The sequence below is a fragment of the Planktothrix serta PCC 8927 genome (assembly GCF_900010725.2).
In the GTDB taxonomy this organism is placed as follows: Bacteria; Cyanobacteriota; Cyanobacteriia; order Cyanobacteriales; family Microcoleaceae; genus Planktothrix; species Planktothrix serta.
Map to the genome: position 1 here is coordinate 26,888 of NZ_LR734882.1, position 57,671 is coordinate 84,558.

The window sequence follows — 57,671 nt, forward strand, 5'->3', positions numbered from 1 at the left end:
AATAAAAGGGGAAAAAGCCGATAATATTGAACGGGCAATCGAAACCTACCAAGCTGCTTTAGAAATTTATACTCGTGAAGCATTTCCTGAACAATGGGCAATGACTCAGAATAATCTGGCTAATGCCTATTCGGAGCGAATAAAAGGGGAAAAAGCCGATAATATTGAACGGGCAATCGAAACCTACCAAGCTGCTTTAGAAATTAGAACCCGTGAAGCATTTCCTAAACAATGGGCGGACACTCAAAATAATCTGGCCACTGCCTATTGGAATCGAATAAAAGGGGAAAAAACCGATAATATTGAACGGGCAATCGCCACCTATCAAGCCGCTTTAGAAATTACAACCCGTGCAGCATTTCCTGAACAATGGGCAGAAACTCAAAATAATCTGGCTAATGTCTATTGGAATCAAATAAAAGGGGAAAAAGCCGATAATATTGAACGGGCAATCGAAACCTACCAAGCTGCTTTAGAAATTTATACCCGTGAAGCATTTCCTGAACAATGGGCAATGACTCAGAATAATCTGGCTAATGCCTATTCGGAGCGAATAAAAGGGGAAAAAGCCNCCCAAGCTTGGTACGAACGGAAAGAACGAGTAGGCTATTGTGAAACATCTTCCCTGTTAACTGAATGGAAAAAAGAAGAAGAACTAGACTTTCTTAATCATGTGAGTTCAGTTCCACTTCAGCAAGGATTAAGACATCTGCAAACCGCTTTTAAAAACTTCTTTTCAGGTCGGGCTAAATATCCGAACTTTAAAAAGAAACGTCATGGGGGTAGTGCAGAATTTACCAAAGCTGCATTTACTTATAAAAACGGTGAAATTTATCTAGCTAAGAATAAACAACCTTTACCGATTCGCTGGAGTCGTCAACTTCCAAAAGAATGTCAACCCTCAACAGTAACAGTTAAGTTAGACCCTAGTGGTCGATGGTTTGTCTCTTTAAGAATTGATGATTTAACTAATAACAAATTAGAACCCACCGNGAAGCTAACTTTACCCTAGAAATAGGAGGGGGAGAAATCCCCAAACCCAATTAAACGCCCTACCGAGGCGGGTCTAAGCAGAACAATATCGGTAGCCTCAATCCTGTAATGCCAGCAGGTATGCCGGGGAGTTTCGCCACTTCTGAGGCACAACGGTTTCCTCCAAACCCCAAGAATTCACTATGTTGCATAGACCCCGCCCTCCCTTTCCTCTCACCGCCAAGCTGAGTACAGCTATGGCGGGAGTCGACCGGGAGGAAGAAAGATGAACCCGGAAAATATTCTTTAGTCAAATGTAACTGGGAGGGAAAAGGAGTATAGGCTGATGCCATCTGAAGACTTAAAATCTACCGCAACTCATCAAGACACTCAAACAGTTATCGCCAATCCTTTAAAGGATTATATTGTTAAACACAATCCTTTTCGGCGCAAGAAGCATTCCGAGTCTCGTTGGTTTATTTATCAAAAAATTGGTTATGGCTATTTTTTAGCCATTGTCATCGGTTTTACGGGTTCAATTACAGGATTATTGCTGGCGGATATTTACCAAAAACGGGCTTATTATCAATTATCGGATGCTCATCGACAAGCACAACTGTTCAGTCAATTTAATACAGCCGTTCTCAATATACAATTGCGGAGTTATCACTTGATCTCTTCACAAGACAAGCCGCCAACCTGGAATCAGGATCAAAAAAATATCCGCCAGAACCTGGTTGAACTTGAACAGCTTGTTGTTCAAATTGAAGACTTTATCGATCAAAAACCCAGTTGGTTAGTTGCAGCACCGACACAGATAAAATCATTTTTCCGAACTTATCAAGACAGTTTAAAAACCTATATTAAGACTGTTGAAACCTTAAAGCCTATTTCACCTACTTTATCCGCAAATTCAAAAAATCAAGCTATTTATCAGTCCTTTAAATCATTATCTGATCAACAAGCTTTTCACACATTAGGAAAGCTGAATAATAAATTAGCCGAATGGTTAAAAAAAGCCGAAGAGCAGGAAAATATGGGCGAAATTTTAATGAAAAAAGCTCGTAGTTTAGAAAATTTAATTATTATCCTTAGTGCCTTCTTATCTGTTTTAATTTCCCTGATCGCAGCGATCAAAACTACTCGTTCAATTACTCAACCGTTAAGCTTAACCCAGCAAGTCGCTGAACAAGTTGCCCAGGAATCAAATTATCAACTTCGGGTTCCTTTCCAGACGGATATTCATGAAATCTATTCTTTAGCCAACTCAGTTAATTACTTAATTGAACAAGTTGATCAACGTACTCAGCAGTTAGAACAAGCCAAAGATTCGGCAGAATCTGCTAATCTCGCTAAAAGCCAATTCTTAGCCAATATGAGTCATGAGTTAAGAACGCCTTTAAATGCCATTTTAGGCTATAGTGAAATGCTCAGTGAAGATGCGAAGGATTTAGGTCAAGATGAATTTGTTGGGGATTTAGATATGATCAATACAGCCGGAAAACATTTATTATCCTTAATTAATGATATTTTGGACTTGTCGAAAATTGAAGCCGGACGCATGGAACTGTATTTAGAAAGTTTTGATTTAAAAGAGTTAATTGAAAGTGTTGTTGCTACGGTTAAACCTTTAGTGAGTCAAAATGGAAATATTTTAACCCTGAATTATGATCCGGCTTTAACTATTATTCATACAGATTCAACAAAAGTTAGACAAATTCTGTTTAACTTACTCAGTAATGCTGCTAAATTTACACAACATGGTCAAATTATATTAACAGTAATTCATGAACCGATTAACTCCTCCTCAGATGCTTTAAATTCGGAGAATTCAGCCTCTAATCCTTTACAGACTTATCAGGTTAATTTTTGTGTTCAAGATACAGGAATTGGGATTCCAGAAGAACAACAACAATATGTTTTTGAAGCCTTTATTCAGGGGGATAGTTCAACGGCGCGTAAATATGGAGGGACAGGATTAGGTTTAGCAATTAGCCGTCATTTTTGTAAAATGATGGGGGGAGATTTACGATTAGTGCAAAGTCGGGTAGGATATGGTTCAACCTTTAATGCCTCTTTGCAATCTTCATTAATGATTGATATAGCTCCCTTTCCAGAAATAGCTTCCGATAAAATTCAAGAAGAGGGAGAAGCCTTTAACGTCTAATTTATTAAAAACAATAGAACTCAGGATCTCAAGCTTAAAATAACGAGGGCGATGTTGGCAGAATTCAAAGTTAATTTTTGTAAACCCGATCAATTTCTTGCTTGTGATTCCATTCACCCTTACAATAGGAGAAATCTAGGCTGAATTGCCTACAGAAAAACTATTCTATACAGGTGGAGAACATGACACATCGCCCGATTATTTTAGGGATTGTTGGAGACAGTGCCGCCGGAAAAACAACCTTGACAAAAGGAATTGCTCAAGTCTTGGGAGAAGAAAATGTAACGGTAATTTGTACCGACGATTATCACCGTTATGACCGCAAACAACGAGCGGAAATGGATATTACCCCCTTACATCCAGATTGTAACTATCTGGATATTATGCAGCAACATCTCACCTTATTAAGGACAGGACAACCTATTCTTAAACCGATTTATAATCATCATCAGGGAACATTTGATCCCCCGGAATATATTAAACCCAATCGGTTTGTAATTGTAGAAGGTTTATTGGGTTATTCTACTCGTGGAATTCGGGATAATTATGATGTGAAAGTGTATTTAGCTCCGCCTGAATCTCTCCGGGCTAAATGGAAAATTAAACGAGATACAATGAAACGGGGTTACTCTGAAGAAGAGGTACTTCTCGCATTACAACAACGGGAACCTGACTCAGAGGCATTTATTCGTCCCCAACGAAAATCAGCCGATGTAATTGTTACCTTTTATCCTCCAGATGGTGATGAAAATGGAACCAACTTGAATGTTCGTTTAGTTTTGCGTCCGACCATTCCTCACCCAGATTTTAGTAAGATTTTAGATCAACAAAGTGGTCATCATATTGGAGCCGTGCGTCTAGGATTAGATCGAGATATGGGTAAACCCGTAGATGTCTTAGAAATTGATAGTCACGCCACCCTCGATCAAGTCAATGAATTAGAAATGATTCTTTGTAATGAATTACCGAGTTTAAAAAACTTTTGTAGTTCTGGAGGTAATCAAAATTTAGGGATTTTACAGGGAACAACAGGAGAAATGCTACAAAGCTATCCTTTAGCTTTAACACAATTATTAATTGCTTATCACATGATTAAAGCCACTAAAGTCATTTAGTTTAACTAAAAATTTGGGTTTGATCTAATTCCCTAACTGGGTGGCTGTATTACTGAGGGGAACAAAAAAGCAATTTTGATCTAGTTTAGGGGTCGGGAAATAATCTCATGATTCCTGATCAAAACAGCATTATTTCCCGTTATAATCGAAGGTTTATTTGCATCCCAAGGAATCACGAGTTGGAACTCCCGTTAGGGAATTAACTCCCCTCGCAACCAGACACAATTGTCGAATCTGTTCTCGATCTAATATCGCATCAGTAAAATCAGCCCCTAGGATGTTTGTATGATAAAAGGTTGAACCCAAAAATAAGGCTTCGACTAATACAGCATCACTTAAGTCTGTTTCAGTAAAATTAGCTTGATCTAACATTGCATAAGTTAAATTTGCTTTTTTTAAACTGGCTTTTGTTAGAATTCCTTTACTAAAAATAGCCCCTTCTAAATCGGAATTATCAAATTTGGCTAACTCCATATTAGAATTAGCAAATTCAGCCCCTGGTAAAGACTGATTAGAAAAATCTCGTCCTTGTAGTAAACTATGGCTGAAAAATAGATGGCCTGGATTTTTTGCCGCCCACGCTGGAACAGGAAAAGCCAACAGCACTAAAACAACGGTTAAAACGATGAATTGCCAAATTCTAAGCATTTATTAATGACTCCCCTCTCGGATCAAGTTATTTATACTTATGTTACCTTCCCTAATACCAATCTTGACATTATCGAAAATCGGAGCCAGAAGACCCGCACCTTTATGGAACGTTGGTGTCGGGATGAATGGCGGGACATCAAAAAACAAATTACAGATTCCGTGTTAGAATGTAAGACATGACAGAAAAAGCCTATCGCTACCGATTCTATCCAACTCCTGAACAAGAAGACCTGTTGAGGAGAACATTGGGGTGTGTTCGACTAATCTACAATAAAGCANATAAACGTGCAGGCTTCCCTAAATTTAAGTCTAAACAGGGCAAACAGTCAATTCAATACCCTCAAAATGTCAAGATTGTTGAGGGTAATGTCAAACTTCCTGGTAATATTGGAATAGTCAAAGCCAAAATACATAGACCGATTGAAGGGAAAATCAAGACTGTAACTGTTAGTCAAACACCATCAGGCAAATATTTGGCATCTATATTGACTGAAATTGAAGGGGAAAACCCTACTGTTTCAGAAGGTAAGATTTACGGTATTGATTTAGGGTTAAAGCACTTTGCAGTTGTCACTGATGGTGAAAATGTTTCTAAATACGATAATCCTAAACATCTTGCCAAGCATGAGAAAAACCTCAAACTTAAGCAGAAAAAATTAGCGCGCAAACAAAAAGGAAGTAAGTCAAGACAAAAGTATAGAAAAATTGTTGCTAAAGTGTACGAACGAGTTAGTAATTCCCGGCAAGATTTTTTACACAAACTTAGTCATAAGTTAGTCAGCGATAGCCAAGCTGTGATCGTAGAAAATCTTCATGTCAAAGGCATGGTTCGTAATCACAATTTGGCTCAGGCAATATCTGATTGTGGATGGGGAACTTTCACTAATTTCTTAGCTTACAAACTAGGTCGAAAAGGTGGAAAGTTAGTCGAGATTGATAGATGGTTTCCCAGTTCCAAACTCTGTTCTAATTGTTTCTATCAAGTCAGTGAGATGCCATTAGATNTGCAGCAAAGATTACAGCAGAAACCCGGATTTCTTCAACGAGATTTCTGTTATAGCAGCAAAGATTACAGCAGAAACCCGGTTTCTTCATCTACTATTGTTTATCTGTAATTTGAATGATATAAGGGTGATAGGTATTCGGTTTATAAGACCCAACCCAAATTTCATATTTTCCCGATAACCATTGACCTTCAATACTGGGATTCATATCTTTAGAATCATCACTACACCAACTTCCTCCAGGCCCGCGAATGACTAAAACAGTATCTTCACTACTTTGGACTTGGAGTTTTAAATAATCAAAAAAACTGGTTAAAATCAAAGTATGATCGGGTTGTTGATCCACATAACCCATACAAGTTCCTGTTTGAGTGTCTTCTCGCCCTGCGGTATCTTGTGCTAAAGCTGGCCCCCCACTTAATCCTCGAATTAATAGCGGGTTGGGGCTAAATTTAGGGTTCAGGGTAATGTTTTCAAACATGGGGGTGGATGCGCTGTCAAACGGTTGAGCTTGAACTGAACGAGGCAGTAATAACCCAACCGTCATGATCACAACGCCCAATGCTAAATTTTTTAGAGTTGCATTAGTCATTGTTGGAACCGTTTTATTTATGACTTTTTACCCAGAATTTCTTCTTTGAGGGTATTAAAATCTGCGCTGAGTTCCTTGCGATTATCTGCTTTTAAGAGATAACGATAAATAAACCAAGCTGAATATCCTAAACCAACGGTTTCAAATGTGGGTTTGATTAGAGGAATTTCATTAATAATTTCTACTAATCCCACTAAAATTTTGAAGGTAATTAAGAGGGCAATTAGTAAACCCACTGTGGTTAAAGGACGCTTGTATTCCTTAAAGAAACTCCCTAAATTTTCAGGGAGTTGAGATAAAAACGCGAGAACTTCTTCTTTCATAGGTTGTAAGGATTGGTTAACAGAATCATACGAGAATGAAGTTGGAGAATCAATAACAACCTCAACTTTAGAGGCACTTGTCGTCATCGGTTCAGCATTGAATAAAATCTCCGTTGCTGAAGTTCTAACCCATTCCGGTTGCACTTCAACAGGTTCCGGTTCCAGGATCGGAGGCAAGTTTTCCAGCACTTGTTCCACCACTGCTTGATCCGTCAACGGCTCCGGTGTGGGTTCAATCACCGGGGGTAGATCTTCAACAACCTGTTCCACGACTGCTTCTGTCGTCACAGGTTCCTCGGCCACAGGTTCAGGTGTGGGTGCTTCCACCGCTACAGGTTCCTCGGCCACAGGTTCGGGTGTGGTTGCTTCCGGTGGAAGCAACTCATCCAGAACTTGTTCGATCACGGCTTGATCTGTTAAAGGTTCCGGTGCAGGTTCTTCCACAACTGGGGGCTCCTCCGCCACAGGTTCCGGCGCAGGTTCTTCCACAACTGGGGGTTCCTCCGCCACAGGTTCCGGCGCAGGTTCTTCTACAACTGGGGTTTCCTCCGCCACAGGTTCCGGTGCAGGTTCTTCCACTGGGGATAATTCTTCAAGAACCTGTTCTACAATTGCTTCATCCGTAATCGGTTCCGTCGGGGTTACGGACTCCTCAACCGGAGTTTCAACAATTGGGGACTCTGAAGATGGGGATAGGGGGGAATCAACTCCCGTTTCTGCCTCAGATGCTTGGGCGGGTGTCGAATCAACTGTAGGCTTAGATTTTTTAGATTGGGAAGAATTGCCCTTGGCATCGGATGATTTGCGAGATCTGGGAGAATTTGCCATGATATCTGCCTCGTTAAAAATTAACCCTGTAAAACAGTTTGAAAACGAATTAAATCAATCCCTTTTTGATGGAACAATAACCAAGATTCGATTAAATCTGGGCCGTGCATTGTTCCCATCAAAGCTGCTCTGAGCGATCGCATCACTAAACCTTTTTTGACGTTTGTTTCTTTCATCGCACTATTAATCATTGCTTTCGCAGCATCCGATGTTAAGGGTTGATCCCGTTGTTGGGTTATTTTATCCTGAATTGCCTGCACAATTGCGATCGCACCTTCCTGTTGCAATTGCGTTTTTGCTTCAGTGTCTAACTCAACGGTTGGGGTAAAAAATAATCGGCTCATTTCCACCCCATCTTTAAGCGTTGTTAAACTAGGGCCAATTAATGCCGTCAGTTGCTCTAACCAAGCGCCATCTGAATTTGGGTCAAATTCATAACCCGCTTCTTGCCAATAGGGGATTAATGACGTCATTAATTCGGGTATCGGCAGTTTATGAAGATATTGGCTATTAATCCAATTCAATTTATCCCAATCAAATTTTGCCCCAGCTTTATTGACTCGATCAAAACTAAAGTGTTTAGCCGCTTCTTCTAAAGTAAATAATTCTTGAGTCGCATCGGGTGGAGTCCAACCCAATAACGTCATATAATTGGCTAAAGCTTCTGGGGTATATCCCATCGTTTTAAAATCAGAAATCGAGGTGACACCATCTCGTTTTGATAATTTACGACCCTCAGCATTTAGAATTAACGGCGTATGACCAAATTCAGGAATAGCCGCATTTAACGCTTCATAAAGCAAAATTTGTTTAGGAGTATTAGAAATATGATCTTCACCCCGAATCACCTGGGTAATTTTCATATTAATATCATCGACAACCACCACAAAATTATAAAGCGGTTGCCCAATTTTACCCTCACCAGACGCTCTAGCAATCACCATATCACCGCCTAAATCACTGCCTTTCCAGGTGACTTTTCCCCGAACTAAATCCGTCCAACTAATTTCTCGATCATCCTCAATTCTAAAGCGAATCACAGCTTGACGACCTTCCGCTTCAAATTCTGCTTGCTGTTCGGGAGTCAGATGACGATGGCGGTTATCATAGCGAGGCGCCTCATTTCTAGCTTTCTGGGCTTCTCGCATGGCGTCTAATTCTTCTGGGGTACAATAGCAACGATAGGCTAACCCTTTTTCCAATAAGGTTTTGATATTTTGACCATACAACTCTAAACGATCGGATTGATAAAACGGCCCCTCATCCCAAGTTAAGCCTAACCAGGTTAACCCGGCTAGAATGTTTTCAGTATATTCAGGGCGAGACCGTTCTAAGTCGGTATCTTCAACTCGTAAAACAAACGTGCCACCTTGGTTACGCGCAAATAACCAGTTAAATACAGCAGTTCTGGCAGTTCCTATATGTAAATTTCCGGTTGGACTTGGAGCAAGACGAACTCTAACACTCATATCAATATCAATTTTAATTTAACAGGGGAGGATTGCCCCATTGGTTGTGAAAATACACAGATATTATCAGCTTACCATTATTCAGTCGCCTCAGCACAAAATTTTCTCCAAAGCGGGTCAAAGGTTAAGATTTTTCAAAGACCAGAAAATGTTGTTGCGGTAAAAAAGATTGGGTTTCTCGCCATTTTAAACCGACGGCTGCCATTTCTTTTTTAACTTGTTTCTCTGACATTTTATGCAGTCCTTTAATTAAAATAAACGGATTTTCTTGACGATATTCTAATAATACAACCCGTCCGCCCGGTTTTAACGCTTTCACAATTTCCTGCATCATTTCTTGAGGATATTGAAACTCATGATAAGCATCCACCATCAAAGCTAAATTAATACTAGATTCGGGTAAATTAGGATTATTTACTGTCCCTAATATTGGTTCTACATTGGGAATATTTTCCTGAGTTTTAACAAAGTTAATTAAATCTAACATTTGCGGTTGTACATCAACAGCTAAGACCTTTCCTAGGGGAACTAAAGGACTGATTCTAAAGGTAAAATATCCAGTTCCTGCACCAATATCTGCCACAATATCAGTAGGTTTTAAATCTAAAGCTGCGATCGCTTGTTGAGGTTGTTCTGAACTGTCTCGACCCGGACGTTCTAACCATCCGGCTCCTTCATGACCCATGACTTGAGCAATTTCCCGACCTAAATAAAATTTACCAATACCATCGGGACTGTGAAGGATGCGATATTGATAAACTTGATCAACTCTAGGAGAGGTTAAGGCTAGAATAGGATCAGGATTGAGTAGACATCCCCACAAAATCACCGCAATGCAACAAATAATCAAGGATAAATATTGATACAAAGGTTTCATAGGAGTTTACATTAGATTCCAACTTTTGTTAGACTAGCAAACAATAGCAAAAAATTGATTAAAATTGTTTAAATCGGTGTTAGGGTGCTAAAAAGATCAACTTAACCTCATGTTTCATAGGAGAATCATACCTTGCGGCGAGAATATAACAAATTAGTGCGCGATCGCATCCCCGAACTGATTCAAAAATCAGGGTATCAATGTGATATTAAAACCTTGTCTGAAACCGAATATCGTCAAGCTTTGCGCGATAAAATTCTGGAAGAAGCCCAAGAAGTTGCCCAAGCTTCTGACCGTGAATTAGTCCAGGAATTAGCCGATTTATTAGAGGTAATAGACGCCTTAATGGAAAGTTATGGGATTGAAAATGAATGTATTTTATTAGAACGAGATCATAAACGCGCAGAAAAAGGAGGCTTTGAACACAAAATCAAATTACTCTGGACGGAAGCGATCGCGTAACTGTTAAAAGACTCCTCAATTTTAACCGCTAAAAAATTTCCTAGGCAAACAACAGGTTAGGGTTGTTCACTTTTACCCCACCAGAATTTAAGCAGTTGTCGATTTTCGATCTGCTTAAATAGATGGAATCTCCCTCGTTCTACGAGGGGGTGGATGTCAATGATGTATTCTTATAAAAAATGCGGTATCATCAGTAAAACTTCAATTTTAAACGATATCAAGATCGGTTAATGTTTAGCAATTATTCCCTACCCTGGTTAAAGGCTTCCTATACCTTACCTGTTGTTTATTCCCGACTGGTTTGGTGGTCAATGATGTATCCCTCAATCTGCGCCAGCGAACTCTGGAAAGCCTATTGGAAATCTAACTTATCCCCAACTGCTTCTCCCTCTCCTCTCCCAGAGGAACCCATTGTTGTGACCATCTTAGAGGAGATCGCTGAAGCGGTGGTTGAAGTTGAACCTGTCGAGATTCTTCCCCTAGCTAAAGCAGAAATTCCCCTCACTTTAGAACCACCCCCTATTGTTGAGGAAAAACCCTTGACAATACTAACAGTTGAAGCTGTACAAACTCCTTCTATTTCAATAGAAACTCTACCCCAATCTTTACCCCTTCCTTCTCGACAAAAACCCGAAAATCGCAAGCGAGTTATCAGATTATTACAGTCTTTTGCCATTACTCAATTAGAGGATATTAATCGTTTAACCTTAGATCGAACTAAATCCTTAGCAAAAGCGTTAGGAATTTCTCAAAGTATTCAAGGGGAGAAGAAAAAAGTCGCCGTTCTCAAGGATGAAGTCAAACAACGATTACTAGATGCGGCGTTATTAGAAGCTTAAGACTCTATGATTCATTCTAATCAGTTATGGCTATTACACGAATTAGAATCGCTAAAGATAAAGCAGAATTAGTGCGATCGCTGACGGAAATAGAAGGCAAAACAGGGCCATTTCAAACCTATGCTGATGTGGTAGCTTTTGCTGCTTTATTAGGAAAACGACGTCAAAAACGAATTCCAATCGATGGACTTTCTAAACGTGATCCAGGGCCGATTTCAATGGAAGTTTTTATTTCTAGGGGATACGATGGGATTATTAAATTAGTAGCGATCGCCGAAACCCAAAATCCTAAACTTTTATCTCCTTTTGAACTCGAAGCCGAAGAACAACGAGCATTAATCTTTGAAGAATATGCGAATGGAGGATTAGAAATATTGCGGGAAGAATGTCGCGGTACTGTTGATTATTCAGATCGATTATTATTAATATTAATGGCAGAACGCGATCGCCCCTCTCAACCCGAAGGCGAATTTGATTTAACTCGTTTTCTCAGTTAAATATCTTCTATAGCAATCTTAAATAGGTTGTAATATTTTAGGGTTGGGGCTGGGAAACCCGGTTTCTGATTCTCCTGTTGAGGTATAATTTAACTAGACTCATATCAGGAAGTTAAGGTTATAACTGATAGTTCCCAGGACACAGGGGCTTCTCAATTCTGTTGCGATCGCAGCTTATAATTTAGCGTATTAGTTATTTAGTCAATCTGAGGAAATTGTCAAATGGAAATGGTCATTTCAGAACATATTCAGATAACTCCCGATGTTTGTGGAGGTAAACCGCGAATTGCCGGACATCGAATTAAAGTGCAGGATATTGTCATTTGGTCTGAAGAAATGGGGATGTCACCCGATGAGATTTTGTACCACTACCCATCGATTACTTTAGCTGATGTCTATGCGGCTTTAGCTTATTATCACGACCATCGAGAAGAAATCCGATCTCAAATTCGGGCAGATGAAGCGTTTGTCCAAGAAATGCAAGCACAAACTCCTTCTCTCCTACAAGAAAGGTTAAAGCGTCGAAATGCCTAAAACAATTCGGTTTCATCTGGATGAAAATGTCAGTAATGCCATTGCAGAGGGTTTGCGACGACGGGGAATTGATGTCACCACCACATCAGAAACTGATTTGATCGGTGCATCGGATCACGAACAAATTAATTTTGCCATTGAACAAAAACGAGTCATTTTTACCCAAGATACAGATTTTTTGCGGATAGCTAGAGCCGGAATCCCTCATAATGGCATTGTTTACTGTCAACAAAAAAGTCACTCGATTGGAGATATTATTCGCGGTTTGACTTTGATTTGGGAATATTTAGAACCAGAGGAAATGCAGTCTAAGGTCGAGTTTATTTGAGTTGTTGCTAAGGAAAAAAACGATGAAAGGGATTCAATTTGTTGTGAATGATGCTGGGGAAAAGCAGGCGGTATTAATTGATTTAATGGAGTGGGGTGAGTTGTGGGAAGACTTCTATGATTTGTTGGTGGCTCATACTCGTCAGGATGAGGAGGAGGTGTCTTGGGAGGAGTTAAAACAGCAAATTTGCTTATCGTAGTTAGAGGAACTCTAAGTTAAAATACAATCAATTAACCTATTATGCAAAAAGTCAATTTTAATCAAGTTTTAGAAATGGCAGAATCTCTGTCTGAGTCAGAGCAAGATTTTTTAATTGAAATTCTCCAAAAACGATTAGGGGAAAAAAGGAGAAAGGAAATTGCTGCCAGTATTGCCGAAGCTCATGCAGAATATAAGCAGGGAAAAACGCAAAAAGTTACCGTAGATGAGTTAATGGCGGAATTAGATGAATGAACTTAATCACTTCATCAGCTTTTAAACGCGCTCTTAAAGCTACAGTTCAGAAAAATCCTCAGTTGAAAGTGAGAATTGCAGAAAGATTAAAATTGTTAGAAAGGGAACCTTTTAATCCTATCTTGAGAACACATAAATTAAAAGGAGATTTAGCGGGTGCTTGGTCTTGTATTGTAGATTATGATTGTCGCATTGTGTTTAATTTCGTGACGAATGAAAACACAGGAGAAGAAGAGATTCTATTAATTAATATAGGAACTCATGACGAAGTTTATTAAGGATGTTGTTTACTTCACAGGAACGAGAACAACCTAAACTCCTAGAAACCGGGTTTCTACAACAATCTTTTTATCCTCACCCAACTTTAAGGAAGAAACCCGGTTTCTGATTCTGCTGTTATAAGGTCGAGTTTATTTGAGTTGTTGCTAAAAGCCACAGTTAAAAAGAATCCTCAGTAATTTAGTAATTATGTAGGTTAGACCGGGAGCATTGCGAGTTCAGTATCGGGGGAAACGGGTTCAAAATGCAAGACAATAATTTGCTCTGGACGCAACCCAATTGATTCATAAGTGCGACCCGTGCGATGGTCACTAAATTCGACTTCAAACGCCGCCCCATTTGCCAAAATTTCTACCACTGTTCCCACTTGTCCTTGCCACAAATTATACTGGGGAAGGTCAACGGTGAGAGCGACGACATCTAACAACTTGATTGTTTTGGATTTCATAAACATTGCCTCTATTGATTACAGGGGGTAACAAGTGGTTAACTTGGGAATATCCGAACCCTGCTCGATAATCCAACCACTCCTAAGCTTTGCACTTTTATTTTGCCATTGGACGGTAAAATCAAGGGTGTAACGTTGACCAAATTCATCTAGTCTACCGAGTTGCGCTTCTTGAGTTTTAACAACTTCCAGAAGAATTTGGCGTAATTCTTCCGCATCATCAGCAGTCATCCCCAGAATAGACGAAAACAGCCGAGCTTTGTGCTTACCGTCGTCGTGTTCTAAATTGAGGCAGTAGTCCCGTAGTTTACGAATATCAACCACTGCATTCTCAGCATAGGGAATCAGCATAGAGAAGTATCTAAACCAGTAACCCTAGTTTATCTCGAAATTGAGTCACAGGGTTTGGTGCAACAATCTTTTTATCCTAACCCAGATTTAAGGAAGAAACCCGATTTCTGATCTCCCTGTTGAGGTATAATTTAACCAGACTAACATCAGGAAGTTAAGGTTATGACTAATTGACCTATTATGCAAAAAGCCAATTTTAATCAAGTTTTAGAAATGGCAGAGTCTCTAAAAGTCCAAAATCAAACTGCATTGATAGAAGGTATGACCCATGAAAAGTATGGATATTAACCAAGCCTTACCACAAATTTTGGAACTGATAGACATGGCTTTTGCTGGAGAAGAAATTTTGATTACTAAAAATAATCATCAAACGATTAAAATTACTCCGTTTTCTCCTGCTAACCAACGCCCTCCCTTATTTGGTTGTGATCAAGATCGGATTTCTATGTCTGATGATTTTGATCAACCTTTAGATGATTTTCAGGACTATCTGTAATGCGGTTACTTCTTGATACTCATACGTTACTCTGGTTTTTTATGGGAAATTCCCAGTTAACCGATAAGGTGCACGATTTAATAGAAAATACTCAAAATCAAAAGCTGATTAGTGTAGCCAGTGTTTGGGAAATGGCGATTAAACAGAGTCAAAACAAGTTGAATTTAGAGAATAACGCAGCCGATTATATTGAGGAAAAAATTAAATGGTCTGATTTTGAGCTATTGCCGATTCATCTCAATCATTTAAGGCTATTATCCCATCTTTCATTTTATCATAAAGATCCTTTTGATAGACTGTTAATTGTTCAATCTATCCAAGAAAATATCCCGATTTTGAGTAAAGATATTGCTTTCGATGCTTATCCAACTCAAAGAATTTGGGACTAAAGATCAACAACTAACCCAGAGTTAACCAAGAAACCCGATTTCTGCATAATTTAGATGAGAAAACCACCAGACTCCAAGAAACCGGGTTTCTGCAATAATCTTTGTATCCTCACCCAGATTTAAGGAAGAAACCCGATTTCTGCTCCCCTACTTAACTCGAAGAAACCGGGTTTCTGCAACAATCTTTTTATCCTCACCCAGATTTAAGGAAGAAACCCGGTTTCTGATTCTTCTGTTGAGCTAGAATTGAATTAGACTAACATCAGGGAGTTAAGGTTATGACTAATAGTTCCCAGGACGCGCCGACTCAACAGCCTAATCCTTTGCTAATCCTAATCGGGATTAATATAGGAATTAAGTTACAGAATGCTGGTAAGTTCAAAAAGGCTTTACGTTGTTTCATTTATGCCTTAGAAGCTGATTCTAATCGGGTTGATGTTTGGTATAGAATCGGGAATTGTTGGCAAAATTTAGGTTATCTTGAAGATGCGATCGCATCCTATAACGCTTGTAATCAACGTTCTTTAGTTCAACAAAATATCTGGTTTCAAGCAGCTTCTCAATTCTGTTTAGGTCAATGTTATGTTTCCCTACAACAACAAGACCAAGCCATCCTAGTCTATCGTTTAGCTTATCAGTTATTTAGTCAAGTTGAAAATAATCTCCACACTCAGCAATCTTGGGATTATCTCGATAAAATTGGAAATGAGTTGCTAAATAATCAACAATTTGAGTCAGCAATTCAATATTATCATAGTTTATTAGAAGTTGTCAAGTTGGTTAATAATCAACAAAACTTATCTTCGGTGTTACAGAGTTTAGGAAAAGTATATTATTGGCAAAATCAGGATGAATTAGCAATAGAATGTCATCGGCAAATGTTAGATATTTCTCGGCGTTTGTCTGATGGGGAAATGGAAAATACGGCTTTACGATGGTTAACTTCTGAAACTTGGCGACTGGGACAAATCGAAACCGCTATCGACTATTTTAAACAACGGTTAGGGGTGATTCAAAGGTTGCAGCGTCCCCAGGAACAGCCAGAAATTTTAGATTGGATTATTAAAGGATATAAACAGTTAAATCAATTAGAAAATACAATTGACTATTATCAACAAAAATTAGGGTTACTGCGAGAAAAACAGGATTTCTTAACAGAATATCAAACCCTATATGAGTTAGGTGGCGTTTATTTTAGTTTAAAACAATATCCTTTAGCAATTGATTTTTTTCAAGCTGGATTAAATTTAGAACCGAGTTTAGAACAACCCTATTATCACGCTAACTTAAATTATATGTTAGGGTTGATTTACTTGGCTTTGAATCAAGCTTCAGAGGCGATCGCATCTTTTGAAAAAGCAGTTGCCGTTTATGAGCAGCAAGAGCAAAGCCAAGAATGGGTGATTAGAGCATCAGAATATTTAGAGAAATTATATCAACAAACAGAAGACTTTGAAAAATTAATTCCTATTTTAGAAAAACGCTTAAGCCGACTCCGAGAAAGTCAGGATCGGTCTAATGAGTATTCGCTTTTATATAAAATTGCAGGGTTATATTATCAACTCAAAAATTACAGTCAGGCTGGGGATTATTATAACTCGGCTTTAGGTGTTGCCCAAGGGTTAACGCCAAGACAACCAGGGTTAGAAGCAAATGCTTATTATATGTTGGGGTTAATGTGTCAGTGTTTGCAAAGATGGGAGGAAGGGTTATTAAATTATCGGGAAGCGTTGAGGTTTTATACTGAATTAAATAATCAAGAATGGGTTGAGCATAGTCGAAACAAAGTGCAGGAGTTAGAGAGGATTTTAGCAAATCGTTCATCAGTTTCTATTTCTCAGGGTGATCCTCAGCTTGATTTTCTTTTGGATGTGTTGCAAGCGGTTTTAGAAAGTCGAGGGAATCCTCAAATTGTTTATCCCCTATTTCAACAAAACCTGGATAAACTCGATGAAAATTTAGCCGATCTTTTAACGAAGTGGGCAACTGCTAAATTTAAACAAATTTCCATAGAAGAAGCGACCTATATGGCCACAGTTATTGTCAGCTTTGGTGATTTAATTCAACAATTTTCCCTGGGAAGCCGCAAGAAAAATTTAGAGATTAGTATCGCTGCCTACCAAGCTGCTTTAGAAATTTATACTCGTGAAGCATTTCCTGAACAATGGGCAATGACTCAGAATAATCTGGCTAATGCCTATTCGGAGCGAATAAAAGGGGAAAAAGCCGATAATATTGAACGGGCAATCGAAACCTACCAAGCTGCTTTAGAAATTAGAACCCGTGAAGCTTTTCCTAAAGATTGGGCAACCACTCAAAATAATCTGGCTGGTGCCTATTGGAGTAGAATAAAAGGGGAAAAAGCTGATAATATTGAACGGGCAATCGAAACCCACCAAGCTGGTTTAGAAATTACAACCCGTGAAGCATTTCCTAAACAATGGGCGGACACTCAAAATAATCTGGCTAATGCCTATTTGAGTAGAATAAAAGGGGAAAAAGCGGATAATATTGAATCGGCAATCGCATTCTATCAAGCAGCATTAGAAATTACAACCCGTGCAGCTTTTCCTAAAGATTGGGCAGCCACTCAAAATAATCTGGCTCTTGCCTATTCTAATCGAATAAAAGGAGAAAAAGCCGATAATATTAAAAAGGCGATCGCAGCCTACAAAGCCGCTTTAGAAATTAGAACCCGTGCAGCATTTCCTTACGATTATTTACAAACGTCATATAATTTAGGACGGGCTTATCAAGATATTCAACAATGGCAGTTAGCTTATGAAACCTTTGATAATGCCATTGAAACCCTCGAAGAAATACGGGCAGGAATTGTTAAAGGAGGAGATGCAGATAAACAGAAATTAGCCGAAGAATGGCAATATCTTTATCAACGAATGGTGGAAGTTTGCATCGAACTGAAAAACTATACCGCCGCCATAGAATATGTTGAACGCAGCAAAACCCGTAACCTCGTTGAACTGTTGGCAACCCGTGACCTTTACCCCAAAGGCGATATTCCCCAAACTGTCAAAGATGAACTCGACCGTCTGCGTCGAAACATCGAAACCGAACAACGCCGCCTGGAAATCGAAGAACGCACCCGCAAACCCTTTGGGGACGGGACAACCGGAGAACGTAGCCCCAATATCGCCGCCCTGCAAACCCCACCCCCAGATCGTAGCCGTCTCAACAAACTGTGGCAAAAACTTGATAAACTAATTACCCGTGATATTACCCCCATTGACGGTGATTTCCGCCTCACCCAAAAGGTTGAACCCATCCCCTTTAGCGATATTCAAGCGTTGACGGGGGACAATACCGCGATTTTGGAATGGTATATTTTAAGCGATCGCTTTGTAGTATTTATTGTTACTCCACCCCCCCTAACCCCTGCTTATCAAAGTGGGGAACTGCAAACTTCAGAACCCCCCTTATTAAGGGGGGCAGGGGGGATCAAACCTTCAGAACCCTCAGAAGATCCCCCCCTAACCCCCCCTTATCAAAGGGGGGAACTGGAAAACTCAGAACCCCCTTTTTTAAGGGGGGCAGGGGGGATCAAACTCTGGCAGTCCACCCCCGAAGACTATAACGCCTTGATAGCATGGGCTGACGACTACCTCACCGCCTACCGAACAGATAAACAACAATGGCAAAACACCCTAACCTCCCGTCTGCAACGTCTGGGGGAAATCTTACATTTTGACCAACTCCTCAATATTATCGGGGAAAAATGCGATCGCCTGGTACTTATTCCTAACCGTTTTCTGCATTTATTCCCCCTTCATGCTTTACCGATATCTCAAGATCGTTTAGGAGAGTTAACTTCCTCGTCAGGGGTAGGGGCGAGGCGCGCCTCGCCCCTACAGGAGTCTGTCATTTTAATGGATCTGTTTTCCGGTGGGGTGAGTTATGCGCCCAGTTGTCAACTATTACAAACGGCAAAAAACCGTCAGCGTCCCGATTTTTCTCAACTATTTGCCATTCAAAATCCGACAGAAGATTTAGCCTATACCGACTTAGAAGTTAACAGTATTCGGACTTATTTTAATTCGAGTCGTGGCGTTGCTGATTTTGGGTATGATTTTTATTTATTAGCGATCGCTAAACTATTAAATACCCAATACTTCAGACTATTAGATTTTCATTTTCATACCTTGGTTCAGCAACGCCCGAGTCGTATTCTAGTCCATGAAAACGCCAAAAAATCCACCTTTAATTTAGAACAACAAACTACCCTAAAAACGGCTAACTGTCACCATTTTTCCTGTCACGGTTATTTTAATTTTGAGAATCCTATTTTGTCCGCATTACTATTCGCAGACTGTTACCTAGAACCCCCACCTTCGCCCCTTGATCCCAGTCGCCATCTTCGCCTAGAAAAAGGTCAAACCCTCGATCTGAGTGAATGTTTAACCTTGGGGGATGTGTTTACATTGGATTTGCGTTGCTGTCGTTTAGTCACCCTTTCCGCCTGTGAAACGGGGTTAATTGATTTTCAATCTAATAGTGATGAATATATTGGTTTACCGAGTGGGTTTTTGGTGGCGGGTTCGACTAATGTTGTTAGTTCTCTGTGGGCGGTGAGTGATATTTCTACAGCTATTTTAATGATTAAATTTTATCAATTATTGCGGAAGGGTGAGGAAGTTGCGATCGCGTTAAATCATGCTCAAAACTGGTTAAGAAATGCGACCAAAGCCGAATTATTAGCTTGGATCGATCTGGGGAATAAAATGCAGTTGCGTCAGTCTTTACAGAACATGAATGATAATGATAAACCCTTTGCTTCTCCCTATTATTGGGCTGCATTTTGTGCGATCGGGAAATAAGTATTAAAATTTGATCAGCCTTGAAATAAATTTCAGGCTTATAGCTCAAACCCGTTAAAACGGGTTAAATTTCAACGGTTTAGCATTTCAGTCATCTTTAGATGACTTTAGCTTTAAGCCCGAAATTTATTTCAGGGCTTTTCGGTTTCTTGGAGCAGGTTTACAAAATTAACCCTAAATTTGATATAATCAATTCTATATTGCATTTGAGTATCAGCCTATGTCTTTCTACCAGCAAAACCTCCAAGCCTTTATGCGACTGTTACAGGAACAGCCTCAATTATTTACCGAGTCAAAACGTCAAGAATTAATCGCGTTAATTGAACCCTTACCTGATGATCTTGAAACCTTATCCGTTGCGATCGCAAGCTGGTATGAAACAGATGATGAAATTGTGGATGCTCAATTAGAAATCTTGAATAATTCTATATTAATAGAAAACGAGTCTAAAAGCGATCGCATCACAGAATTAGCAGTTGCTCGTATACCCGGAACTAACGAAGGTAATATTCCTAAACCGAATCAACAAATTAACAAAGAAACGTTAAAAAACGCAATTCAACAATCTGTTAAAAACCCTTCTGCTAAACCCTAATTTATGGCAGATCAATCAATAATTAGAACCGTTAAAAATCCCAAACTAACGCTAATGGCTTTTCAACTGAGAAATAATTTAGCGTTAGGGGATGAACCTATAGAAACAGCCGATCACCTTTGGGAAAAATGCCAAGAATTAGGAAAAACGTTAAATTATCCCCCGTTAGAAACATTAATTGATCGACTTGATCAACATCAAGTAAAAATTGGTTTTCCCCCAGGAGAAGATGATATTTCAAATGACTATGTAGAACTTTTAAAACCTGATCAATCTTTACGTTTTGATGCTATTCCTGACCCGGATAAACCCCAACTTAAAGGCGAAGTTTATCCCCTACAAATTCATGATACCTACGCCATTGATATTACCTTCTTTTGTCGTCCTGAAGAAGTTGTTAATCTTGCTGAAATCAACTATTTTTTAAACCCTAATTATTGTTTATTACCCGCTAATATTCAATCGGATTTAGGACAAACCTTAATATTATTTGCGGAACCTTTACTATCAAAATCAGATCATTATCAAGACTTTGCAAATGCTTGTGTTGAGGCGTTATTTCCCAGTTCAGACGCACAACGGTTGTTAGCAAATTCTCCCTTAGTAGGAGAGTTGTTTGGAAGTCCGATTTTTGAATATGATACGGGAGAATATAACCCCTCGAACTCGATTCATTTGTTAATTTGGTTTAATTGTTCTCCGCGAACCCAAATGTTAGAAGCACAGGGAAACTATTATCAATTGTTAATTAATTTGTTGTGTTGTCGAAATAAAATTCTCTATAGTTATACTCAAGCTCGTTGGTGTTATCAACAAGCGAAGGATTTATATAAACAATTATTACCTAAAGTAGAGAATCTCAAGAAATTACCCCAAAATCAAACAGAAAAACTAGCAAATTTAAAACAGGAGTTAATTAAAATTCCTCAATCTTCCTTTGAATATGGCGAATATATTCAACAGATGAAACTTCAGTTAAATACAATAGAAACGAATCTTAAAAATTATCAACGTTATCTAAATCAACTGAATAATATTCTGATACCAGAGGATGATTTACCCTTTTTTAATAAATTTGAAACCCGCACAAAAAACAAATTTATAGAACAAATTAACGTTGATTTAGGCTATTTAATACCGGGTCAAAATTTGTTTTCAGAATTAATTAATACTATTCGCGGATTAGTTGAAATTGAACAGGCGGAAATTGATCGCTCCTTAGAAAAAACAATTTCAATATTAGGAGTCGGTTTAGGTATGGGAGGAATAGCAGCATCGACATTTTCCAGTTATGTTGAAAGACCTTTGATTAATTCTAATCAATCCCCATCTAAAACATCCATTAATCCAGGGATATTTGCCTTTTTATTGAGTGTAAGTATCGGTTTATGCTCAGGATTATTAATCTATGTATTTTTCCGTCGTAAATACAAAAGATGATCAAAGGATTGATCCCATGTCTATTAATTATAGTCGTCGCCGTAAATTACAAAGATACCTGGATTTGGATAGCCAACTATATTGATGTCGATCCCGCTAAGTTATAGCGCTACGCGAAAGGGAACAGGGAACAGGGAACAGGGAACAGTAAGAAGTGAAAGGGTTTCAAGATTTAGAAATGTCCTAACTGTAATGCGTAGCACTATATTTAAGTTAATGCGATCGCATGATGACGAATATGATCCTCGATAAATGTGGCAATAAAATAATAACTATGATCATATCCGGGCTGCATTCGTAAGGTTAAAACCTGTCCGACCGCAGCACAAGCTTTTTGAAAAACTTCGGGTAATAATTGTTCTTGTAAAAACGGATCAGCCGTGCCAATATCAATTAAAATCGGACGATTAAATTGTCCTCGCTGGACTAATTCACTGGCGTCATAATTGCGCCACTCGTCTTGATTTGCTCCTAAATAAGCATTAAAGGCTTTTTGACCCCAAGGACAACGCATCGGGGCCATAATCGGAGCAAAAGCAGAAACGGATAAATATTGTTCAGGGTTGCGTAACGCACAGACTAACGCCCCATGTCCCCCCATAGAATGACCGAAAATCCCCTGTTGATTCGGAATGACGGGAAACTGTTCGGTGATGAGTTGGGGTAACTCCTCGACGATATAACTGTACATCCGATAATGACGACTCCAGGGTTCTACCGTCGCATCGAGATAAAATCCCGCCCCAGTTCCTAAGTCCCAGGTGTCATTTTCCCCTGGTATTCCGGTATTGCGGGGGCTGGTATCGGGTACAACGACCATTAAGCCGTATTTTGCAGCTAACCGTTGGACGCCTGCTTTAATCGTAAAGTTTTCTTCCGTACAGGTTAACCCCGAAAGGTAGTAGAGTACGGGAACAGGGTGAGATTGAGCTTGGGGCGGTTGGTAGACGGAAAATCCCATCTCGCTATTACAGAGGGCGGAAAAATGACGATAGAAGCCGACTTTACCGCCAAAGCATAAACTTTCACTGATTTTGTTCAGGGTAGAGATCATTTGTTGACTGTTGAGGTGTTGGCTGTTGAGGTGTGGGCTGTTGACGGCTACGGGCGGGTTTTTTGAGATCTTTGCTTAATTAACGAAAATTTTGATGAACCCGCCCCTACGGTTGTGACTACACCATTTCAAACTTATTTTATCCATCCCAAAAGCAATCTCTGGTTTTCCGTAATTTCCCTTTAATATCCTGTAGCTAACTTTTAATTAACCTTTAAATTCTTTCTTCATCATGATTAATCCAAATTTTGTCAAACACCAACTTAAAATTAAGGCTTTTCACCATCAAGAATTGTTAGAAATTGCCTTAACTCATCCTGATGCGATTAGCGAAAACTTAGATTTAACTCCCGAAGAACAGAAGTTAAGAACCTTAGAATATTTGGGAATTAGTCGTTTAGGTTCTAACCTGTTTAGCCAGATGGTGAGTGATTATCTCTATCTGCACTGTTCCCATTTAGGATCAGCAACCTGTACTTTGTTAAAAAGTGATTTAGTCAGTCCCGCTATTTTAGCACAATTAACGATAAAAATCAATCTGGATCAAGGAAGTGATTTAGGGAAAAATTATCCGTTAAAACCCGACTTTGAACAAGAAAAAGTATTATCGGAACTGTTTGAAGCGGTGGTCGGTGCTGTATATTTAGAGTGGGAGCGAGATTTTGAGAAAACCTATAATTGGTTAGCGAATCAATTTTTAGCAGGGGTTGTGAATCAAATTCTGATGGATTTATTTATCGAATTTGTTCCGGCTGCGGACTGGGATGCTAATTTTTATCCTTGGTTTGGTTCTAATCATTTAACCTGTCCTTCTAAAAAATCGGCATCAAAATCAACCTCTCTTTTCTGCTCCTAAACTATCAAACCCTTAAAATAAACCTATATTCGGAATGCTTTTTAAAATGTTACCACAGTCCGAATTGATTCTCCTTGGTGCATCAAATCAAAGGCTTGATTAATTCGGTCAATGGGCATAACATGGGTAATTAAATCATCAATATTAATTTTACCTTCCATATACCAATCAACAATTTTAGGCACATCCGTCCGACCTTTTGCTCCGCCAAAAGCTGTTCCTTTCCAAACCCTTCCGGTGACTAATTGAAAGGGACGGGTACTAATTTCTTGACCCGCACCTGCGACCCCAATAATTACGCTCACCCCCCAACCTTTATGACAACATTCTAAGGCTTGACGCATCACCTTAACGTTACCAATACATTCAAAACTATAATCCGCACCGCCTTGAGTTAATTCAACTAAATAGGATACTAAATCTCCTTCAATTTCCTTCGGGTTAACAAAATGGGTCATACCAAATTTTTCAGCAATGGCTTTTTTTGCGGGGTTAAGATCAACCCCAATAATTTTATTCGCCCCCACCATTTTTGCCCCTTGAATTACATTTAATCCTATCCCTCCTAAGCCAAAAACCACAACATTTGATCCGGGTTCAACTTTAGCGGTATTAATCACAGCACCAAGACCCGTTGTTACCCCACAACCAATATAACAAACTTTATCAAAAGGAGCATCTTCTCGAATTTTGGCTAGGGAAATTTCCGGTAAAACGGTATAATTAGAAAAGGTAGATGTTCCCATATAATGATGAATCATCTCACCATTTTTAGAAAAACGACTACTACCATCGGGCATTAAACCTCGTCCTTGAGTTCCCCGAATAGCTTGACACAAATTCGTCTTAAAACTTAAACAATATTCACATTGACGACATTCGGGAATATACAAAGGAATCACATGATCTCCGGGTTTAAGACTTTTTACCCCAGAACCTACTTCAACGACAATTCCGGCGCCTTCATGACCTAAAATAGCAGGAAATAACCCTTCAGGATCATCCCCAGAAAGGGTATAAGCATCGGTATGACAAATTCCTGTCGCCTTAATTTCAACTAAGACTTCTCCCTCTTTTGGCCCTTCAAGTTGAACGGTTTCTAAGGTTAACGGTTTTCCGGCTTCCCACGCAACGGCGGCTTTAACATCCATAGTTGACCTTTGATACAGTTAGTAGTATGAATTACGAATTACGAATTACGAATTACGAATTCGGGGAAAGAACTAAAACGATGATAACGGATTTCGGTTCAATTGATAACGGGGAGATATTATGAATTCTAATTCTACTTTAGCAGCGATCGCTCGTTTTTTTAACTTTCAAGAACTTCAGACTAATTTTAGGATTGAAATTCTAGCCGGAGTCACAACCTTTGTGACTATGGCTTATATTTTAGTGGTTAATCCAGCTATTTTATCCCAGGCTATTTTTCTCCAAACCTCCGGGGATTTATTTGGAGAATTAGTCATCGCCACTGCTCTCGCTTCCGCCTTAGCAACCTTAGTTATGGGATTATATGCTAAATATCCCTTTGCATTAGCACCCGGAATGGGATTAAACGCCTATTTTGCCTTTTCCGTAGTGTTAGGATTAGGTATTCCTTGGCGGGTTGCGTTAGCAGCTATTTTAATTGAAGGTTTAATTTTTATCGCCTTAACCCTAAGTCAATTTAGGACTCAAATTGTTAAAGCAATTCCTGAAGGAATTAAACACGCCGTCGCCGCCGGAATTGGTTTATTTATTGCTTATATTGCTTTAACGGGTACAAAAATTATTGTCACGGATGCAGCCACTACCACAACATTAGGAAACTTAAACGACCCGACTGTATTAATTACTATTGCTGGAATTTTAATTACTTCGGCTTTAATTGCTCGTCGAATTACTGGAGCCTTATTATTAGGAATTTTAGCAACAGCCGGCTTAGGATGGATTTTAGGAATTGCCCCCTGGCCAAAAGGAATTATTGGTTTACCTCAATTACCCGTTGATTTATTCGGTCAAGGAATTATTGGGTTAAAACAAGTCTTAGAAGTGAATTTTTTCCAGATATTTACGATTATCTTTGTGTTTTTCTTTGTGGATTTATTCGATACGGTGGGAACTCTAACGGGATTAGGAATGAAAGCAGGTTATATTAATAAACAGGGGGAATTTCCTCGTGTTACAGAAGCGTTTATGGCCGATGCAGTGGGAACCACAACGGGGGCAATTTTGGGCACTTCAACGGTAACAACTTATATTGAATCTGCATCAGGAATTTCTGAAGGGGGAAGAAGTGGGTTTACGGCGGTAATTGTGGCAATATTATTCACGATTTCAATATTCTTTATTCCTCTATTATCCGCTATTCCTAGTTTTGCAACGGCTCCGACTTTAATCATTGTAGGAGTGTTAATGATGGGAAGTGTGCAATATATTCATTGGGATGACCCCGCAGAGTCTATTCCTGCCTTTTTAACAATTTTTATGATGCCATTAACTTATTCCATCGCCGACGGTTTAGCCGTTGGTTTAATTACTTATCCTCTGATTAAATCCTTTCAAGGAAAGTTCCATGAAACTAATATAGCAATGTGGGCTTTAGCTGTTATTTTTATTTTGAAGTTTGTTTTTGTTGGGAAATAATATTCCATCCTTTAATGTTTGCTACAAATACTTAATGGGGTGACTATTCCCTATTCCCTATTCCCTATTTTCTTTTCCCTCCTGTTCCCTGTTCCCTGTTCCCTGTTCCCTGTTCCCTGTTCCCTGTTCCCTGTTCCCTGTTCCCTGCTATAATTAGTAATTACTAATTACTGATTCTGCTGTATGTTCTTTTTGAGAAATGGGAATACAAATTTCAAACACGGTAAAATTGTCTTGATCTCGATAACAGAGAATAGTTCCTCGATGTTGTTCTACAATTATTTTATAACTAATCGATAACCCTAACCCCGTTCCTTTTCCGACGGGTTTTGTGGTAAAAAATGGATCAAAGAGTCGAGTTTTAACTTTATCTTCAATCCCAGGGCCATTATCTCGAATAATAATTCTGACTTGATCTAAAGGCGGAAATTTCCCCTGATTTTCCATTAAATTAGGATGAATCACATCCGTACTAATTTTAATCAAACGGGGCTCAGGTTGATTGTCTAAAGCATCAATTGCATTACTAAGAATATTCATAAAAACCTGATTTAACTGTCCTGCATAACACTCCACCCTCGGTAATTGACCATATTCCTTAATTAACTCAATTCCCTCAAATGCGCCTTTGGGTTTTAAGCGATTTTGTAAAATTAATAAGGTGCTATCAATGCCATCATGAATATTAACAGGCTTCATTTCTGCTTCATCTAATCGAGAGAAATTCCGCAAAGACACCACAATTTGACGAATGCGATCGGCTCCCATTTCCATCGACGATAGAATTTTAGGTAAATCTTCAACTAAAAACTCTAATTCAATTTCTTGGGATTTTGCTTGAATTTCTGGATTCGGATTTGGATAAACTTCTCGATACAATTCCAATAATTCTAAAATATCTTGAGTATATTCTTTGGCATAAGTTAAGTTACCATAAATAAAATTAACTGGATTATTAATTTCATGGGCAACTCCCGCCACCATTTGACCTAAACTGGACATTTTTTCGCTTTGAATTAACTGTGATTCCTTTTGCTTTAAATCCTGTAACGCTTCACTCAGATGAAACGCTTGGGTTTGAGCCGCTAACGCCGCCGCCCGGGTTTGGGCGTATAATTCAGCTTGGTCAATGGCGATCGCTAACTGATCCACCACCGCGCGTAAAAGCTCCATCTCACTCTCCCGCCAAGGTCGAAACACCTGATAATGATTACAAACCACCGCCCCCCGTTGACCAGAGCGAGTTTCTAAAGGTAACAGCAACAACGAAAAAATCCCCGCATCTTGGAAAAACCGACGGGTAGACTCATCTAAAATAGTCGTTGTTTGCATATTATCAACCTGAATCGTCGCTGACATCCGAATTTTTTCAGCTAACAGAGGAATTTGTTCCGGGGGATAATCCTGCAAACCATTAGATAAATGAGGATTTAAAGCTTCGTGAGTAACAGTAAAACTCGGTTGTTGATTCGGCTGCATAAGCAAATACCAGAGAAAATGACATTGATCGACTTGTAACAAAGCTCGAATTTCATGCACCGCCGTCCCTAAAATCGTATCAATATCCAAAGAATCCCGAATTTGACTCGCTAACCGAAACAGTAACCCTTCCCGCCGACTTTGCAACTCTTCCCGCGCCTTCACCCGATCAATTCCCACTGCTAAAGCATTCGCCACCCATCCCAACACCCCTCGCACTTCATCATTGAGGCTTTCTTGGCTACAAATGGCCATTAATCCCACTAAACGGCCTTCGACTACCAACGGAAAATCAAAGGTACGATTTTTTAGAGCCGGGAAAGGGTAGGGAATGGAACGATTTAAGACATCCGTTTCTGTAATATTACCTTCATGAACTGTTAACCCGGCGCTCGCTTGCAGATCTAACCGATTGTTTTGCAGATTCAACGTCCAAATTCCCACCCCCGCCACATCGGGATATTGGGAAATTGCTGCTGTACAACGGCTGAGAATCGTCGCAATTGACCCGCCATGTCCGAGGGCTGTTCCGACTTCCGCTTCTAACTGAGATAGGCGTGAACGTTCTAAAAGTAAGGTTTCCGCTTGTTTGCGTTCGGTAATATTACGCGAAACCGCAATAATTTCATCAAGGGTTTCTGAATCTTGATTTCGCAACATGACCCAGCTACTTTCAAACCAAATATAGTTCCCATTGCGACATCGAATCCGGTAACTGATGGTATAAATCTCCGGGTGATTTGGTAATAGCAGATATTGTTGTTTAGCCGATTCTAAATCATCGGGGTGAATCAATTCATACAGCGATTGTCCGATCAATGCTTCCGGTTCATATCCTAATAATTGCCGACTGGCTGGAGAAGCGTATAAATAAGTGCCATCAAGGCTATGTCGGGAAATCAAATCTGTGGCATTATCGGCTAGAAGTCGATAACGAGCTTCACTTTCGCGTAAAGCATCTTCTGACTGTTTGCGTTGGGTAATATCGGTTTGAATCCCAATAAAATGAGTTAAACGTCCTTCTCGGTCACGCACCGGAGAAATCGACAGTTCATTCCAGAAGTAACTGCCATCTTTGCGGTAATTTTTGAGGGTGACAATACAATCTTGTCGGTTGATAATAGCATGACGAATGCGAACCAGTTCTGCTTTGTCCGTATCTTCACCTTGAAGAAACCGACAATTGCGTCCTAAAACTTCCTTCTGAGAATAGCCTGTTAATCGTTCAAAGGCCGGGTTACAGTAGATAATTGGACAATCGGCTTGAGTAAAATCGCTAATCACAATCCCACTCGGACTCGCCGTAATTGCCCGCTCCAAGAGTCCTAGACGTTCCTCAGACTGTCTGCGTTTTGTAATGTCAATCCCCGTTGCAATCACATATTTGATCAGGCCATTGGGTTGAAACAAAGCTGTATTTGACCAAGCCACCCAATGACGCTCGCCATCGGGCTTGATCAATTCGGTTTCCCAAGAGTTTAAATAGGAATAGGAGTGGGTTTGAGGTAAAGACTGTTGGCTTTTGATCGGTTTAGGAAGTTCGTCAAACTCAATCATAATCGGCTCGGCACAGAGATGGCTAACCGTTTCCGAGGAAAATAGGTTTAATCCTAATTCAGCCAGGGTTTTTCCTTCGACTTCCTGAGCTAAATATCCGGTCAGTTCTTCACAACTTCGATTAAACCGAATAATTCTCCCTTCAGGATCGAGAACAATTACCAAGGCACTTACGGTGTCCAGAACAGCGCAAACAAAGTCTCGTTCTTGACGAACGACTTCCCAAACTTGTTTGCGTTCATTAATAATTTGTTCGAGTTGGCTAAATTTTGTTTTCGAGTGAATTAGTTGGCGATGTAAATTGATTTGGCTAACAATTTGATTATTGAGAGATTGCAACGCCTTGATCGTATCAGACGATAACTCACGCGGGCAATAATCCATCACCGAGAGCATTCCCATGATTAAATGATCGGCCGTCATTAAGGGAATACCGAGATAAAATCGAATCGGTTTATCTCCTCGGATTAAGGGTTGTGAAGCAAACCGTTTATCGTTCCAGGTATCAGAAATAATAATCGGTTCGGGTGGCAAGGTTAAGGTCGAATCAGACAATTTGTGCGGCGATGAATTATCAATCACTCCCCTATCTTCCGGGGAAGATTTGGGTCGGCTGTGCAATTCAATAATAGACTCACAGAAATTCAAATACGGGTGGATTTTTCCCGTTATACCCACCTGAGATTTTAACCACTGATGAGTGGTATCCATGAAAGTAATCAAAGCAATGGGCGTCTGAGCGAGATGAGACGCTAAGTGAGTCAAATCATCAAAGGGAATTTCTGAAACCGTGTGGATGACCTGAGAAAAAGTATTACCCTCTGAGCTAAACATGGTTTGACCTAAAAATCTTGCGTTCATTGATAATTACCATACAGAGAAGTGGCCACCCCTCAAAAAGCGGGTATTCAACACTCTGGTGAGACGTTACAGTTAACCGTCAACCGTCAACAATTCCCTAACATTTGCTTGACTCGCCTTAGCTGTATGACATTGTTTGTCCAAACGTCCTGATCTCACACAACTTTATTGATTTACCTTAATCTTAACAAAGGTTTCAGCCCTTCGCTTAACTCGATATCCTCTCCCTATTGTTCAAGTTTAAGGGAATTTCCTAGAAAAATCCTTGCTAACTTGCCATTTTCCCGGTTTAACTTGATGTCAATTTTGTCCAAAACTAGGGAATGTTTTTCCTCTATAATAAAACTAATGGATAGTCGTACTCAGATCCAGCTACAAAGCCTATTTTAAATAGGCCTGATTGTAAATGAGCAGGGCATCTCGACTAAGGAATATCAATCGCTATGTCTGTACCCCTAGATTCTATACCCACTATTTTAGCTGTTGACGATAGTACAGTCATGCAAGGACTGGTGCAACAAGCTTTAGGGAAAGAATACCGTGTCCTGGTCGCAGATAATGCAGTTGATGCTTTATCCTTGATTTACCATGAACAGGTTTCGGTCTTACTTCTGGATGTGGCCATGCCGGGAATTGATGGCTTAGAACTCTGTCGCACGGTTCGCAGTATTCCTCAGTTCCAGAATTTACCTATTATTATGTTAACAGCACGCGATGGCGCTTTTGACAAGGTTCAAGGCCGTCTGGCAGGTGCTACTGAATATCTTACCAAGCCCTTTGATGCTCACAAGTTATCTGAAGTTGTGGGTCAAGTTCTACAATTACAGTAGAAAGGGAACAGGGAACAGGGAACAGGGAACAGGGAACAGTAATAGTTATTCCCTATTGGCTTTAAAAAAAGTTAAATTGTTCTTCTGTAATTCGATTGGCTTCATACAGAGTTTCTGCTATTTCTGAAAGGGTTAAAACAGCATGAGCATGATAATGATTCTCTTTTAATCGTTCTTTAACACCTCGTTCATGATCAATTAAAACCACAATATCCTCAACTTTTAAGCCCGCAGATTTTAGTTTTTCAGCCCCTTTAATTACACTATTTCCCGTAATTAAAATATCATCGACAACAACAATGGTTTCTCCCGGTTGAAAATGCCCTTCAATTAATCGTCCAGCACCATAAGCTTTAACTTCTTTGCGAGGAAAGATCATCGGACGTTGTAACCGTAAGGATAACCCCGTCGCAGTCGGTAAAGAGCCGTAAGGGATACCCGCAATTCGATCAAAGGTTAAGGTTTCTAATATTTCTCCATAGGCTCCTACAATTTGATGGAAAATTTGCGGAGTTGAAATAATTCGTCTCAAGTCAATATAATAGGGAAAAGTTTCTCCCGATGCTTGAACATGATCACCAAAAATAATACAACCAATATCATAGAGTTGTAAAATTAAATCTCGATGGGGTTGATGTCTTAAAAAACAAACATCTGGCAACCATAAATCGCAAGTTGGATTTCCTTGAATTACTCGTTGTCGTTCTTGATTAATTTGCTCTTGTAATTCTTTTATACCCTCTTTAAGGTTATCTTGTTCTAACAATTGAGGAGGGACAGGTAATAATAATCCCTCTCCATTTAAACTTAATCCGGCGGATAAAATTTGGGTTAAATCATCTAAATCTGTTAAATCATTTTCTTCAGCTACATCCCCTTGTAATAAAATTAATCGCTCCGGTGCAGCTTGACGAATTTTTGCTAACATATCCGGCACCATTCCCACTTCTAAACCTAATTGTTCAGAAGTTCCCCAGGTTTGAGAAGTATTGACTAATTCTAAATATAAAGGTTTATCCGGTTGGGGATATTCTTGGATAATTGAAGCCGAAGGATTTGCGGTTGCACATAAAATAAATACAGCTTTATCAGGATAGACTAAAAACGGCGCAACTTGATCTAATCCCGCATAAGGAGTTAGGGTACAAGCATCAAATTTTAAGTCTTCAAATACAAAACGAGCAAAGACGGTACTTGAATTCAAATCACTGTGTTTTGCATCTAAAATCGTCGGAATATTAGGAGGAATGAATTGTAAGGTTTTTTCTAATAATTTTAAACCCGGAATTCCTAAAGTTAAATAAAACCCAAGCGAGAGTTTATAAGCACAGACAAGTTCTGAGGTTTCACGGATAACAAAATGGAGCCATTCTTGCCATTGCTCAATACTATCAGTGCAATTACTCTCAATTCCTCCACAGTTTTCAGTATCAAAAATATGGCTATCGGGATCGGGTTCTAAAGCCACATAAAGTAAGCTATTTTGATGCTCAATTGCTGCTAATAATTTATCAAAAAAGTTCATTGTTAACTGTTGTATGTTGACGGTTGACGGTCGATAGGGGATTAATGAATAGTTGTTTAAACAGAGTCTAGTTCCCTGGGTATCGGGATTTAGACCTGTTTTATTCACTTTTTTCACTTTTTGTCACTTTATTCTGCCTGAATCGTCACTTTTTGGCAACTTTTATTCACCTGATAGGGTGGTAGTCTATTGCCATGATCAAATTTGTTCGACAACAGTTGACTTTTGGACATCGCACCGAGTCTTTCACCAAAATATACCCATGCTGTGGAGTTTTTTTGAGACAGGGGCGAGGTTTACAATTTGCAACTAGGTAAGAAGCCGGGTTTTTCCCAAAGATCACTAAGGGAAATCCAACCCTTAACCAGAGAAAACATTCCCTAATTTTCATGGATTTCTACGCAATCAAACTTAACGATTAATCTGAGGAGAATAATATCGCATTTTTACTATTAACCTGTATTCAAACCATAAAATTGATGAGAGGTTAAAAAATGCGATCGCCTGAGAATAGAGGGCGGGTTTAGGGAGATAATTACTGATCATTAAAGATGGTATCGGAACCCGCCCCTACGGTGGAATTGTTAATTATTTAGCCAATGCGATCGCATTCTTCCAACAATAAAATGTAGGGGCGGGTTCTGTAATAATATTCAATTCTGATCAATAACCTTGCTAAACCCGCCCTTCTTCTTCTTAATAGCGATCGCCCTTACCTTCTTATTTATAAACATCTCCACGCGACCCAATCTTAGTAACAAAATAAACTTTATTCTCATTATCAATTATAAAAATCACCCGATAATCTCCCACTCTCAAGCACCAGTCATTTCGACCTTTTAGGGGTTTAATATCAACCAAGGTTCGATCAGCTAATAGTAACTTTAAAGCCCGGATAATCCGTTCTTAATTCTCAACAGAAAGACGCTTTAAATATCTTTCTGCTGGATTAGAAATTGTTAAATCCCAATCAATCAAGTTCCCTCCCAAATAATTCTAGCTCTACTTGTTTTAATGACTTACCTAGATCCCGCCCAGCCAAATAATCAGCTAAAGCCGCTTCACTTTCAGCTATTTCGTTAGCCGGGATGACTTCATCAGTCTCCTCAACTTCTACCCCTTGACTAACTATTTTTTGTAAGTCTTTGAGTAACTGAAATTGGTCAATTATGCTTAAACTTTGTGCTTGCTTAAGTACCTCGTTATAAGTTGGCATAGCTTTTTTGCCTACATAAAGGTTACTATACTATAGTATATAGTAATCAACAATTTTTGTCAAGATAATCTCAGAATAGGAAGCGGGTTTAGGGAGATAATTACTAATAATTAAAGAGGGTCTCAGAACTCGCCCCTACGGTGGAATTGTTAATTATTTAGCCAATGCGATCACGGTTTTTTCAACAACAAATTGTAGGGATGGGTTCTGTAATTATATTCAACTTTCAGCAATATTAATTATAGAACCCGCTCATCTTAGAAACAATCGCTCCTATATAAACCATTAAAGGTTAACTGTCAACGGTCAACGGTCAACCTAAAAGGTTTAACCATTCTTGAACATTAATACCAAGGGTTTTGCCTAATTGTAAAAGTTGACGGATTTGGGGTAGTTGCCAAGTCGTGTTTTCCGATGCAATTTCAACAGCAAAAATAGTATCTGAATGACTATTTTTGGGCAATTCTATCTGAGTTTTATGATGATTTCGTTGTAAATATCCCCAACATAACGGGATAATATGGGTCTTCAAATATTGGAAATAAAATTCCTGAGCTTGATTGAGAGAAATGCCTAAATTCAATTCATAACTGAGTTGAATTAACCGTTGTAAATTCTCTAAATCTTCTTCAATGGTAGTTAGATCACTATCCTCTAACCGTCGCCACAGCGATTGCACAATTAACCGTTCAAAAACCTCTTTTACCTCGGAATGGTGTAGCCGACATCGTAATAATTGTGCTTCTTTAGCGATCGCTTCTAATTCTCCTAAATGATTAAAACTTAATCGTCCTTCACTACTTTCAGATTCTAAGGCTCGAACACTGCTTAAAAAACGATTTCCTAACGTCACTTCTGTCGCCACTTGTAACTCAGGAGGAACGGCTAATTGATCTCGATGAAATGCCATCATAATTCCATAATTATCCCGATAAACCTGAGTATATAATTGATCTAAACGAGTTAAGGTTTCCTGGCACAATAATCCCATAATTCGCTGTCGTTCTTCGGGAAATAAATCGCGTAAACTAAAGGCATTATCCCCAAAATTCTGCACTAACCGTAAAATCAAATGAGCCGCACTGGCTTCTTGTAAGGCTTCAAATAATCGATGTTTTAAGTCAAAATAAGCTTGTCGTCCGCTAAACGGTTGAAGACAGCAATGGAAATCCCAACCTCCTAAATGTAAAACCGCAAATACAAAATGAGTTTGTTCGCGTGTAATTTCAGAGATCAATAGAACTTCACCCACGGCTAGGCTTAAAGAACCCATGCGCTGGATTTGATAGTCTAATTGTTGGGCATTATAACAATACAGTTGTTGCTCTTTTTGGTACGTTGTAAACAAGGATGTAATCGCATAATGAGCCGCCACTTGTTTTAAACTGACTCGCGCCGTTGCAACTAATTGCCGATAAACTTCATCCCCAGTTTTAAATAATTCAACGTTACTCGGTGCTAAGGCTAAATTAAAGATAAATTCCGCTTCTAATTCCACCCCAGCAACTTCTTCGGCTAATTCAATGGCGTGACTAGCATAGCGTAAAATTTGGGTACCTTCGGGTCGAGATAATTCTTCAAAAAACCAGCCACAACTGGTAAACATTAATAGACTATGACGCTGCATTTCTAACAGTCGTAAAGCGTCTACTTGCTCGGAATAAGTTAAATTATGGGTTTGATGTTGGGCAAAAAAATCATTCACATTGGCATCGGAACGATCTCGGATCACCTGAATATAATTATCTCTGGCAACCCAAGGATCATTAAAGAATTGACGACCATATTTGTCATATATTTCAATTAAGCGATCGCGTAACCCATTTAACGTATTGCGTAGGGGACGACGCCATTGTTGATGCCATCCTCCTCCGCTTGCACAACCGCAGTCGTCTTGCCATCGGGCCACCCCATGACTACAACTCCAAGCGGTCAGGGGTTTAAGTTCCACTTCCCAAGTTGGAGAATGCAAACTTAAATAATGGCCAAAATTCGTTACTGTCCATCCCTGTTGGGGAAATTCTTCCACAAAAGCATAGGCCAGACATTTTTCGGTTCCCCGCTTATGGTGGCCAAAGGTTTCGCCATCGGTGGCCACAGAAATTAATTGTGTTGGACGATCATCTCCCCGCACCGCTTGACTAATGCGTCCTGATAGGTGCCCAGAACTATTCAAAACATCATTAAACCCCATATCACGGGAGATGGGGCCATCATAAAAGAAAATATCAATATAACGAGAGTCGTCTTTTGCACCCGTCTGATCTTGGAGATAAAAACGATAGGGACGGGTGGCATCAATTTGACCCTCCCCCACTTCCTGCCATTCGGGTTCGGGACAATCCCCAGTGGGGAATGGCCGACAGCGTTGGGCTTGGGAGGGGGCTAAAATGGTAAATTTAATTCCTTCATTGATTAATACTTCTAGAGTGGCATAGTCTACGGCCGTTTCTGCTAACCAGAGCCCTTCAGGATCACGGGACATACGAGAACGAAAATCGGCTTTTGCCCAACGAATTTGGGTATATTTATCCCGTTCATTCGCTAAGGGCATAATAATATGGTTATAGACCTGGGCGATCGCATTTCCATGTCCATTTAAGCGTTGACTACTGTTGCGATCGGCTTCCAGAATTTTTTGATAGACAGATTGGTCACACCGTTCTAACCAATTCATCAAGGTAGGGCCAATATTAAAGCTTAAATATTCATAATTATTAATGATTCCTACCACTTCTCCGCGATCATTGAGGATGCGGGCAAAGGCATTTGGACGATAACATTCATGATGAATACGTTCATTCCAGTTATGGAAAGGCGCTGCACTGGATTGACGTTCAATCACGTTCAGATAGGGATTTTCACGCGGAGGCTGATAAAAATGTCCATGAATGGTGACATAAACTCCGGTGGCGGTTTGTAGCGGATCAAATTCAGGAGAATGAACAGTTTTAGTCGGGGTTTGAGTAGATGCTGACAAAACAATATTCAGGTTGGCGTCAGCAATTTCTAAAGCCTGAGACTGAGAAGTAAAAACCATGAAACTGTTATCCTATAAGGTGAAAACAACAAAAAAAATGCGAATAAAAGCCTTAATTTTGGTCTGATTCAAGAACAATTAGCAAAGACGACTTGGCTCAAGATTCTAGTATAAACATAGCAATGCTATTAGGACACAGGGAACCAAAAATAGAGCTTTTTAAGCATTATTTCGGGAGTAAATAAAGTCTGTTCATGGGTTCTGATGATATACAATTTGAAGAGACAGTTGTGAAACTTTAGGATAAAATTTTGCCGGATGTGATTGTATGATAATTAAAATCGCAAGGTCTGGCAAGTTAAGTTAAAAAATTTAATATTTGTTTATATTGCTTTGCAGAAGTGATAAATTCTGTAATCATTTCTAATGCTCATTGCTCGCATTTTAAACGGATCTTAGGAAATCGTTCTTAATCGTAGAAATCAATAGTAGGATCAAAAGGAATAGTGATTATGTGCAAATCCTGACTTTTATCCATTTTTGAATTGTTGAAGTAGATGAAATCCCCGCCCGTTCACGGCAGGGAGGATGTCAAGTTCCCATATTTGTTGTGAATTCCATGTTAAATACCAAAACTCTGCTGTCAGCACTGTTAATTTTTATCCCGATTTCGATTGCGGCTCACTTTTTAGAGTGGGGATCAACCGTTGTATTTGTCACCTCAGCGTTAGCGATTATTCCTCTAGCGGGTTGGATGGGAACGGCCACAGAAGAAATTGCTGTTGTGCTTGGCCCCAATTTGGGCGGGTTATTAAATGCCACCTTTGGTAATGCGACTGAATTGATTATTGGGGTTGTTGCCCTCAAAGCTGGATTAATTGATGTGGTCAAATCCAGTTTGGTCGGATCAATTATGGGAAACCTGCTTTTAGTCATGGGGTTATCCATGTTTTTAGGGGGTTTGCGCTTCAAAGAGCAACAATTCCAGCCCGTGATTGCCCGTTTGAATGCCTCGGCGATGAATTTAGCCGTAATTGCTATGTTAGTGCCAACCGCAGTAGATATTACCTCCATTGGCATTGAGGAATCGACCATGCAAACCCTCTCGGCTGCGGTGGCGGTGGTTTTGATTACGGTTTATATCCTCACCCTGCTGTTTTCGATGAAAACCCATTCCTATTTATATGATGTGGGAGTTGCTGAAAATGATGCTGATGGACAAATCAGCCCAGAAGAAGTCGGACATGAGGCGGAAAAGGTTAATTTAAAGCTGTGGATTGGTGTTCTGTTGTTGGCTACGCTGACTGTAGCCTTTGAATCGGAATTATTAGTCGATACGTTAGAGGAAGCTACTTCTAGTCTGGGACTCACCGCACTGTTTACTGGGGTAATTTTAGTTCCGATTATTGGAAACGCAGCCGAACACGCGACGGCCGTTACCGTTGCCATGAAGGATAAAATGGATTTATCCGTATCGGTGGCGTTGGGTTCGAGCTTACAAATTGCTTTATTTGTCGCCCCAGTGTTAGTGTTGGCCGGATGGATATTAGGTCAGCCGATGGATTTGAATTTTAACCCCTTTGAATTAATCGCTGTTGCTGTTTCTGTGTTAATTGCCAACTCCGTCAGTTCTGATGGTCGTTCTGATTGGTTGGAGGGGATTTTACTCTTGGCGGCTTATACCGTACTCGGTATTGCGTTTTACTTCCATCCGATTATTGACGGAATTGGATGAGCGGGGAATTTATTCAAGAAGTCAATATCTTAAAAGTTAAGGTAACATTGATACAGGTTTTGAATTCGGTGTAACTAGACAAAGTAAAAACCTGGCTAAATTTGTTGGGTGCATTTCATCCCTAACGGTATGGAAGTCTAGGAAAGCCAAATTTAAAAAAAACCTAACCAATGTTTTAAATCTTGGAAAAGCTAGGGATAGACAGTCCCAAAGCCTGCCTTCATGAAAATGGGGGTAACGCTTCTGGAGAGTTGACCTCTACTTTTGGAGGAGCAATCCTGTTAAAGCAAGTTGATTCGTCGAAAGAAGAATGGAAGTGTCTAAAGACGCGGAAAGTGTCAAAGTGGAATTAGTCACCAGGAGAGAAGACAACAGGATCTGGGGTCTGGGGTCTGGGGTCTGGAATATAGAGGTACACCAGATAGGTTAGAACAGGCGTAAAGTTTTTAATTTTAATGCCAAATTTATAACTTTTACGGCTTCCCTTAAACTGTACATCTTTACTTTTACCCCACACTAACTTGATCGCATAACTTTTTTCTTCCTTTCCTCTAAATTTGCAACCTAGATCTGGGTTCTCGCTTCTGTGAGTTATTGCCTTAATCCTAAGTGCCCAAATCCAACTGATTCAGCAAACGAGAATCGGCGCATTTGTTGTCAATGTGGCTCTGATCTTTTGCTGGAAAGACGATATCGTGTTATTAAACAACTCGGAGGAGGAGGTTTTGGCAAAACATTTGAAATTGATGATCAGGGGAAATGTAAGGTTCTCAAGGTTTTATTAAAAAACCATCCGAAAGCAGTCGCTTTGTTCAAACAAGAAGCGAAAGTTTTGAGTCAGCTTAACCACCCTGGAATTCCTAAAGTTGATCCTGATGGATACTTTACCTATCTTTCCAAGGGCAGTGAAGAACCCCTTCACTGTTTGGTCATGGAAAAAATTGAGGGGTTAAATTTACAAGACTGGATGAAGGAACGAAAAAAAGAACCCATCAGTCAAGAACAAGCTTTAGAATGGTTAAAACAACTGGCTGAGATTTTAGATCAAGTTCATCGTTTGCAATACTTCCATCGGGATATTAAGCCTCAAAATATCATGCGAAAACCCAATGGACAGTTAGTATTAATTGATTTTGGCACCGCACGGGAAGTTTCAAAAACCTATATAGTTAAAGTTGAACAGGGGCAAAACGTCACAGGTATTGTCTCCCCTGGATATACACCCCCAGAACAAACCAATGGGAAAGCGGTTCCGCAATCCGATTTTTTTGCTCTCGGACGAACTTTTATTTATTTATTAACTGGAAAACCCCCCACTGCTTACCCTGAAAATCCTCGAACTGGGAAGTTGTTATGGAGAAAAGGGGCCCCCAATATTTCTGATGAGTTGGCAGCAGTTATTGATTATTTAATGGCACCTTTTCCGGGTAATCGCCCCCAGAGTCCACAGGCGGTGTTGCAATGTTTGGCAGAAATTGATCTGAATAAAGCGACTAATAGTAAGAATAATAGCAGTGAAACTAAAGATGCCTCTTCTTCTAAACGCCAACGTCCTAAACGAGAACGAGAAGACAATAATCTGATCAAGGGTACGGGGTTAAATCTTTCCGCTTCTAAAATTACATTCCCTAAAATTCCGCTTAAATATTTAGGGGTTTTAGGAACATCTTTATTGGTATTAGGAGGGATTTACACTCAAATTGATGGCTATGCGCGCTATGGATTTATTCCGGCTAATCCCCTTCTAATTTTAAAAAGTTTACCCAGTAGTATTTTTTTACAGGACTATAAACGAGCCGTTGGCCAGGTGTATGCTGTTGTCATTAGTCCCAATAATCAAACTCTTGCTGTAGGAAGTTTTGGGGCGATTAGAATTTGGGATTTGAAAACAGATGCCGAACCTCGTACCATTGCAGCCCATTCCAGTTGGGTGAAAGCCTTAGCCATTAGTCCCGACGGTAAAATTTTAGCGAGTGGGAGTAATGATAAAACCATTCGTCTTTGGGATTTGAAGGAGGGAAATCGAATGCGAACGATTGAAGGCCATACCGAAGGGGTGAATGCGATCGCCTTTAGTCCCGATGGCCAGACCTTGGCGAGTGGTAGCGATGATCAAACCATTCGTCTCTGGGGTTCAGAAACGGGATCTCGGCAATTAACCATTGCGGGTCACGAAGGGGCAATTCATGCTCTGGCTTTTAGTCCTGATGGTCAAACTTTAGTCAGTGGGGGAACAGACCGAATCATTCGGTTTTGGAATCTGCAAACAGGATCTCGCAAGCGCAGCATATCAGGCCATGAAGGGGCAATTAATGCTCTTGTTTATCATCCCAATAGCCAAACATTAATTAGTGCCAGTGATGATGGCACGATTCGGTTGTGGAATCCCAATACAGGTGAACAAAAAGCCGTCTGGAAAGCCCATAATAATCCGGTGAAATCCTTAGCGATCACCAAGGATGGTAAAACCCTTCTTAGTGGGGGCGATAGTGTAATTGTTTGGGATCTGAAAACGGGGAAAAAACTGGCAACCTTATGGGGTCATTCTAAACCGATTAATGCTTTAGCCGTGAGTTCAAATGGTCAAATTGTTGTTAGTGGGAGCGAAGATAAAACTATTAAAATTTGGCAAATGCCTTAATCAGTTATCAGTTATCAGTCATCAGTTATCAGTCATCAGTTTTAAAAAGTCTCCTGCAATTTAATCTAATTGATTGTTGGATTGTCCAAAAAATTGATTAAAGAAACTAGAAACTAAAGAAAGAACAATTGAACCGATTGACATCCTCCCGACACCAACGATCAAGCTAATGGTGCGGGATTCCCAAGGCTCACGACTTGGGTTTCTGCTTCCGTCCCTTACGGGTTTTCGCACCCGCCTGAACAGATTTACTCTGCTCAGGTCTTACAGTCGCTCCACAGACTGACACGGCCAGCCCGGCCGCCAAAATATTATTTGCTGCATTAATGTCACGGTCATGATGTGTCCCGCAATTGGGACAATCCCATTCCCTGATATTTAATGGCAATTTATCTAAAATGTGTCCGCAGTTTCCACAACGTTTGGAACTGGGAAACCATCGGTCTATCTTAATTAACTTTCGTCCGTACCACTCAGCTTTATATGTTAATTGACGGACAAATTCTGCCCAATTCGCATCACTAATTGCTCTCGCTAATTTAGGATTCTTAATCAGATTTCTCACCGCTAAATCCTCAACTACTATCGTTTGGTTTTCCCGAATCAGTTGAGTGGTTAGCTTATGAGTATAATCCCTTCTGCCATCGGCAATTTGGGCATGAATTCGAGCTACTTTTTTTCGAGCTTTCTCTCGATTTCTTGAGTCTTTGATTTTCCGACTCAAAGATTTTTGAGCAAGTCGAAGTTTTTTGTATAACTGATTAAAGTGTTTAGGATTAGCAACCTTAACCCCGTCAGATGTTGTAAATAAACTAGAAATTCCTAAATCTATTCCTACATTTTTATCGGTGGGTTCTAATTTGTTATTAGTTAAATCATCAATTCTTAAAGAGACAAACCATCGACCACTAGGGTCTAACTTAACTGTTACTGTNTTCGGCTTTTTTGAGCTTAGGTAATAGGGCGTTGAGTGCTACCTGTCCTAGCCATAACCCCGTATCTTGATAAACCTGAATAGATTTATTTAAGGCGTAATTCCACCACCAGCGCGAACATCCAAATGTTTGGGCTAGTCGTGCTTTTTGCCATGCAGTTGGATATAGACGGACTTGTACANTTATTAAGCCTCAATTCTTAAATGATCAAGTCTTAGAACAGAGCATGAGTTTGGCATAACCCATTCTTATTCCAGGGTATGACCCCCCAATTACAATTGTGACATGGCTGTGTTAGTGTTACTACTGATCTCAGTCCCAAAATCATTAAATAAAGATGTAAAAAACCCTCCAGGCTAAACTGAAGGGTTAGAAGACAATAGAATCGAGAATTTTAAGGTTCTTAAAAATCAGTGAAGGTCAAGAGTTTTCTAGCCAACTAAGTCAGGGCTGTCTCAACAATTAACCCGCAACCGAAAAAAACGCAGTGACTCCTATCCAACTACAGCAACGGGTTGCAGTAAGGCTTCTTTGAGTAATTCAGCTTTATCTGTCTTTTCCCAAGGTAAATCTAAGTCTGTCCGACCTAAATGACCATAAGCGGCTACCTCTTGGAAGAAACGCCCTCCCCGCAGACCGGGTAATTTTTGTAAATTAAACGATTGAATCATTCCCGCCGGACGCAATTCAAAGTTGGCTTGGACAACTTCCAACAGTTTATTTTCATCCACCTTCGCAGTTCCAAAGGTTTCAATCAAAACGCTGACGGGTCGGGCCACCCCAATCGCATAGCTTAATTGCACTTCACACTTATCCGCTAACCCCGCAGCAACAATATTTTTCGCTACATAACGGCAAGCATAGGCCGCACTGCGGTCTACTTTCGTGGGATCTTTACCGGAAAATGCACCCCCACCATGACGGGAATATCCCCCATAAGTATCGACAATAATTTTGCGACCTGTTAAGCCGGAGTCCCCTTGAGGGCCACCAATCACAAATTTACCCGTTGGGTTAACTAAAAAGCGAGTTTGGTCATCGGGTTTAATGGCAATATCCGCAAATACGGGTTCGACAACGGTTAACCACAAATCTGCTTTAATTTTTGCTTGTACTACCGCCTCATCGCTAATATCTCCAATGCTCGCGGTATGTTGAGTCGAGATTAAAATCGTATCAATGCCAACGGGACGATCATCTTCATAGATAACGGTGACTTGGGTTTTGCCATCGGGACGTAAATAGGGCAGTTTCCCATTTTTTCGTACCGTTGCTAATTGCCGAGAAATCCGATGGGCTAAACTAATGGGCAATGGCATCAGTTCGGGGGTTTCATTACAGGCGAAACCAAACATGATCCCTTGATCTCCGGCTCCGATGGCATCGAGTTGTTCCTCACTTAACAGTTCTCTGGCTTCTTGAGCTTGATTAACCCCTTGAGCAATATCAGGAGACTGTTTATCTAAGGCAATTAAAACGGAGCAGCTATCGGCAGAAAAGCCATTGTCTGCATCCACATAACCAATCTCCGCAATTTTTTTTCGGGCTAAATCGATATAGTTAATTTGCGCGTTGGTCGTAATTTCACCCGTGATCAGCACTAAGCCAGTATTAACAACCACTTCGGCGGCAACCCGACTTTTGGGATCTTGAGTTAACAGGGCATCTAAAATTGTATCTGAAATTTGATCACAGATTTTATCGGGATGACCTTCAGTAACGGATTCGGACGTAAATAGGTAACGGCGAGACAATAATCATTCCTCCTTGGATTTGAATGGGATTCATCCAGTGCAGACGCGCCAGGTCACATCTGTAACTGCATGGCATTGAAATTACACTACTACAGCTAGGCCCAGATAGGAGCTAAGATGTGAACTACCCACACTGACTTGGAGTACCAAGTACAGTGTCGGCTTCTGTACTCACAGGCGAATGCCACAACTTAGGCTTTTGCCCAAGATAGGGTCTTACATCCCCTCCTACAGCAGAAACGGCTGCACCATCCGTCTTTAGCATTCTAATGCCTTCGGCTCTAATATTGATCGCTGCGTTTCCATCACGGTCATGATCAGTACCACAATCGGGACAAGTCCATTCCCTCATATCTAATGGCATCTCACTGACTTGATAGAAACAATTAGAACAGAGTTTGGAACTGGGAAACCATCTATCAATCTCGACTAACTTNGAGAACCGAGAAATGGCTTGCCATGCTCTATCTGCACTTGACTGTCTTGCCTGAGAATTTAATTTGCTTGCCCAAGGAGTTGTAGAGTCTTTCGCTAAAACAGCGCAAAGTTTCTGCAAGTCATTTCTTGTAGTCCCTTTGTTCTCCATCCAATATTTAACGCATTTGTTTCTGACAAATTGCGCTGTCCTAATAGATTCATCAAGCTTTTGATATTGCTCTGAAGTGCCGTTCTTTAACTTGGTTTCTACAACTAACATAATTCCCTCGACCTGGGGTTTACCACTATTATAACACACTTTACCCAAGATTTGTAGAATTAAATCGTTACTTCGCATCTGAGTTAGTGGGTGGGATTTCATCCCNGACCGATCACCTCCTGATCTAAATATATTACTACATACTCAGAAAACAATCGGACAGATGGGGTCAACTCCGTACCTACGTTGACCCGTCTTTCATACCACCGCTCACCTGGGTTATTGTAGAGCGGGGGACTTCCCGGCGGTGTAAGTTAAGGATTTAGAGAATTTACACCATGATTGCAATCCTATCTGCAAGCTATCTTCTAGGATGGGACGGATCACGGTACAGAAAGTTGCGACAATCTCAACCGTGTAAGGGTGTAAATCAAATTTAGACTAAAATTTTAATCTCATCTAATTGGGAAATCACCACATCCGCACCTTTGATGTGTTGAGGATTTGATCTGTTCCAGCAAATACCCACACAACCCCCGGCTCCGGCTGCCAACGCCATGTCAATATCCCCCTGAGCATCTCCCACCATTAAAGTGACGGAGGGATGAACCCCAAGCAATTGACAAGCATTCAGAAATAAAATTGGATCGGGTTTAGTTGGGCCTTCATCGACCCCCATTTGTAAGTCAATATAGGGTTCAAGTTCATGGTGTATGACAAAACGCTGAACTTGTGAGGTCGGAGCCGCCGACAGAATTCCCACCTTTATCCCCGCCTCGGATAGGTATTTTAAGGTTTCTAAACACCCAACAAACAAAGGCGAAGGCGGTCGAGACTTAAGATATTGATCCGCATCCCCAAAGGCACGACGGGCAATATTTAAAGATTCTAACCATCCTCGTCCGGTTTCAGCAATATAGGCGGCTGCCGCAATTTCATTTTCTCGTCGGCTTCCGACTGCCATTAATCCTGTGGGATCAAGGGTATTTCCCTGAACGCCAAAAGCCATCAACAGAGGTTCGCTCACACCGGGAATTTGAGCATCAATTAAACGCGATCGCTTTTGAGCTAAATTCCTCAAGAAATCGGCAGAATCCTCTAAGGTTCCATCCTTATCGAAGATAACGGCTTCAATATCAACAAAGCTAACATTTTGAACTTGAAGGGTGACCAACCTCAAACACTCCACAAAGAACAGGGAACAGGGAACAGGGAACAAAGAACAGGGAACAGGGAACAAAGAACAGGGAACAGGGAACCCGAAAAAAATTTATTCCCTCTTCTCTTCTTAAAAAAATAGGGAACAGGAAAAAGATTGATTTCCGCTTCCCTATCCCCTCTTCTTTTTTCTGCGGTTGAACCTTATACCCCTTCGGCAACGGGTTCAATGTCTTCTTCGATGGCTGCTGGAATATCATCGTCAATGGCGGACGGGATTTCATCGTCCTCAATGGCGGACGGGATTTCATCGTCCTCAATGGCGGACGGGATTTCATCGTCCTCAATGGCGGACGGAATGTCAGCTTCATCCACTTCTGAGGGGACTTCAACCGTTGCCGTTCCCTGTTGAGCCGCCAAGAGTTTTTCCCGGAATTTGGCTGCCATTTCTTCAGCTTTCTCATAAACAAGCTGAGGATTTTTAACCATCGCTCCCGGTTCGGGTTCCAGTTGTTTTGTGGAAAGGGAAATCCGGCCCCGATCTGCATCTAAGTCAATAATCATGACTTTGACTTCATCATTGACATTGAAAACGCTATGAGGTGTATCAATGTGATCGTGAGAAATTTCTGAGATGTGGAGCAGACCACTCACGCCACCAATGTCAATAAACGCCCCGTAAGGTTTAATTCCTCTAACGGTTCCTGTCACAACTTCACCCACTTCTAAGCGGTTCATCTTCCGCTCAACTAAAGCCCGACGATGGCTTAAGACGAGGCGATTACGATCCTCATCAACCTCTAGGAATTTTAAGGGTAATTCTTCAGCAACGAGTTCTTCTTTGGGTTTGCGCGTACTAATATGGGAGCCCGGAATAAAGCCCCGCAATCCTTCAATGCGAACTAAAGCGCCGCCTCGATTTGTGGCAAAGACTTGAGAGCGGACGGTAGCATCTTCCGCTTGCAGTTGGCGGACGCGCTCCCAGGCCCGCATATACTCAATGCGACGAATGGAAAGAGTTAATTGCCCATCTTCGTTTTCATCGGTGAGGATAAAAAACTCACGGGTCTCATTAGACTGTAAGACTTCATCAGGACTTTCCACCCGATTAATTGACATTTCTTGTAGTGGAATGTATGCTGCGGTCTTAGCACCAATATCAATCAGAGCGCCCCTTGGCTCTAGACTAAAAACAGTCCCCGCCACTACATCACCGGGACTAAAGTGATAGTCGTATTTATCGAGTAAGGCGGCAAAATCTTCGTGGGTAAAGCCCACATCTTTTGGTTTTGTTTTCTGATTGATCATGCGATTTTTATCCTAAAGTTGCTCCTATTAAATGGTTGTTTTGCAGTTAAGAGAGGTTTTTGATCATGGCTGCTAGAGCCAATTTTCGCTTGCGATCAAAACTGCTGACTTGACATCACAAGTACCGGGGATACCTGTGAACAACAGATAAATAGAGGATTATCGCGTCAAGTCTCGTTGACACTCCTGACCTAACCCTAGGGGTTTAGTCAAGGATTCTTGCTTCATCGAGGACTGCTTTCTGATTAACAATCAGCCCGTCTTACACCCTCTCCACAAGCTTAAAATCCGGTATGCCCTACCGTACATTAAAACTTAGTTGATTACTTGTCCCTACTCCCACTGGGTTGAGGTTACGACCCTTGGTTTTGTGGATACTGGACTTTCATGCAAACAAATCTAATTTTAGCACAGTTTTTTTGGGTCACTATCTATCTTCCCGTTAAGCTACGCTGTAACGAGAGTCCTCTTGATCTAAATTTAGATAAATCAAGGATCATCAACTTAAATATACAGCCTAAACCTTTACCCTGGGGGTGTGAGGTAAGCTGTGTTGATGTCTAGGGGAACAGGTAAATAGAGTTAACTTAAATAGTATAACTGTTCAAAGCATATCTATTATGCCACAACCGATCAATTTTGGGTCATCATGCCTAAAGTTTTGTCAGATTCAGACTAGGACTGAATCAGAATCGGACTCAATAGGAAATTAGCACCTTAATGTTGAGATCCCAGTAAGGATGCAGAACACAAAGAGGGGGGGGCTTCGATGGCGGAATCCTCACACGAGGAGGCAGAATCTTCCGAGTTTGGAGCCAGTTCAACCGCTTTCCCGTTTTCACAATCACGCTGAAAGTGATTTAACGCCTCGGCAAAATCTCGAATTCCTTGAAATTGTCGATAAACGGAAGCAAACCGCACATAAGCAACTTCACTCAGGGATTTGAGTCGTTGTAATACTAATTCTCCAATTTCTTGAGTGGGAATTTCCCTCTGGGAACGTTGTTGCAGTTCTGCTTCGATTTCATCAATAATCGATTCTAAATCGGAAGCAGAAAGTCCGGTTTTTTCACAAGCTCGAACCATACCCCGCAGCAATTTAGACCGATCAAAGGATTCCCGTTTCCCATCCCGCTTCATCACTGTAATGGGAACAAATTCAATCCGTTCATAAGTCGTAAACCGATGCTGACACTGGAGACATTCCCGCCGCCGACGAATACTTTTACCCGATTCAGCAGAACGCGACTCAAGAACTCGACTATTAGTATAGTGGCAAACTGGACACTGCATGATAAACGTCCTTTGAGTGTAGGTTTCACTGAACAGCAGTTTCCTGATCAGCGAGTACAAAGCACGGTGTGTAACGCTTGAGCATTCCCATACTGAGTGATGAGAACTCAGGGTTTTACTTAAACAATTGCATCTGAGTTCGCTCCTGCTTAAATTTTAAATTAACCCCAAACCCCCATCACTCAGTATTGGAGTGGTAGAAGATGCCCTGATTGCCAGTTACTTGCCAATCCGAGGCGGTTCCCGGAATGCAATTGCAAAAAAGAGAACTCCTAAGGCCAAGGTCAAAACTAAGATGTAAGCAACACTTTCCATGTTAATGTTTCCTAAACTTATTGTTTTCTAACAGTCTACCATTGAGCGATTAATTGACATACTCCCGGCGTCAAGCTTCGCGCTCGACGGGGGATTCTCCCAGAATCACTTCTTGAGATTACTGGCTCAACGAGACGACTTAAATCTTCAACATCTCTGTTAAAGACCCAGAGGCCGGACTCTCCCCAGTCGTTTGGGTCGGTTTCTGTTTGCCCAACAGTACCGTTGAGATCGGCTCCCAAATATTTCAACCCTTTTTTAAGAATATTAATTGCCGCATTCCAGTCTCGATCTAAAACTGTTTGGCAATCAGGGCATTGATGAGTTCTTGTACTCAATGTTTTATAAACTTTTGCCCCACAAACCGAACAATCAATAGTTGTGAATTGTGGCGGTACAGCAATGCAAGTTATCTTGTGAATCTTGGCAAAATAGTTCACCCATTGCGTGAATTGATACCAAGAAGCATCGCTAATACTTTTTGCTAACTTGTGAGTCTTCACCAAATTAGATACTTTCAAAGCCTCGTAGACTACCAAATCATTGGATTGGACTAACGCCAGAGCATCTTTGATGGCTCTGTCTTTACGTTGTCGAGAAACTTTTAAGTGTAATTTAGCTACTTTTTGCCGTTGTTTGTGATAGTTATTAGACTGTTTTTGCCCTTTTCGATGACGCTTAGATAGCCTTCTTTGAGCTTTCTTTAAGCGTCTCTCCGACTTTCTCAGGAAGCGAGGATTTTCTACTGTGTTGCCATTAGAGTCGGTATAAAACTCCTTTAACCCTAAGTCTATTCCTACTACAGAACCAGTGAATTCATGCTTTTCCTCTCGGTCATAGTTAATCAGAAACTGGCAATAATATCCATCGGCTCTTTTTACTACTCTAACTCGCCTAATCTGCTGAGATGAGTAATAGACTAAGGTTTTCTGGCTACACCACAGGTCAAAAGTTCCCGCTTTAAATCCATCGGTGAAAGTGATTTGTTTCCTGTCATCTGAAAGCGAGTATCCAGTCGTTTTATATTCTACTGACCTACTGTACTTTTTAAACTTAGGAAATCCTTTCTTTCTGATTGATGAATCTCGACAGTTAGCGGAGAACCGAGAAATGGCTTGCCATGCTCTATCTGCACTTGACTGTCTTGCCTGAGAATTTAATTTGCTTGCCCAAGGAGTTGTAGAGTCTTTCGCTAAAACAGCGCAAAGTTTCTGCAAGTCATTTCTTGTAGTCCCTTTGTTCTCCATCCAATATTTAACGCATTTGTTTCTGACAAATTGCGCTGTCCTAATAGATTCATCAAGCTTTTGATATTGCTCTGAAGTGCCGTTCTTTAACTTGGTTTCTACAACTAACATAATTCCCTCGACCTGGGGTTTACCACTATTATAACACACTTTACCCAAGATTTGTAGAATTAAATCGTTACTTCGCATCTGAGTTAGTGGGTGGGATTTCATCCCCCGTTAAGCTACGCTCTCCGCGGGGGCATTCATCCAGCATTTTTAGGTAAGAAGAAAGAAGTCTGAGCTAATCATCCCAAATCCATATAAACAGAGAGAGTTGGAAACTTTATGAACAAAGCTCCAACTCTCTCTGGATTGGGGTTTATAAAAACACTCCCCAAGCCCGAACTAGATGTATCCTAGACGGTTTTTTTGACGCGAGTGGTTTTGTCACCCACTTTCTGGAACAGACCCCACTCCACTTGTTCTTCAAGATCGGCTTCCACCCCAGCGAACACATCGCGGAAGATCGTCCGAGAACCGTGCCAAATATGGCCAAAGAAGAACAATAATGCAAAGCAAGCATGAGCGTAGGTGAACCAGCCACGGGTGCTGGTACGAAATACCCCGTCAGATCTCAAGGTTTCCCGGTCAAACTCGAACGGTTCCCCTTGTTGGGCTAAACGGGCATATTTTTTAACGCTGGGTGAATCACTAAAGGTTTTGCCATCTAACTCTCCACCGTAGAAACTGACACTCACCCCAGCTTGTTCAACGCTGTAGCGAGAATCAGCCCGACGGAAGGGAATATCAGCGCGAACCACACCATCTGCATCCGTGAGAACTACGGGGAAGGTTTCAAAGAAGTTAGGAAGACGGCGAACCGATAATTCCCGTCCTTCTCCATCTTTAAACACAGGATGGCCTAACCAAGTTTTAGCAATCCCATCACCGTTGTTCATTGGGCCAACCCGGAATAAACCGCCTTTAGCGGGGCTGTTGCCCACATAGTCATAGAAGGCGAGTTTTTCAGGAATTTTTTCCCAAGCTTCCGAGTAACTATCCCCACGAGCAACACTGGCTTGTACCCGGCGTTGAATTTCTTGTTGGAAGTAACCACTATCCCATTGATAGCGGGTCGGGCCAAATAATTCAATCGGGGTAGCAGCCGAACCGTACCACATGGTTCCAGCAACGACAAAAGCCGAGAAGAATACCGCAGCAATACTGCTGGATAACACCGTTTCAATGTTCCCCATCCGCAAGGCTTTGTATAACCGTTGGGGTGGACGAACAGAAAGGTGGAATAGACCCGCAATAATACCCACAACACCAGCGGCAATATGGTGAGCTACAATTCCTCCCGCATTGAACGGGTTAAATCCTTCTGGCCCCCAAGCAGGTGCAACGGGTTGCACGCTACCGGTGATCCCATAAGGATCGGATACCCACATTCCAGGGCCAAATAAGCCGGTTAAGTGGAATGCTCCGAAACCAAAGCAGAGTAGACCTGATAAGAACAGGTGAATGCCAAACATTTTTGGCAAATCTAAGGCGGGTTCACCTGTTCTGGGATCGGTAAATAGTTCCAAATCCCAGAAAACCCAGTGCCAAACAGCAGCTAGGAACAGTAAACCAGACAGGATAATATGAGTAGCTGCCACCCCTTCAAAAGACCAAACACCAGGGTTGGTGACGGCTTCTCCTGTGAGACTCCAGCCACCCCAGGATTGGGTTACCCCTAGGCGGGCAATAAAGGGCATGACGAACATCCCTTGACGCCACATCGGGTTGAGGACGGGATCAGAAGGGTCATAAATTGCGAGTTCATAAAGGGCCATAGATCCAGCCCAACCTGCCACCAAAGCGGTGTGCATCAGGTGTACAGAGATCAATCGTCCTGGGTCATTCAGAACAACCGTGTGTACACGATACCAGGGTAGTCCCATTGACTACATTCCTCCAGTTGATAATGGTCTACTTTTTTATTACTTTGCTTTGACACTCTCAGGTCTGTTGGCAGTACCTGCCGGAAGGCATAGACGCTGAAATTTTTTAAGAAGAACTTAAAAGGCATTGTCAAAGTACCCCCACACGCTCAAAACAACCACCAGTACGAGAGGGATTGCAATTGCGCTTACTTTAATGAAATTGTTTCAACACGCAGATAGTTATTCTTACTTGCGTTAATTGAGCGATTATAGCAAAAGATTGACGGGGATTGACACTCTCGGCGCGTAAACGCGCGGAGATTCTTAATTCAGCGACTGACCTTTAAGCACCGGATCTCTTTCGAGCAATACTCAAACCTTTCAATTTTACAAGATTTTCGCTACCGGTGTTGTTACTCTCAAGGAGTTTTCTGGTTCGAGGGTGCCGACTAAAAGTCGCTTCACAACCGCCCACCTTGGGGATTTCAACCCTCTCTATCTTAATCCTAAGCCGATGCTCAAAGCACGGGGTTTTAGACCCAAATTCTCGATAAATTATGGATTTCGGTTCATTTGACATTCTGTGGCGGCGGTTCCCAGACGTTCTAGGACTTGATCGGCTGAAATTAAGCGGGTGAGAACAACTTGACCAATGGTGTTAGAGGAGTTGGTCATTGAGGTGATGTCCGGTTTGACTTCTAGCATCAAAACGGCATCTTCAACTCGATACAGCCACATCTTTTCCTGCTGATTCTGATCCCAAATACAGAGGTTCATTTTTTGAATTTCTGGTGGACGGCGACGCAGAGCCTGATCCCACAAACCTCCTACTCCCCAAACTCGTCCTACTGTCCATCCATCCGTTAAAAAAAAGTATTTCACAGACTGCCCTAAACGAACTGACTTTAGATCTGATGTTTTACAATACCGCGAAAAGATCAATGAAGCGACGAATCTCCTCAACTCTAGGAGGTTTTTTAATGTCCATTGGGAAAACGTTTAAAATGATAGAGTACGGGGATAGAATTTGTACTGCGATTCAATATGTCAAATCAACGGTTAGGACAATTTTTAGGTGGTTTTGTCTTCGGTTCTGTCGTAGGTACGGTGGTGGGTTTGCTGGTCGCACCGGGTTCTGGGAAAGAAACGAGACAGTTACTCAAAAAATCAGCAGCAGCCTTACCCGAACTCGCAGAAGATCTATCCAGCAATGTTCAGTTACAGGCGAATCGGCTTTCAGGGTCTGCTTTACGCAATTGGGATGAAACCTTGATTCGTCTTAAAGAGGCGGTTGCAGCCGGGTTAGAAGCCAGTCAACAACAACAAACTCTGTATAAGCCAGAAGTTGAAAATCATCTCCCAGAGTCTCAAAAAACGATACGGGAACGTTGATTATCGGGGATTGTGTCTGAAAATCGCTATACTTTTAAGGCGGCTCACACTATTCTGTTGTTGATGGAAATCCAGTGACTGAACCTTTGTTTTGGCTAGCACTGTCGCTATTTTTGGTTGCAGTCAGCCTGACTGCTGTTATTGTTGTTGCTTTACCTGCCCTGCAAGCGATTGCAAGGGCAGCACGAAGTGTGGAAAAATTAGCGGATACCCTCTCCCGTGAATTTCCTCCGACATTGGAATCAATTCGTTTAACGGGGTTAGAAATTACCGAACTCACGGAGGATGTCAGCGAAGGGGTACAAAGCGCGAGTCAAGTGGTTAAACAAGTTGATCAAGGGTTAGATAGTGCTAAACAACAAGCGAAAAAATTGCAATCTACCACCGGAAGTATTTTTACCGGAATTCGTGTGGCTTGGAAAACCTTTAACCGCAAAACTTCCCCCTCTGAGTCGCAGCGTCGCTCTGGTCATCGTTTGTCAGGAAATAGCAGGAATTCTCATCAATTAAGGGAGCGAAATATTCAACGGTTAGATCTCTATTCTGAGGTTAATTTTGAGTTAGAAGATGAAGATTTAGAAGAAAATAATAATTCTTTTAATCAGGTAGATTATTAAGGGCGATCGCAGAGTTTAATATTATAGAGATGACTTAAAGCTATCGCCTCTTGAATCCGTGACCTAAGCTCATCAATTGAATTCAATGATAAGCTTAGAAGCTTTAGGTAGAATATTTTACTGTAGGAAGATGAACACCAACATAACCAATAATCACTTTTTCCGTTTTACGTTCCAGAAAAAAATGAATTCGCCAATTACATTGTTTCAGCTTAATATGTTGCTCAAATAAACGTTCTTCTCCATCAGGACAGAGAAAGGTTCGTTCTTTCCAATATTGATCAAGTGTTGGTTTACTTTCTCCAGAAACATCAAGAGAATATCCTTCTAAACTAAATTCTTTGCACCCTTGATTGATCCAAATTTTTGCATATTCTTCCAGTTGCTCTAAAGTTTCTACAACCCATTCTAATTTATCCTCTCCTGAACGAAGTCTACGCAATTGTTTAGTCCCTGCTTGACAAAATCGCAAACTAGGAAACAACTCATTCCGACAGTTCCAAAGTTGTATTCCATTAGTTTTAGAGGGTTGGAGGCGCTTTTTAATCCAATCAGCGTGTTCTAAAATGTGATTTTTATAACTAGCATGATAAACCTCTATAATTTCTTCTGTAATATTGATATTATTTTCAATTTGTATCAGAGTTGATTCTAGTCTAGTACAATTCCAACAGTTTTGAGAATTAAAACTAATTGCTATTGTTTCCAATAAATAAGCAGCTTTAAGTCCTTCTGCTTTCTTTTCACGAAAAATAACTTCATAGTCCTCATCCTCAATATTTCTTTTAAGATCAGAGTCGGTGATATCAACCGAAAAAGGAGTTTTAGTTGCAAGAGTCCGTAGAAAAGTTTGCTGTTCACGGCTGACTTCTTTATCATTCCGCCAACGCTTTAGAGGGTAGTTTTCTGCCAGAAACAAATCATGAAAATTGGTTTGAGTCCGAATTCCTTTTAATCCCTGTTTTTGGGCTGTAAGCATTGTGCTGATTAAATCAGACATCCAAATTCTCGCTGTTGGAATATCAGGAGCAAGAGGTTCTAGGGAGAGTTCATTAAATACCATCTCCAAATCCATCGCTTTATTCTTCCTCTACTGCTGGTTCTAATAAAACTTCTAATATTTTATCCCATGTATCAAAAAAATCATCGGGCCATTTATCAATTCGTCCATTTCGATCTATGCGAGGCGATATTAATTCTGCTTTATGTTGTTGATCTTTCTGAAAAAAATGTAATTGAACCTTGTGAGGATTCAACTGACCACTATGAACCGCTAAACGTATCCCATTCAAGACATGATCGCTATGGGTTTCTATAACAATTTGAACCCCACAGCTAGCTGCCAGTGCCAAGAGTTGCCCCATTTGAGATTGTCCTTTAGGATGGAGATGAGATTCGGGATTTTCAACCAGAATTAAAGTTTCAGGTTCAGCAGCCAGAATTGCTACTAAAATAGGTAAACTATATGTTACTCCAAAACCCACATTAAAGGGACTATAACCTCCTCTACTTCCTTTAAAAGAATATTTAAGTGTTACAATCTGGGTTTGTATATTTTGTTCAGTTTTGATTGAAATTCCTGGGCTTATTTCTCCCATCCAAGCATCAACTTGATCTTTTAAACTGTCTGATTTTGCTTTAGGATGACTTAATTTTTTATTAGGAATATCTTGATTTCCAAAAGCGTCTAAAAAATGAGTTGCATACTCTCCATTTATTCCAAGTTGTTTTTTTTGAATCACATCAAACTCTGACATTTGGTATGAGCTTTGAGGCCCAATTCGTTCTGCTTTTAAGTAATAAAAATTATCCTTAAAAATGCTGGATTTATAAATTTCAGGTTCAACTTTCTCTGATACCACTTTTAAAATATCTAATTCTTTAGAAGAACTAAAGCACCATATTCCTTTCTGTTCATTTTCTAAATCTATTTCAAATCTAATTAATTCATCTTCTGCATACTCAAAAAGTGCGTCTTGTCCTGTACCAATATATACTTGTTCATCCTTTAAAATTAAACCCTTGTTAGGAAGCAAGTCTCTCTGGTATGAACGACGTAACAGCATCAAAGCTTGTAATACTGAAGATTTTCCGGTACTATTTAAACCTGATAATAAGGTCAAAGGTTTAAAAGAGATGCTTTGATCTTGAAAAGACTTAAAATTGATTAGCCGTAAATTTTCAATCATTACAACACTTCCTTAATAATTGTTTCAATATGGGCTAAACGTTTTTTGACACTTTCTTTATTTCCTGTCTCTCTATAAATTGTAGCATCAAATTCACCGTTTTGTTTTCTATTTAAAAGATTAAAATACAAATCATCTTTGCGATGAATTAAGATTTGTATAGCATGATCATCTAATCGATCTAAGTTAACAGACCAAGCCTCAAATAGAGCTTTATTGATAGGATACCGTCTTTTCCGCTCAGGTGACTTGGGTTTACGAAAAGCATCTTTACCGAATATTTTAAAGGCTGCATCCATCGCTCGTTCAAAACGTTGTTTTAATAATTCAATTTCTGGCTCACTCATTTGGTTTATCTGAGCCATTTTGTCATTTAAAAAAACATCATAATCTTTAAAATTATATTCAAAAGCATGACTATCAGTTAAGGCTAAAAATCTCAAAATACACTCCTGAGCCAACATTCTTTCATCTTTTAAACTTTTATCAGTAGCGTTTTTAAAAGGCTTTGATTTTGTTAGAGATTTTAATAAATCCGTCGCTTGACCTTGATTTTTAGCATAACGCATTTCCTGTGAAGACAAAGGAAAACCAACCCGATTAATTCGCTTATATAAGCTAAAAATTACATCTTTAGATGTTCCTCTTAAGATTAAAAATATAGTTAATTCTGTTTCTCTAATTCGTCGCCTTAAATAATTAGGAATATCAGAACATTTAGCTTGATTAAATTGATCTAAAAATTCCAAATTATTTAATTTTAAGCTTTCATCTATTAAAAATTCTTTAAAAGTTGTTAACCGTTGTATTCCATCAATAACAAACCATTCTTCTTCATTTGTTGCATCAATATAAAAAGCTGGAATTGGAAAACGAATTAAAACAGATTCGATTAATCTACTTTTAGCTACTTGAGTCCAAATTCCTTGATTTCTTTGAAACTCTGGAGCTAAATTCAGTTGATTATTTTCTAATCTCGTTAGAAGTTGCTGAACCGTCATGGGTCGAGTTGAAACACTAATAGAATCAGGATCAAAAAACTCTGAAATTGTTAGTTCATCATCTGAGTTGAATAACATAATAATTATTAGTAAAAATTTTCAAATTCTAGGCAAAGTTCTATCGCCTCTTGAATCCGCTGCATAAGCTCATCAAGGGATTTTGCTTGTGTATGACAACCTTTCAAACTAGGAACTGAAGCTACAAAATAACCATCAGAATCTTTCTCAATCAGTACATTAAATTCTTTAATCATTTTCTAACCTCTAGCTAAACCAAAATAGGAGCAAGTCTAGTCTTGCCCCTATCATCATAGATTGATTTTAGCTAATTTTGTCAATTAAACCTTCGCATCTTCCTTAACTAACTTATCCCAACCTAAATCCTTGAGACTGTTATTCCGACGTAACGGACGAGTGACTAACTCCAGAATATCCCGTGCATTGGTGAACCCGTGAGTTTGAGCAAAGGTAAATTCAACTGACCATTTCGTATTAATTCCCCGTGCTTCTAAGGGGTTGGCGTGAGCCATTCCGGTGATTACTAAATCCGGTTTTAACTCATAAATTCGTTGAATTTGATTGTAATTATCCGGTTTTTCTACAATTCTCGGT

General features: G+C 40.3%; 53 protein-coding genes and 3 pseudogenes (1 of these 56 cut by a window edge). 26 read left to right on the forward strand and 30 right to left on the reverse strand.

Annotated features, from left to right (window positions below):
* Nucleotides 1-100 precede the first annotated feature (100 nt).
* The 4 genes and pseudogenes from PL8927_RS29185 to PL8927_RS23495 all read left to right on the forward strand — a co-directional run.
* Nucleotides 101-151, forward strand: a pseudogene (locus PL8927_RS29185) (hypothetical protein); the annotation flags it as partial.
* A gap of 126 nt (nucleotides 152-277) precedes the next feature.
* A pseudogene (locus PL8927_RS29190) lies at nucleotides 278-997 on the forward strand (tetratricopeptide repeat protein); the annotation flags it as partial.
* 321 nt (nucleotides 998-1,318) lie between these two features.
* Complete coding sequence (locus PL8927_RS23490; protein WP_083625888.1) at nucleotides 1,319-3,139, forward strand: sensor histidine kinase; 1,821 nt, start codon at nucleotides 1,319-1,321, stop codon at nucleotides 3,137-3,139.
* Nucleotides 3,140-3,321: 182 nt separating this feature from the next.
* Nucleotides 3,322-4,254, forward strand: coding sequence for a phosphoribulokinase (locus PL8927_RS23495; RefSeq protein ID WP_083625889.1), 933 nt, complete (start codon nucleotides 3,322-3,324; stop codon nucleotides 4,252-4,254).
* A gap of 153 nt (nucleotides 4,255-4,407) precedes the next feature.
* Here the strand turns inward: PL8927_RS23495 and PL8927_RS23500 are convergent, their stop codons facing one another.
* Complete coding sequence (locus PL8927_RS23500) at nucleotides 4,408-4,902, reverse strand: pentapeptide repeat-containing protein (protein WP_083625890.1); 495 nt, start codon at nucleotides 4,900-4,902, stop codon at nucleotides 4,408-4,410.
* Nucleotides 4,903-4,908: 6 nt separating this feature from the next.
* Between PL8927_RS23500 and PL8927_RS23505 the strand changes: the two genes are divergently transcribed.
* Entirely contained in the window at nucleotides 4,909-5,085 is a 177-nt protein-coding gene (locus PL8927_RS23505) for a hypothetical protein (protein WP_156093307.1), read from the forward strand.
* On the forward strand, nucleotides 5,082-6,020 hold the full coding sequence (locus tag PL8927_RS23510) for an RNA-guided endonuclease InsQ/TnpB family protein (protein ID WP_197047537.1): 939 nt from the start codon (nucleotides 5,082-5,084) through the stop codon (nucleotides 6,018-6,020). The genes PL8927_RS23505 and PL8927_RS23510 overlap by 4 nt, the downstream gene beginning before the upstream one ends.
* Here PL8927_RS23510 and PL8927_RS23515 read toward each other — a convergent pair.
* From PL8927_RS23515 to PL8927_RS23530, 4 genes are all read right to left on the reverse strand, one after another.
* The gene (locus PL8927_RS23515; RefSeq protein WP_083625891.1) at nucleotides 6,004-6,501 is read right to left on the reverse strand and encodes a hypothetical protein; all 498 of its coding nucleotides are present in this window, start codon (nucleotides 6,499-6,501) and stop codon (nucleotides 6,004-6,006) included. The genes PL8927_RS23510 and PL8927_RS23515 overlap by 17 nt on opposite strands.
* Before the next feature lie 17 nt (nucleotides 6,502-6,518).
* Nucleotides 6,519-7,652 (reverse strand): CAAD domain-containing protein, encoded by a 1,134-nt coding sequence (locus PL8927_RS28145; RefSeq protein ID WP_197047538.1) that lies wholly within the window; start codon nucleotides 7,650-7,652, stop codon nucleotides 6,519-6,521.
* Between the two features lie 20 nt (nucleotides 7,653-7,672).
* Nucleotides 7,673-9,121 carry a glutamate--tRNA ligase gene (gene gltX / locus PL8927_RS23525; RefSeq protein WP_083625892.1) on the reverse strand — a complete coding sequence of 483 codons (1,449 nt, stop codon included), beginning with the start codon at nucleotides 9,119-9,121 and terminating at the stop codon, nucleotides 7,673-7,675.
* A 124-nt stretch (nucleotides 9,122-9,245) separates the two neighbouring features.
* Entirely contained in the window at nucleotides 9,246-9,998 is a 753-nt protein-coding gene (locus PL8927_RS23530; RefSeq protein ID WP_083625893.1) for a class I SAM-dependent methyltransferase, read from the reverse strand.
* A 132-nt stretch (nucleotides 9,999-10,130) separates the two neighbouring features.
* Between PL8927_RS23530 and PL8927_RS23535 the strand changes: the two genes are divergently transcribed.
* From PL8927_RS23535 to PL8927_RS23565, 8 genes are all read left to right on the forward strand, one after another.
* Nucleotides 10,131-10,460 (forward strand): nucleoside triphosphate pyrophosphohydrolase, encoded by a 330-nt coding sequence (locus tag PL8927_RS23535; protein WP_083625894.1) that lies wholly within the window; start codon nucleotides 10,131-10,133, stop codon nucleotides 10,458-10,460.
* Between the two features lie 230 nt (nucleotides 10,461-10,690).
* On the forward strand, nucleotides 10,691-11,299 hold the full coding sequence (locus PL8927_RS23540; RefSeq protein ID WP_083625895.1) for a hypothetical protein: 609 nt from the start codon (nucleotides 10,691-10,693) through the stop codon (nucleotides 11,297-11,299).
* Between the two features lie 26 nt (nucleotides 11,300-11,325).
* Complete coding sequence (locus PL8927_RS23545) at nucleotides 11,326-11,796, forward strand: DNA phosphorothioation-associated protein 4 (protein ID WP_083625896.1); 471 nt, start codon at nucleotides 11,326-11,328, stop codon at nucleotides 11,794-11,796.
* A gap of 222 nt (nucleotides 11,797-12,018) precedes the next feature.
* Nucleotides 12,019-12,330 carry a DUF433 domain-containing protein gene (locus PL8927_RS23550; protein WP_083625897.1) on the forward strand — a complete coding sequence of 104 codons (312 nt, stop codon included), beginning with the start codon at nucleotides 12,019-12,021 and terminating at the stop codon, nucleotides 12,328-12,330.
* Nucleotides 12,323-12,658 carry a DUF5615 family PIN-like protein gene (locus tag PL8927_RS23555; protein WP_083625898.1) on the forward strand — a complete coding sequence of 112 codons (336 nt, stop codon included), beginning with the start codon at nucleotides 12,323-12,325 and terminating at the stop codon, nucleotides 12,656-12,658. Before PL8927_RS23550 ends, PL8927_RS23555 begins: the two co-directional genes overlap by 8 nt.
* A gap of 22 nt (nucleotides 12,659-12,680) precedes the next feature.
* Nucleotides 12,681-12,857, forward strand: a complete 177-nt coding sequence (locus tag PL8927_RS28150) for a hypothetical protein (RefSeq protein ID WP_197047539.1) — start codon at nucleotides 12,681-12,683, stop codon at nucleotides 12,855-12,857.
* A 41-nt stretch (nucleotides 12,858-12,898) separates the two neighbouring features.
* Entirely contained in the window at nucleotides 12,899-13,111 is a 213-nt protein-coding gene (locus PL8927_RS23560) for a hypothetical protein (protein WP_083625899.1), read from the forward strand.
* Nucleotides 13,108-13,389, forward strand: a complete 282-nt coding sequence (locus PL8927_RS23565; RefSeq protein WP_083625900.1) for a type II toxin-antitoxin system RelE/ParE family toxin — start codon at nucleotides 13,108-13,110, stop codon at nucleotides 13,387-13,389. The genes PL8927_RS23560 and PL8927_RS23565 overlap by 4 nt, the downstream gene beginning before the upstream one ends.
* Before the next feature lie 197 nt (nucleotides 13,390-13,586).
* Here the strand turns inward: PL8927_RS23565 and PL8927_RS23570 are convergent, their stop codons facing one another.
* Both PL8927_RS23570 and PL8927_RS23575 read right to left on the reverse strand, forming a co-directional pair.
* Complete coding sequence (locus tag PL8927_RS23570; RefSeq protein ID WP_083625901.1) at nucleotides 13,587-13,838, reverse strand: DUF4926 domain-containing protein; 252 nt, start codon at nucleotides 13,836-13,838, stop codon at nucleotides 13,587-13,589.
* Between the two features lie 18 nt (nucleotides 13,839-13,856).
* Nucleotides 13,857-14,189, reverse strand: coding sequence for a DUF6883 domain-containing protein (locus PL8927_RS23575; protein ID WP_083625902.1), 333 nt, complete (start codon nucleotides 14,187-14,189; stop codon nucleotides 13,857-13,859).
* 268 nt (nucleotides 14,190-14,457) lie between these two features.
* Between PL8927_RS23575 and PL8927_RS23580 the strand changes: the two genes are divergently transcribed.
* The 5 genes from PL8927_RS23580 to PL8927_RS23600 all read left to right on the forward strand — a co-directional run bounded on the left by PL8927_RS23580 (nucleotide 14,458) and on the right by PL8927_RS23600 (nucleotide 21,941).
* On the forward strand, nucleotides 14,458-14,685 hold the full coding sequence (locus PL8927_RS23580; protein ID WP_083625903.1) for a type II toxin-antitoxin system Phd/YefM family antitoxin: 228 nt from the start codon (nucleotides 14,458-14,460) through the stop codon (nucleotides 14,683-14,685).
* On the forward strand, nucleotides 14,685-15,074 hold the full coding sequence (locus tag PL8927_RS23585) for a type II toxin-antitoxin system VapC family toxin (RefSeq protein WP_083625904.1): 390 nt from the start codon (nucleotides 14,685-14,687) through the stop codon (nucleotides 15,072-15,074). The genes PL8927_RS23580 and PL8927_RS23585 overlap by 1 nt, the downstream gene beginning before the upstream one ends.
* Nucleotides 15,075-15,352: 278 nt before the next feature.
* The gene (locus PL8927_RS23590; protein ID WP_083625905.1) at nucleotides 15,353-19,906 is read left to right on the forward strand and encodes a CHAT domain-containing protein; all 4,554 of its coding nucleotides are present in this window, start codon (nucleotides 15,353-15,355) and stop codon (nucleotides 19,904-19,906) included.
* A gap of 220 nt (nucleotides 19,907-20,126) precedes the next feature.
* Nucleotides 20,127-20,501 (forward strand): hypothetical protein, encoded by a 375-nt coding sequence (locus PL8927_RS23595; protein ID WP_083625906.1) that lies wholly within the window; start codon nucleotides 20,127-20,129, stop codon nucleotides 20,499-20,501.
* A gap of 3 nt (nucleotides 20,502-20,504) precedes the next feature.
* Entirely contained in the window at nucleotides 20,505-21,941 is a 1,437-nt protein-coding gene (locus PL8927_RS23600; RefSeq protein ID WP_083625907.1) for a hypothetical protein, read from the forward strand.
* Between the two features lie 208 nt (nucleotides 21,942-22,149).
* Here the strand turns inward: PL8927_RS23600 and fghA are convergent, their stop codons facing one another.
* Nucleotides 22,150-22,995 carry an S-formylglutathione hydrolase gene (gene fghA / locus PL8927_RS23605; RefSeq protein WP_083625908.1) on the reverse strand — a complete coding sequence of 282 codons (846 nt, stop codon included), beginning with the start codon at nucleotides 22,993-22,995 and terminating at the stop codon, nucleotides 22,150-22,152.
* 232 nt (nucleotides 22,996-23,227) lie between these two features.
* Between fghA and PL8927_RS23610 the strand changes: the two genes are divergently transcribed.
* On the forward strand, nucleotides 23,228-23,851 hold the full coding sequence (locus tag PL8927_RS23610) for a ribonuclease III domain-containing protein (protein WP_083625909.1): 624 nt from the start codon (nucleotides 23,228-23,230) through the stop codon (nucleotides 23,849-23,851).
* Nucleotides 23,852-23,892: 41 nt separating this feature from the next.
* On the opposite strand, the gene PL8927_RS23615 is transcribed toward PL8927_RS23610, so the two are convergent.
* Nucleotides 23,893-25,002 carry an S-(hydroxymethyl)glutathione dehydrogenase/class III alcohol dehydrogenase gene (locus PL8927_RS23615; RefSeq protein ID WP_083625910.1) on the reverse strand — a complete coding sequence of 370 codons (1,110 nt, stop codon included), beginning with the start codon at nucleotides 25,000-25,002 and terminating at the stop codon, nucleotides 23,893-23,895.
* Between the two features lie 121 nt (nucleotides 25,003-25,123).
* Between PL8927_RS23615 and PL8927_RS23620 the strand changes: the two genes are divergently transcribed.
* Nucleotides 25,124-26,479 (forward strand): NCS2 family permease, encoded by a 1,356-nt coding sequence (locus PL8927_RS23620; protein ID WP_083625911.1) that lies wholly within the window; start codon nucleotides 25,124-25,126, stop codon nucleotides 26,477-26,479.
* 153 nt (nucleotides 26,480-26,632) lie between these two features.
* Here PL8927_RS23620 and PL8927_RS28905 read toward each other — a convergent pair whose 3' ends face one another.
* Nucleotides 26,633-30,349: a PAS domain S-box protein gene (locus PL8927_RS28905; protein WP_083625984.1), complete on the reverse strand. Its 3,717-nt coding sequence runs from the start codon at nucleotides 30,347-30,349 to the stop codon at nucleotides 26,633-26,635.
* Between the two features lie 470 nt (nucleotides 30,350-30,819).
* Between PL8927_RS28905 and PL8927_RS23630 the strand changes: the two genes are divergently transcribed.
* Nucleotides 30,820-31,206: a response regulator transcription factor gene (locus PL8927_RS23630; protein WP_083625912.1), complete on the forward strand. Its 387-nt coding sequence runs from the start codon at nucleotides 30,820-30,822 to the stop codon at nucleotides 31,204-31,206.
* Nucleotides 31,207-31,267: 61 nt separating this feature from the next.
* On the opposite strand, the gene PL8927_RS23635 is transcribed toward PL8927_RS23630, so the two are convergent.
* The 4 genes from PL8927_RS23635 to PL8927_RS23650 all read right to left on the reverse strand — a co-directional run bounded on the left by PL8927_RS23635 (nucleotide 31,268) and on the right by PL8927_RS23650 (nucleotide 36,987).
* Entirely contained in the window at nucleotides 31,268-32,731 is a 1,464-nt protein-coding gene (locus PL8927_RS23635; RefSeq protein WP_083625985.1) for a bifunctional orotidine-5'-phosphate decarboxylase/orotate phosphoribosyltransferase, read from the reverse strand.
* Nucleotides 32,732-33,451: 720 nt separating this feature from the next.
* A complete protein-coding gene (locus PL8927_RS29200) occupies nucleotides 33,452-33,592 on the reverse strand; it encodes a type II toxin-antitoxin system RelE family toxin (RefSeq protein ID WP_231506126.1) in 141 nt (46 codons plus the stop codon).
* Nucleotides 33,593-33,701: 109 nt separating this feature from the next.
* A complete protein-coding gene (locus PL8927_RS23645; protein ID WP_083625913.1) occupies nucleotides 33,702-33,947 on the reverse strand; it encodes a hypothetical protein in 246 nt (81 codons plus the stop codon).
* Between the two features lie 313 nt (nucleotides 33,948-34,260).
* Nucleotides 34,261-36,987 (reverse strand): DUF3536 domain-containing protein, encoded by a 2,727-nt coding sequence (locus PL8927_RS23650; RefSeq protein WP_083625914.1) that lies wholly within the window; start codon nucleotides 36,985-36,987, stop codon nucleotides 34,261-34,263.
* A gap of 559 nt (nucleotides 36,988-37,546) precedes the next feature.
* Between PL8927_RS23650 and cax the strand changes: the two genes are divergently transcribed.
* Entirely contained in the window at nucleotides 37,547-38,662 is a 1,116-nt protein-coding gene (gene cax / locus PL8927_RS23655; protein ID WP_083625915.1) for a calcium/proton exchanger, read from the forward strand.
* Nucleotides 38,663-39,248: 586 nt separating this feature from the next.
* Nucleotides 39,249-41,303 (forward strand): serine/threonine-protein kinase, encoded by a 2,055-nt coding sequence (locus PL8927_RS23660; RefSeq protein WP_083625916.1) that lies wholly within the window; start codon nucleotides 39,249-39,251, stop codon nucleotides 41,301-41,303.
* Between the two features lie 190 nt (nucleotides 41,304-41,493).
* Here PL8927_RS23660 and PL8927_RS23665 read toward each other — a convergent pair.
* The 11 genes and pseudogenes from PL8927_RS23665 to PL8927_RS23715 all read right to left on the reverse strand — a co-directional run.
* Nucleotides 41,494-42,246: pseudogene (locus tag PL8927_RS23665) on the reverse strand (RNA-guided endonuclease TnpB family protein); the annotation flags it as partial.
* Complete coding sequence (locus PL8927_RS29040; protein WP_331281859.1) at nucleotides 42,224-42,424, reverse strand: helix-turn-helix domain-containing protein; 201 nt, start codon at nucleotides 42,422-42,424, stop codon at nucleotides 42,224-42,226. The gene PL8927_RS29040 and the pseudogene PL8927_RS23665, both read right to left, overlap by 23 nt.
* Before the next feature lie 308 nt (nucleotides 42,425-42,732).
* Complete coding sequence (gene metK / locus PL8927_RS23670; protein WP_083625918.1) at nucleotides 42,733-43,992, reverse strand: methionine adenosyltransferase; 1,260 nt, start codon at nucleotides 43,990-43,992, stop codon at nucleotides 42,733-42,735.
* Between the two features lie 124 nt (nucleotides 43,993-44,116).
* Nucleotides 44,117-44,791, reverse strand: coding sequence for a zinc ribbon domain-containing protein (locus tag PL8927_RS29255; RefSeq protein ID WP_456319748.1), 675 nt, complete (start codon nucleotides 44,789-44,791; stop codon nucleotides 44,117-44,119).
* A 274-nt stretch (nucleotides 44,792-45,065) separates the two neighbouring features.
* Nucleotides 45,066-45,803 (reverse strand): HAD family hydrolase, encoded by a 738-nt coding sequence (locus tag PL8927_RS23685; RefSeq protein WP_083625919.1) that lies wholly within the window; start codon nucleotides 45,801-45,803, stop codon nucleotides 45,066-45,068.
* Nucleotides 45,804-45,991: 188 nt separating this feature from the next.
* Nucleotides 45,992-47,095, reverse strand: coding sequence for a 30S ribosomal protein S1 (locus PL8927_RS23690; RefSeq protein ID WP_083625920.1), 1,104 nt, complete (start codon nucleotides 47,093-47,095; stop codon nucleotides 45,992-45,994).
* 717 nt (nucleotides 47,096-47,812) lie between these two features.
* Nucleotides 47,813-48,388 carry a transcriptional regulator NrdR gene (gene nrdR / locus PL8927_RS23695; protein WP_083625921.1) on the reverse strand — a complete coding sequence of 192 codons (576 nt, stop codon included), beginning with the start codon at nucleotides 48,386-48,388 and terminating at the stop codon, nucleotides 47,813-47,815.
* A 219-nt stretch (nucleotides 48,389-48,607) separates the two neighbouring features.
* Entirely contained in the window at nucleotides 48,608-48,703 is a 96-nt protein-coding gene (locus tag PL8927_RS23700) for a photosystem II reaction center protein T (RefSeq protein ID WP_006619121.1), read from the reverse strand.
* A gap of 35 nt (nucleotides 48,704-48,738) precedes the next feature.
* Nucleotides 48,739-50,139, reverse strand: coding sequence for an RNA-guided endonuclease InsQ/TnpB family protein (locus PL8927_RS23705; protein WP_331281858.1), 1,401 nt, complete (start codon nucleotides 50,137-50,139; stop codon nucleotides 48,739-48,741).
* Between the two features lie 209 nt (nucleotides 50,140-50,348).
* Nucleotides 50,349-51,878, reverse strand: a complete 1,530-nt coding sequence (gene psbB / locus PL8927_RS23710; RefSeq protein ID WP_083625922.1) for a photosystem II chlorophyll-binding protein CP47 — start codon at nucleotides 51,876-51,878, stop codon at nucleotides 50,349-50,351.
* A 537-nt stretch (nucleotides 51,879-52,415) separates the two neighbouring features.
* Nucleotides 52,416-52,742: a hypothetical protein gene (locus PL8927_RS23715; RefSeq protein WP_083625923.1), complete on the reverse strand. Its 327-nt coding sequence runs from the start codon at nucleotides 52,740-52,742 to the stop codon at nucleotides 52,416-52,418.
* Between the two features lie 162 nt (nucleotides 52,743-52,904).
* Between PL8927_RS23715 and PL8927_RS23720 the strand changes: the two genes are divergently transcribed.
* On the forward strand, nucleotides 52,905-53,252 hold the full coding sequence (locus PL8927_RS23720; RefSeq protein ID WP_083625924.1) for a YtxH domain-containing protein: 348 nt from the start codon (nucleotides 52,905-52,907) through the stop codon (nucleotides 53,250-53,252).
* A gap of 74 nt (nucleotides 53,253-53,326) precedes the next feature.
* Nucleotides 53,327-53,869: a hypothetical protein gene (locus PL8927_RS23725; RefSeq protein WP_083625925.1), complete on the forward strand. Its 543-nt coding sequence runs from the start codon at nucleotides 53,327-53,329 to the stop codon at nucleotides 53,867-53,869.
* 103 nt (nucleotides 53,870-53,972) lie between these two features.
* Here the strand turns inward: PL8927_RS23725 and PL8927_RS23730 are convergent, their stop codons facing one another.
* The 5 genes from PL8927_RS23730 to PL8927_RS23750 all read right to left on the reverse strand — a co-directional run.
* A complete protein-coding gene (locus PL8927_RS23730) occupies nucleotides 53,973-54,944 on the reverse strand; it encodes a hypothetical protein (protein ID WP_083625926.1) in 972 nt (323 codons plus the stop codon).
* A 4-nt stretch (nucleotides 54,945-54,948) separates the two neighbouring features.
* The gene (locus PL8927_RS23735; protein ID WP_083625927.1) at nucleotides 54,949-56,058 is read right to left on the reverse strand and encodes an AAA family ATPase; all 1,110 of its coding nucleotides are present in this window, start codon (nucleotides 56,056-56,058) and stop codon (nucleotides 54,949-54,951) included.
* Entirely contained in the window at nucleotides 56,058-57,059 is a 1,002-nt protein-coding gene (locus tag PL8927_RS23740) for a DUF262 domain-containing protein (RefSeq protein WP_197047540.1), read from the reverse strand. Before PL8927_RS23740 ends, PL8927_RS23735 begins: the two co-directional genes overlap by 1 nt.
* Before the next feature lie 86 nt (nucleotides 57,060-57,145).
* A complete protein-coding gene (locus PL8927_RS23745; protein ID WP_083625929.1) occupies nucleotides 57,146-57,313 on the reverse strand; it encodes a type II toxin-antitoxin system HicB family antitoxin in 168 nt (55 codons plus the stop codon).
* Nucleotides 57,314-57,397: 84 nt separating this feature from the next.
* On the reverse strand, nucleotides 57,398-57,671 hold the end of the coding sequence (locus tag PL8927_RS23750) for a ferredoxin:protochlorophyllide reductase (ATP-dependent) subunit N (protein ID WP_083625930.1). It continues 1,133 nt past the right edge of the window; 274 of the gene's 1,407 nt are visible here — the last part of the coding sequence; the start codon falls outside the window, past its right edge — the gene reads right to left on this strand; the stop codon is at nucleotides 57,398-57,400.

Coding starts and splice junctions, on each gene's coding strand:
- PL8927_RS23490 (WP_083625888.1), top strand. CDS start 1,319: ATGCCATCTGAAGACTTAAAATCTACCGCAACTCATCAAGACACTCAA.
- PL8927_RS23495 (WP_083625889.1), top strand. CDS start 3,322: ATGACACATCGCCCGATTATTTTAGGGATTGTTGGAGACAGTGCCGCC.
- PL8927_RS23500 (WP_083625890.1), bottom strand. CDS start 4,902: ATGCTTAGAATTTGGCAATTCATCGTTTTAACCGTTGTTTTAGTGCTG.
- PL8927_RS23505 (WP_156093307.1), top strand. CDS start 4,909: ATGACTCCCCTCTCGGATCAAGTTATTTATACTTATGTTACCTTCCCT.
- PL8927_RS23515 (WP_083625891.1), bottom strand. CDS start 6,501: ATGACTAATGCAACTCTAAAAAATTTAGCATTGGGCGTTGTGATCATG.
- PL8927_RS28145 (WP_197047538.1), bottom strand. CDS start 7,652: ATGGCAAATTCTCCCAGATCTCGCAAATCATCCGATGCCAAGGGCAAT.
- gltX (WP_083625892.1), bottom strand. CDS start 9,121: ATGAGTGTTAGAGTTCGTCTTGCTCCAAGTCCAACCGGAAATTTACAT.
- PL8927_RS23530 (WP_083625893.1), bottom strand. CDS start 9,998: ATGAAACCTTTGTATCAATATTTATCCTTGATTATTTGTTGCATTGCG.
- PL8927_RS23540 (WP_083625895.1), top strand. CDS start 10,691: ATGTTTAGCAATTATTCCCTACCCTGGTTAAAGGCTTCCTATACCTTA.
- PL8927_RS23545 (WP_083625896.1), top strand. CDS start 11,326: ATGGCTATTACACGAATTAGAATCGCTAAAGATAAAGCAGAATTAGTG.
- PL8927_RS23550 (WP_083625897.1), top strand. CDS start 12,019: ATGGAAATGGTCATTTCAGAACATATTCAGATAACTCCCGATGTTTGT.
- PL8927_RS23555 (WP_083625898.1), top strand. CDS start 12,323: ATGCCTAAAACAATTCGGTTTCATCTGGATGAAAATGTCAGTAATGCC.
- PL8927_RS28150 (WP_197047539.1), top strand. CDS start 12,681: ATGAAAGGGATTCAATTTGTTGTGAATGATGCTGGGGAAAAGCAGGCG.
- PL8927_RS23560 (WP_083625899.1), top strand. CDS start 12,899: ATGCAAAAAGTCAATTTTAATCAAGTTTTAGAAATGGCAGAATCTCTG.
- PL8927_RS23565 (WP_083625900.1), top strand. CDS start 13,108: ATGAACTTAATCACTTCATCAGCTTTTAAACGCGCTCTTAAAGCTACA.
- PL8927_RS23570 (WP_083625901.1), bottom strand. CDS start 13,838: ATGAAATCCAAAACAATCAAGTTGTTAGATGTCGTCGCTCTCACCGTT.
- PL8927_RS23575 (WP_083625902.1), bottom strand. CDS start 14,189: ATGCTGATTCCCTATGCTGAGAATGCAGTGGTTGATATTCGTAAACTA.
- PL8927_RS23580 (WP_083625903.1), top strand. CDS start 14,458: ATGAAAAGTATGGATATTAACCAAGCCTTACCACAAATTTTGGAACTG.
- PL8927_RS23585 (WP_083625904.1), top strand. CDS start 14,685: ATGCGGTTACTTCTTGATACTCATACGTTACTCTGGTTTTTTATGGGA.
- PL8927_RS23590 (WP_083625905.1), top strand. CDS start 15,353: ATGACTAATAGTTCCCAGGACGCGCCGACTCAACAGCCTAATCCTTTG.
- PL8927_RS23595 (WP_083625906.1), top strand. CDS start 20,127: ATGTCTTTCTACCAGCAAAACCTCCAAGCCTTTATGCGACTGTTACAG.
- PL8927_RS23600 (WP_083625907.1), top strand. CDS start 20,505: ATGGCAGATCAATCAATAATTAGAACCGTTAAAAATCCCAAACTAACG.
- fghA (WP_083625908.1), bottom strand. CDS start 22,995: ATGATCTCTACCCTGAACAAAATCAGTGAAAGTTTATGCTTTGGCGGT.
- PL8927_RS23610 (WP_083625909.1), top strand. CDS start 23,228: ATGATTAATCCAAATTTTGTCAAACACCAACTTAAAATTAAGGCTTTT.
- PL8927_RS23615 (WP_083625910.1), bottom strand. CDS start 25,002: ATGGATGTTAAAGCCGCCGTTGCGTGGGAAGCCGGAAAACCGTTAACC.
- PL8927_RS23620 (WP_083625911.1), top strand. CDS start 25,124: ATGAATTCTAATTCTACTTTAGCAGCGATCGCTCGTTTTTTTAACTTT.
- PL8927_RS28905 (WP_083625984.1), bottom strand. CDS start 30,349: ATGTTTAGCTCAGAGGGTAATACTTTTTCTCAGGTCATCCACACGGTT.
- PL8927_RS23630 (WP_083625912.1), top strand. CDS start 30,820: ATGTCTGTACCCCTAGATTCTATACCCACTATTTTAGCTGTTGACGAT.
- PL8927_RS23635 (WP_083625985.1), bottom strand. CDS start 32,731: ATGAACTTTTTTGATAAATTATTAGCAGCAATTGAGCATCAAAATAGC.
- PL8927_RS23645 (WP_083625913.1), bottom strand. CDS start 33,947: ATGCCAACTTATAACGAGGTACTTAAGCAAGCACAAAGTTTAAGCATA.
- PL8927_RS23650 (WP_083625914.1), bottom strand. CDS start 36,987: ATGGTTTTTACTTCTCAGTCTCAGGCTTTAGAAATTGCTGACGCCAAC.
- cax (WP_083625915.1), top strand. CDS start 37,547: ATGTTAAATACCAAAACTCTGCTGTCAGCACTGTTAATTTTTATCCCG.
- PL8927_RS23690 (WP_083625920.1), bottom strand. CDS start 47,095: ATGATCAATCAGAAAACAAAACCAAAAGATGTGGGCTTTACCCACGAA.
- nrdR (WP_083625921.1), bottom strand. CDS start 48,388: ATGCAGTGTCCAGTTTGCCACTATACTAATAGTCGAGTTCTTGAGTCG.
- PL8927_RS23700 (WP_006619121.1), bottom strand. CDS start 48,703: ATGGAAAGTGTTGCTTACATCTTAGTTTTGACCTTGGCCTTAGGAGTT.
- PL8927_RS23705 (WP_331281858.1), bottom strand. CDS start 50,139: ATGCGAAGTAACGATTTAATTCTACAAATCTTGGGTAAAGTGTGTTAT.
- psbB (WP_083625922.1), bottom strand. CDS start 51,878: ATGGGACTACCCTGGTATCGTGTACACACGGTTGTTCTGAATGACCCA.
- PL8927_RS23720 (WP_083625924.1), top strand. CDS start 52,905: ATGTCAAATCAACGGTTAGGACAATTTTTAGGTGGTTTTGTCTTCGGT.
- PL8927_RS23730 (WP_083625926.1), bottom strand. CDS start 54,944: ATGGATTTGGAGATGGTATTTAATGAACTCTCCCTAGAACCTCTTGCT.
- PL8927_RS23735 (WP_083625927.1), bottom strand. CDS start 56,058: ATGATTGAAAATTTACGGCTAATCAATTTTAAGTCTTTTCAAGATCAA.
- PL8927_RS23740 (WP_197047540.1), bottom strand. CDS start 57,059: ATGACGGTTCAGCAACTTCTAACGAGATTAGAAAATAATCAACTGAAT.
- PL8927_RS23745 (WP_083625929.1), bottom strand. CDS start 57,313: ATGATTAAAGAATTTAATGTACTGATTGAGAAAGATTCTGATGGTTAT.